General features: G+C 72.5%; 39 protein-coding genes. 20 read left to right on the top strand and 19 right to left on the bottom strand.

Annotated elements, in window-relative coordinates:
* Positions 1–359: 359 nt before the first annotated feature.
* Positions 360–647: a hypothetical protein gene (locus ACFQ79_RS27120; RefSeq protein WP_383588152.1), complete on the bottom strand. Its 288-nt coding sequence runs from the start codon at positions 645–647 to the stop codon at positions 360–362.
* Positions 648–701: 54 nt separating this feature from the next.
* Between ACFQ79_RS27120 and ACFQ79_RS27115 the strand changes: the two genes are divergently transcribed.
* From ACFQ79_RS27115 to ACFQ79_RS27095, 5 genes are all read left to right on the top strand, one after another.
* On the top strand, positions 702–1,439 hold the full coding sequence (locus tag ACFQ79_RS27115) for a MerR family transcriptional regulator (RefSeq protein ID WP_383588150.1): 738 nt from the start codon (positions 702–704) through the stop codon (positions 1,437–1,439).
* Positions 1,440–1,878: 439 nt separating this feature from the next.
* Entirely contained in the window at positions 1,879–3,117 is a 1,239-nt protein-coding gene (locus tag ACFQ79_RS27110; protein ID WP_383588148.1) for a low temperature requirement protein A, read from the top strand.
* Positions 3,118–3,400: 283 nt separating this feature from the next.
* Positions 3,401–4,216: a DUF4389 domain-containing protein gene (locus ACFQ79_RS27105; RefSeq protein WP_383588145.1), complete on the top strand. Its 816-nt coding sequence runs from the start codon at positions 3,401–3,403 to the stop codon at positions 4,214–4,216.
* A gap of 110 nt (positions 4,217–4,326) precedes the next feature.
* Entirely contained in the window at positions 4,327–4,995 is a 669-nt protein-coding gene (locus ACFQ79_RS27100; protein ID WP_383588142.1) for a DUF998 domain-containing protein, read from the top strand.
* A 126-nt stretch (positions 4,996–5,121) separates the two neighbouring features.
* Positions 5,122–5,769 carry an alpha-ketoglutarate-dependent dioxygenase AlkB family protein gene (locus ACFQ79_RS27095; protein ID WP_383588139.1) on the top strand — a complete coding sequence of 216 codons (648 nt, stop codon included), beginning with the start codon at positions 5,122–5,124 and terminating at the stop codon, positions 5,767–5,769.
* 189 nt (positions 5,770–5,958) lie between these two features.
* Here the strand turns inward: ACFQ79_RS27095 and ACFQ79_RS27090 are convergent, their stop codons facing one another.
* The 4 genes from ACFQ79_RS27090 to ACFQ79_RS27075 all read right to left on the bottom strand — a co-directional run bounded on the left by ACFQ79_RS27090 (position 5,959) and on the right by ACFQ79_RS27075 (position 8,839).
* Positions 5,959–6,426: a hypothetical protein gene (locus ACFQ79_RS27090; RefSeq protein WP_383588136.1), complete on the bottom strand. Its 468-nt coding sequence runs from the start codon at positions 6,424–6,426 to the stop codon at positions 5,959–5,961.
* A gap of 64 nt (positions 6,427–6,490) precedes the next feature.
* On the bottom strand, positions 6,491–7,705 hold the full coding sequence (locus ACFQ79_RS27085; RefSeq protein ID WP_383588133.1) for a mannosyltransferase family protein: 1,215 nt from the start codon (positions 7,703–7,705) through the stop codon (positions 6,491–6,493).
* A gap of 242 nt (positions 7,706–7,947) precedes the next feature.
* A complete protein-coding gene (locus ACFQ79_RS27080; RefSeq protein WP_383588130.1) occupies positions 7,948–8,349 on the bottom strand; it encodes a hypothetical protein in 402 nt (133 codons plus the stop codon).
* Complete coding sequence (locus ACFQ79_RS27075) at positions 8,342–8,839, bottom strand: SigE family RNA polymerase sigma factor (RefSeq protein ID WP_383588126.1); 498 nt, start codon at positions 8,837–8,839, stop codon at positions 8,342–8,344. Before ACFQ79_RS27075 ends, ACFQ79_RS27080 begins: the two co-directional genes overlap by 8 nt.
* Before the next feature lie 346 nt (positions 8,840–9,185).
* Between ACFQ79_RS27075 and ACFQ79_RS27070 the strand changes: the two genes are divergently transcribed.
* Positions 9,186–9,593, top strand: coding sequence for a YciI family protein (locus ACFQ79_RS27070; RefSeq protein WP_383588123.1), 408 nt, complete (start codon positions 9,186–9,188; stop codon positions 9,591–9,593).
* Positions 9,594–9,604: 11 nt separating this feature from the next.
* The gene (locus ACFQ79_RS27065) at positions 9,605–10,786 is read left to right on the top strand and encodes an RNA polymerase sigma factor (protein ID WP_383588157.1); all 1,182 of its coding nucleotides are present in this window, start codon (positions 9,605–9,607) and stop codon (positions 10,784–10,786) included.
* An 84-nt stretch (positions 10,787–10,870) separates the two neighbouring features.
* Here ACFQ79_RS27065 and ACFQ79_RS27060 read toward each other — a convergent pair whose 3' ends face one another.
* Positions 10,871–11,719 (bottom strand): DUF4232 domain-containing protein, encoded by an 849-nt coding sequence (locus tag ACFQ79_RS27060; RefSeq protein ID WP_383588120.1) that lies wholly within the window; start codon positions 11,717–11,719, stop codon positions 10,871–10,873.
* Between the two features lie 222 nt (positions 11,720–11,941).
* Here ACFQ79_RS27060 and ACFQ79_RS27055 point away from each other — a divergent pair, with 222 nt between their 5' ends.
* The 4 genes from ACFQ79_RS27055 to ACFQ79_RS27040 all read left to right on the top strand — a co-directional run bounded on the left by ACFQ79_RS27055 (position 11,942) and on the right by ACFQ79_RS27040 (position 16,204).
* Positions 11,942–13,156: a helix-turn-helix domain-containing protein gene (locus tag ACFQ79_RS27055; RefSeq protein ID WP_383588117.1), complete on the top strand. Its 1,215-nt coding sequence runs from the start codon at positions 11,942–11,944 to the stop codon at positions 13,154–13,156.
* A gap of 63 nt (positions 13,157–13,219) precedes the next feature.
* Positions 13,220–13,471 carry a hypothetical protein gene (locus tag ACFQ79_RS27050; protein ID WP_383588114.1) on the top strand — a complete coding sequence of 84 codons (252 nt, stop codon included), beginning with the start codon at positions 13,220–13,222 and terminating at the stop codon, positions 13,469–13,471.
* The gene (gene gdhA / locus ACFQ79_RS27045; protein WP_383588111.1) at positions 13,468–14,814 is read left to right on the top strand and encodes an NADP-specific glutamate dehydrogenase; all 1,347 of its coding nucleotides are present in this window, start codon (positions 13,468–13,470) and stop codon (positions 14,812–14,814) included. Before ACFQ79_RS27050 ends, gdhA begins: the two co-directional genes overlap by 4 nt.
* A gap of 193 nt (positions 14,815–15,007) precedes the next feature.
* The gene (locus ACFQ79_RS27040) at positions 15,008–16,204 is read left to right on the top strand and encodes a nitric oxide synthase oxygenase (RefSeq protein ID WP_383588154.1); all 1,197 of its coding nucleotides are present in this window, start codon (positions 15,008–15,010) and stop codon (positions 16,202–16,204) included.
* Between the two features lie 47 nt (positions 16,205–16,251).
* Here ACFQ79_RS27040 and ACFQ79_RS27035 read toward each other — a convergent pair whose 3' ends face one another.
* Positions 16,252–16,542, bottom strand: coding sequence for a hypothetical protein (locus tag ACFQ79_RS27035; RefSeq protein ID WP_383588108.1), 291 nt, complete (start codon positions 16,540–16,542; stop codon positions 16,252–16,254).
* A 196-nt stretch (positions 16,543–16,738) separates the two neighbouring features.
* The gene (locus ACFQ79_RS27030) at positions 16,739–17,623 is read right to left on the bottom strand and encodes an NAD(P)-dependent oxidoreductase (protein WP_383588105.1); all 885 of its coding nucleotides are present in this window, start codon (positions 17,621–17,623) and stop codon (positions 16,739–16,741) included.
* A gap of 72 nt (positions 17,624–17,695) precedes the next feature.
* Here ACFQ79_RS27030 and ACFQ79_RS27025 point away from each other — a divergent pair, with 72 nt between their 5' ends.
* Positions 17,696–18,046, top strand: coding sequence for a winged helix-turn-helix transcriptional regulator (locus ACFQ79_RS27025; RefSeq protein ID WP_383588102.1), 351 nt, complete (start codon positions 17,696–17,698; stop codon positions 18,044–18,046).
* 173 nt (positions 18,047–18,219) lie between these two features.
* Here the strand turns inward: ACFQ79_RS27025 and meaB are convergent, their stop codons facing one another.
* From meaB to ACFQ79_RS27010, 3 genes are read right to left on the bottom strand one after another with little or no spacing between them, the layout of a single operon-like run.
* Positions 18,220–19,203: a methylmalonyl Co-A mutase-associated GTPase MeaB gene (meaB, locus tag ACFQ79_RS27020; RefSeq protein ID WP_383588099.1), complete on the bottom strand. Its 984-nt coding sequence runs from the start codon at positions 19,201–19,203 to the stop codon at positions 18,220–18,222.
* Entirely contained in the window at positions 19,200–21,374 is a 2,175-nt protein-coding gene (gene scpA, locus ACFQ79_RS27015) for a methylmalonyl-CoA mutase (RefSeq protein ID WP_383588096.1), read from the bottom strand. The genes meaB and scpA overlap by 4 nt, the downstream gene beginning before the upstream one ends.
* Positions 21,374–23,185: a methylmalonyl-CoA mutase family protein gene (locus tag ACFQ79_RS27010; RefSeq protein ID WP_383588093.1), complete on the bottom strand. Its 1,812-nt coding sequence runs from the start codon at positions 23,183–23,185 to the stop codon at positions 21,374–21,376. The genes scpA and ACFQ79_RS27010 overlap by 1 nt, the downstream gene beginning before the upstream one ends.
* A gap of 93 nt (positions 23,186–23,278) precedes the next feature.
* Between ACFQ79_RS27010 and ACFQ79_RS27005 the strand changes: the two genes are divergently transcribed.
* Positions 23,279–23,554, top strand: a complete 276-nt coding sequence (locus ACFQ79_RS27005; protein WP_383588090.1) for a hypothetical protein — start codon at positions 23,279–23,281, stop codon at positions 23,552–23,554.
* 38 nt (positions 23,555–23,592) lie between these two features.
* Here ACFQ79_RS27005 and ACFQ79_RS27000 read toward each other — a convergent pair whose 3' ends face one another.
* Both ACFQ79_RS27000 and ACFQ79_RS26995 read right to left on the bottom strand, forming a co-directional pair.
* Positions 23,593–24,060 (bottom strand): hypothetical protein, encoded by a 468-nt coding sequence (locus ACFQ79_RS27000; RefSeq protein ID WP_266971278.1) that lies wholly within the window; start codon positions 24,058–24,060, stop codon positions 23,593–23,595.
* 106 nt (positions 24,061–24,166) lie between these two features.
* Positions 24,167–25,486, bottom strand: coding sequence for a hypothetical protein (locus ACFQ79_RS26995; protein WP_383588086.1), 1,320 nt, complete (start codon positions 25,484–25,486; stop codon positions 24,167–24,169).
* Positions 25,487–25,683: 197 nt separating this feature from the next.
* On the opposite strand from ACFQ79_RS26995, the gene ACFQ79_RS26990 reads away from it, so the two are divergent.
* On the top strand, positions 25,684–26,388 hold the full coding sequence (locus ACFQ79_RS26990; RefSeq protein ID WP_383588083.1) for a DUF2470 domain-containing protein: 705 nt from the start codon (positions 25,684–25,686) through the stop codon (positions 26,386–26,388).
* Positions 26,389–26,615: 227 nt separating this feature from the next.
* Complete coding sequence (locus ACFQ79_RS26985; RefSeq protein ID WP_383588080.1) at positions 26,616–28,892, top strand: MMPL family transporter; 2,277 nt, start codon at positions 26,616–26,618, stop codon at positions 28,890–28,892.
* A gap of 40 nt (positions 28,893–28,932) precedes the next feature.
* Here the strand turns inward: ACFQ79_RS26985 and ACFQ79_RS26980 are convergent, their stop codons facing one another.
* Positions 28,933–29,865 carry a TIGR03564 family F420-dependent LLM class oxidoreductase gene (locus ACFQ79_RS26980; protein WP_383588077.1) on the bottom strand — a complete coding sequence of 311 codons (933 nt, stop codon included), beginning with the start codon at positions 29,863–29,865 and terminating at the stop codon, positions 28,933–28,935.
* Positions 29,866–30,001: 136 nt separating this feature from the next.
* Here ACFQ79_RS26980 and ACFQ79_RS26975 point away from each other — a divergent pair, with 136 nt between their 5' ends.
* From ACFQ79_RS26975 to ACFQ79_RS26965, 3 genes are read left to right on the top strand one after another with little or no spacing between them, the layout of a single operon-like run.
* The gene (locus ACFQ79_RS26975; protein WP_383588074.1) at positions 30,002–30,556 is read left to right on the top strand and encodes an HD domain-containing protein; all 555 of its coding nucleotides are present in this window, start codon (positions 30,002–30,004) and stop codon (positions 30,554–30,556) included.
* Entirely contained in the window at positions 30,553–31,218 is a 666-nt protein-coding gene (locus ACFQ79_RS26970; protein ID WP_383588071.1) for an RNA polymerase sigma factor, read from the top strand. Before ACFQ79_RS26975 ends, ACFQ79_RS26970 begins: the two co-directional genes overlap by 4 nt.
* Positions 31,215–32,279, top strand: coding sequence for a CU044_5270 family protein (locus ACFQ79_RS26965; RefSeq protein ID WP_383588068.1), 1,065 nt, complete (start codon positions 31,215–31,217; stop codon positions 32,277–32,279). The genes ACFQ79_RS26970 and ACFQ79_RS26965 overlap by 4 nt, the downstream gene beginning before the upstream one ends.
* On the opposite strand, the gene ACFQ79_RS26960 is transcribed toward ACFQ79_RS26965, so the two are convergent.
* Positions 32,269–33,207, bottom strand: a complete 939-nt coding sequence (locus tag ACFQ79_RS26960; RefSeq protein WP_383588065.1) for a glycerophosphodiester phosphodiesterase — start codon at positions 33,205–33,207, stop codon at positions 32,269–32,271. The two genes, ACFQ79_RS26965 and ACFQ79_RS26960, sit on opposite strands and share 11 nt — an antisense overlap.
* A 330-nt stretch (positions 33,208–33,537) precedes the next feature.
* On the opposite strand from ACFQ79_RS26960, the gene ACFQ79_RS26955 reads away from it, so the two are divergent.
* Positions 33,538–35,133 carry a hypothetical protein gene (locus tag ACFQ79_RS26955; RefSeq protein ID WP_383588062.1) on the top strand — a complete coding sequence of 532 codons (1,596 nt, stop codon included), beginning with the start codon at positions 33,538–33,540 and terminating at the stop codon, positions 35,131–35,133.
* A gap of 57 nt (positions 35,134–35,190) precedes the next feature.
* On the opposite strand, the gene ACFQ79_RS26950 is transcribed toward ACFQ79_RS26955, so the two are convergent.
* The 4 genes from ACFQ79_RS26950 to ACFQ79_RS26935 all read right to left on the bottom strand — a co-directional run bounded on the left by ACFQ79_RS26950 (position 35,191) and on the right by ACFQ79_RS26935 (position 40,077).
* Positions 35,191–36,633, bottom strand: a complete 1,443-nt coding sequence (locus ACFQ79_RS26950; RefSeq protein ID WP_383588059.1) for a GH1 family beta-glucosidase — start codon at positions 36,631–36,633, stop codon at positions 35,191–35,193.
* A gap of 71 nt (positions 36,634–36,704) precedes the next feature.
* Positions 36,705–37,628: a carbohydrate ABC transporter permease gene (locus tag ACFQ79_RS26945; protein ID WP_383588056.1), complete on the bottom strand. Its 924-nt coding sequence runs from the start codon at positions 37,626–37,628 to the stop codon at positions 36,705–36,707.
* Positions 37,629–37,632: 4 nt separating this feature from the next.
* A complete protein-coding gene (locus ACFQ79_RS26940) occupies positions 37,633–38,634 on the bottom strand; it encodes a carbohydrate ABC transporter permease (RefSeq protein ID WP_383588053.1) in 1,002 nt (333 codons plus the stop codon).
* A 90-nt stretch (positions 38,635–38,724) separates the two neighbouring features.
* On the bottom strand, positions 38,725–40,077 hold the full coding sequence (locus ACFQ79_RS26935) for an ABC transporter substrate-binding protein (RefSeq protein WP_383588051.1): 1,353 nt from the start codon (positions 40,075–40,077) through the stop codon (positions 38,725–38,727).
* Between the two features lie 369 nt (positions 40,078–40,446).
* Here ACFQ79_RS26935 and ACFQ79_RS26930 point away from each other — a divergent pair, with 369 nt between their 5' ends.
* A complete protein-coding gene (locus ACFQ79_RS26930) occupies positions 40,447–41,469 on the top strand; it encodes a LacI family DNA-binding transcriptional regulator (protein ID WP_383588048.1) in 1,023 nt (340 codons plus the stop codon).
* The last annotated feature ends 76 nt before the right edge of the window (positions 41,470–41,545 follow it).

The following is a 41,545-nucleotide window of genomic DNA, read 5'->3' as shown; positions in this document are numbered from 1 at the left end:
ACCACGGGGGTCGCGGACCGGGACGGCCCGTCCGGCGGCCCCGCCGTCAACACCCCGAACTCCCGGGGCATCGCCCTCGCGCGCCGCCGGCGCCGCTGTCCACCGATCGGGCGGCTCCGCCCAAGGGAGACCCGCAAGACGCCGTCACCGTGCGCCGGTACCCCGCCAGAGAACCCGTCAAGGTGCTCGTACGCGCGCCGCGCACGTGTCGGGGCCGGCAGGCGCGGCCGCCTGACCCGGCGGGCGCCGCCCGGCTCGGGCGCGCCCGAGGACGGGCGATCCGTCTGGCGCGGCGCGCCGAGGTCGGGAGCGCGACCGTCTGACCCGGCGGGCGGCCGCCCGGCCCTTGCGCCTCGGTGTCAGTCCCGTCGTCCGTCGGCCGGTGCCTCCAGCAGGCGCTCCAGTTCTCTGCCGGCCTCGTCGTACCCGGCGTCGGAGATCCGTTGCAACTCGCGCAGGTCGCCGTCCGCGACCGCGCGGCGGGTGAGGTGGAATCCGGCGCGCTGGGATCCCTCGTCCAGCAGTTCGCTCAGTTCGTCGAGGTCACCGGCTGCGTCCACGAGGTCGGCCAGCCTGTCCCAGGCCGACTCGTTGCCCGCGTCGGCGAGCTCGCGCAGGGTCTCCCGGTCGATGTTCACGTTCTCCATGACGCCATGATGCGACCCTGCCCCAGGGGAAGGGTCAAGTGGGACGATGGCCGGGTGATCACCATCGGGCAGCTGGCCGGCTACGTCGGCGTGTCGATCAAGACCATCCGCGTCTACCACGACAAGGGGCTGCTCCCCGAGCCCGACCGCGACGCGTCCGGCTACCGGCGCTACGGCGCCGACGACGTCGTCGACCTCATCAAGATCCGGACGCTCGCCCAGGCGGGCGTGCCCCTGGCCCGCATCCGGGACCTGAAGTCGGCGACCGACGAGGAGTTCCGGCAGGCGCTGCGAGGGATCGACGAGGAGCTCACCGCCCGCATCCGCGACCTGCGGGCGACCCAGGGGCGGCTGCGGCGACTCGCGGCAGGGGAACTGGCAGCCGTGCCCGCCGAGGTCGCCACCCACCTGGAGCGGCTGGCCGACTGGGGGTTCACCCCGCGCTGGGTGGACCTCCAGCGGGACCTGTGGATCCTGGTCTTCGCCACGCATCCGGACCAGGCGGGCGCGCTCTTCCGCGACCAGTCCGAGTCCCTCGCCGACCCGGCGCTGCGGCAGCTCTTCCTCGACTACGACCGCGCGCACGACCTCGACGCCCGCGATCCACGCATCGACGAACTCGCCCACCGCATCGTCGAGGCGACCCGGGAACGCTACGGAAGCGGCCCCGACGAACTGCCCGAGCTGGACACGGCCTCCGAGATCCCCGCCCTCATCCAGGCGACGGTCAACGCCTCGTCCCCGGCCTGGCGGCGGCTCGACGCACTGATTCGCGCGCGACCGGAGACGTGACAGGCCCGGAATCCAGGACGACGTACGCCCGGGCCGCCCCGACGCCACCGCCGCCGAGCTGCGCCTCGGTGGCCGTCTCCACCCTGCCGGGGGCGGAGCCGGTCCGCCCTCGCCGCGTCCGCGCCAGCCGGGTGGTGTGGAAGGTGGGATCGGGGGCAGGCGGGTGATGAGCGCATGGGACCGCTCATCGTGCTCTCGGAATTGCCGTCCCCCCTTTCCGGCAAGCCCGTGAGCAGTCGAACGGCCCGCACCTGGCAGGGGTGCGGGCCTTTCGGCATGACCGGGCGCACCCGGCAGGGGTTCGGGCCGATCGGCATGACCGTCGGTCGGGCAGGTGCGTGGCCGCGGCCGTGGCCGTGCCCAGGCCGGGAGCGGGCGGGCCGCGTCCACCTGTGGCGGACGGCTGGAGTGCGGGTGCGGTCCGGCCGATCACACAGGTATGGCCTCCGAGAACACCTCCTCAGGCGCACCGCCCGCCGCCTCTCCCGCCGCGTCTCCTGCCGAGTCCGAACGACATGCCTCGTGGCTGGAGTTGTTCTTCGACCTCATCGCCGTCGCGGGCGTCGCCCAGCTGGCGCACCTGCTGCACGGCACCCCGGGCACGGACGACCTCGGCTTCTACTGCCTTCTGTACCTGGCGTTCTGGACGGCGTGGATGTGCTTCACGACGTACGGCAACGTCGCCGCGGACAAGGTGCACACGCGGACGGTCCTCATCGGCATGTTCGGGCTGGCCGTCATGGCGGCGGCCGTTCCCGAGATCCGCTCGGACCACGCGCGCGCCTTCGCCCTCGCGTACGTGCTCGTACGGCTCCTGGCCTCGCGGGTCTGGCAGCGGCGGGGAGAGGTCGTCGCGGACTGGCCGATCGCGCAGCTGTCCGCGGGGGTCGTCCCCTGGATCGTGTCCCTGTGGGCGGAGGCGCCGGCCCGCTACTGGCTGTGGGCGGCCGGACTCGCCGTCGACCTGGGGCTCACGTTCGCCCGGTCCCGCAACCAGGTCCTGGCCCGGGCCCGGGAGGAGTGGGAGGAGCACGCCGCCGGCCGCGCCGCCGGCCACGAGCGGCCGACCCGCCCGAGGCCGGTGGCCGCCCGCATCGACGCCCGGCACCTCGACGAGCGGCTGGGACTGTTCACCCTGATCGTGATCGGCGAGAGCGTCGCACTGACAGTGGAGGCCTCCTCGGAGGCCGACTGGACCTCCCGGCTCGCCGGGCTGGCGGTGGGCTCCTTCGTTCTGCTGCTCGCGCTGTGGGCGCTCGCGGTGCGCCGTTCGTGCGGGGTGCCGTTGCTCGGCTTCGGCGTGCTCGCCCCGCGGTTCGCGCTGCCGTTGCACTGCGTCTCGACGGGGGCGCTCGCCGCGCTGGCCGCCTCCCTCGGTGGGGCGGTGGTGCACGCCGACGGGCATCTGCCGCCCGGGATGCGCTGGCTCATGTGCGGCAGCGTCACCGTGTTCCTCGCCGTCGGCCTGGTGGCTGGAGCGGTGTCGGGCCGGGGCACCAGCTGGGTCCTGCGGGCCGGTGTGCCCGTGGTCGTCGCGCCGATCCTCCTGGGAGCCTTCGCCGGCCGCGGATCCCCGGCCGCCCTGGTGTGGGCCCTGGTGGCGGTGGCCCGCTGGCCCTGGCTGTACGAGAAGCTGGCGGGACGGCGGCGTCACGACACTTCGGACGTCCGGTCGTAGCCCTTCCGGGGCCTGCGGACCGCTCCGGCGTACGCGCGCCTCGGCCGTGCCGAGCCGGGCGGCGTACGTCCGCCTCGGCAGTGACGAGGCGTGGGCGGCGGGCGTGCGTCCGCCCCGGCCGTGACGAGGTGCGGGCGGCGTACCGCACCCGGCCTGTGGCGCAGGGCGGTGTCCCGTCTCCCGCGTGGTCCAGGTGGCCCCCGTGGCCGTGCGAGGGCCCGTCCGGCGGGTCACCATCGACGTGACCCGGGAAGCGGGGGACGCGGGAGAGACGGAGGCCGTCATGGCAGCAGGTTGGGACCCCCGGCCCTCGAACGGCGCCGGTGCCGGCGGGGTCGACGGGGTCGGCGGACCCGAATGGCGGCCCGTTCTGGACGTGCCCCCGCCGGGGGAGCAGCGTCGGTGGACGGTGTTCCTGCGCTGGCTGCTCCTCATCCCGCAGTTCATCGTCGTCGCCCTGCTGTCCTTCGTCGCCTTCTTCGTCACGATCGCGGGGTGGTTCAGCGCCCTGGTCCTGGGCCGGCTGCCCGATCCGATCGCGTCCTTCCTCGGCTCGGTCCTCGCCTACCAGACCCGGGTCTCGGCCAGCTCCACCCTCCTCGTCGACCGCTACCCGCCGTTCGCCTTCGACGCACCCGACTACCCGGTGCGCATCGAACTGCGCGCCACCCCGCTCAACCGGCTGGCTGTCCTCTTCCGGATCATCCTGATGATCCCGGCGGCCATCGTCAGCAGCCTCGCGCAGTCCGGCTGGTTCGCCATCAGCTGGGTGTTCTGGCTGATCGGCATCATCCTGGGCCGCCTCCCCGAACCGGTCTTCGGAGCCACGGCGGCCGTCGTCCGGTACCGGATGCGGTTCGCCGCCTACGTGATGATGCTGACGCCCGTGTACCCCAAGGGGCTCCTGGGCGACGCCCCCGACGCCGCCGCGCAGCCCGCGTACTCCGCGACCCGTCCGCTCCGGCTGAGCACGGCCGCGCAGGTACTGGTCTGGCTGTTCCTGCTTCTCGGCCTCGCCGGCCATCTGACCTCGGGCACGGTCGACTACGACTCGGGCGACGACCACCCGGCCGCGGCCGCCGGTCGGGTAGCGGGGTGACCGCCCCGGCGGGCTCGCGCACGAGCCGGACGCCGCCGCGCGGGGAACACGGCTGACGCGTTCCCCGTGGTGCGATGGGTGAGGAGAATCGCACGTCTTACGGTGGTTCGATGCGATCCGTTCCTAGATGGGCACTGTTTTCCTCGGGGTGTGCCCCGTTGCTGCTGGTCGGCGGCTGGAGCGTCGCGGCGCTGCTCGAAGGGCCCGCCTACGATCCGGTCACGCAGACCATCAGCGTCCTCGCCGCCTACGGGGCCGAGGGGTCCTGGGTCATGACCGGGGCGTTCCTCGCGCTGGGCGTCTGTCATCTCCTCACCGCCTGGGGGCTGCGGCCCGCCGCTCCCGCCGGGCGGGTGGCGCTCGCCGGTGGCGGTGTCGCGGCCTTCGCGGTCGCGCTGGTCCCCGCGCCGAGCAGTGGGGGGTCCCTGAAGCACGGGGCGGTCGTCGTGGTCGGCTTCACGCTGCTCGCGGTGTGGCCGGTGCTGGGCGCCGTGCGCCGTGGCGGCGCGCCGTGGGGGCTGCGGCCGGCGCCCTCCGTCGCCGTGACCGCGCTGATGGCCCTCGGTGCGGTCTGGTTCCTCGTCGAGATGAACCGGCAGGGGTCCGCCGGTGTCGCCGAACGGCTCGTGACCTGCATCCAGTCCACCTGGCCGCTGGTGGTGGTCGCCTCCTGCCTCCGCTACGCCGGTGACTTGCGAGAGACGAGTGGTGGAAGGCGCGGAAGCGGCGAGAGCGGTGTGAGTGATCAGAGTGACGAGACCTCCTCGCCGCCCCGATGACCGCGGGGAAGGGTCGCGGACGGCGGTGCGGAAGCGTCGCGGGGAGGGGGCCGCGAAGAAGCGGGGGGAGGGTCGCGTCGCCACCCGCACTCGCTTGTGTGTTCGATTCAGCGTTATGGTGGGTCCGTGACCGCAGCACGACCCGCCCTGCCCGGACTCCAGGGTTCCCTGTTCGATCAGGGTGACGAGATCCGCTTCGGCCCGCTGGAAGGTCTTCGGCGGACGCCGCTCGACGACGGCGCCTGGGTCGACCACCTCCCCGGCTGGCTGCACGGCGCCGACGCGCTGTTCGAGGAGCTCGTCGGCCGGGTGCCCTGGCGGGCCGAGGAACGGCCGATGTACGACAACGTCGTCGCCGTACCCCGGCTGCTGGCCCACTACGGCGAAGGATCGCCCCTCCCGCACCCGGCCCTCGTCGAGGCCCGGGAGACGCTCGGCGCCCATTACGCCGCCGAGCTCGGGGAACCCTTCGTCTCCGCCGGTCTCTGCCTCTACCGCGACGGCCGCGACAGCGTCGCCTGGCACGGCGACCGCACCGGCCGCTCCGCCCACCACGACACGATGGTCGCCATCCTCTCCCTCGGCGACCCCCGCGACCTCGCCTTCCGCCCGCGGTCCGGCGGCCCCACGTACCTCCGCCTTCCGCTCGGCCACGGCGACCTCGTCGTGATGGGCGGCTCCTGCCAGCGCACCTGGGAACACGCCGTGCCCAAGACGAGCCGCGCCGTCGGACCCCGCATCAGCGTCCAGTTCCGCCCCCGCGGAGTCCGCTGAGACCCGGCCCGGCGCTAGGGCCTGTCGTCAAATTCCCCTCTGCCCTGCGGCGTCTGGCACGCGCTCTCGCCGCACCGGGCGAAAGCGCGAGTACGCCCAGTACGAGCACTTCCACCCGGCACACCGAGAGCACGCACCAGACGCCGCAGGGCCGCCCTTCGGGCAACGAGGGGATTTTGACGACAGGCCCTAGGCCTCGGACCCGGTCTCCGGCTCCGTCCGGTGCGGGCGGAGTGCGATGGCGCACCAGACGGCCGCGGCGATCAGGGCGGCCGCTGCCATCGCGGCGACCAGCGGCGCCTCCGGGCGCCAGCCCAGGGAGAGCCGGGTGCCCAGATACGTCAGACCGGCCGCGATCCGGCCGGGGGCGTAGACCGGGACCTTCGCGGCGGTGGCTCGCAGGACGCCCGCCACGGCCAGGCCGATCGCGGCCCAGGCGGCCAGGTACGGCCACAGCGCGCCGGGCGCGGCGGGCGGGAGGCCGTACTGCTCGAAGCCGATCCGGAACAGGGAGGTGACCCAGCCGGCCCCCACCGCGGCGGCGCCGACGCCCACCACCCACAGCGCATGGCGCCAGAACGGGCCCGGCCGTACGGTCTCCTCGTCGTCGAAGTGGTCGGATTCGGAGGGGGAGTCGGGTGCGAAGAGGTCGGTCACGGTCGGTAGGACGCCGGGCCGCGGTGCGGGGTTGCCCCTCGGCGCGCTCAAGATCGTCGGCCTGTCAGCCGGCCCAGCGCCCCGTCAGATAGGTCAGGGCGAACAGCGTCGACAGCGGTGCGGCGAGGCAGAGGTACGCGGTCCTGAAGCGTGCTGAGCGAAGGGTCCACGCGGCCAGCGTGATCCACAGGGGCCACCACAGGAGGGTCGCCCGGGGGATCGACTGGTACCAGTAGGACGTCCCCAGGGCCCACAGGCTGAGGCCGACGTACGCGGCTTCGGGCCAGCGGCGGCGGCGTACCAGCAGGGCCACCAGGGCGAGGCCGACGGCCATGGCGAGGAGTTCGGCCTGGAACATGAAGGCGTAGCCGGTCGTCTGGACCTGGCCGAACGCCGAGTCCCAGGTGTTGCTCCAGGCCTCCCACGGTGCGTGGAAGTGGCGGTACCACCCCCGCTCCTGGGCGTGCTTCCAGGCCATCCAGTCGCCGGTGTGGGCGTGCAGGTACCAGGCGTACAGGGCAGCGGGAAGGGCCGGCAGGGCGAGCCAGGGCAGCGGCCGCCAGTCGGACCGGGCGCGGGCCGTCAGAACGAAGTGCAGGGCGAGGGCCGCGGCGAGGAACAGACCGCTGATGCGGACGGTCGTCGCCAGTGCGGCCAGCGCCGCGGCCAGGGGCCAGGCGCGGCGGTGGGCGGCGAGCCAGGCCGGCAGCGCGAGGGCGAGGAAGAGCGACTCGCTGTACCCGGTGGCGAGGAAGACCGCACACGGCGAGAGCAGCAGGAGCTGAGCCGTCCGCCGGCCGGCGTCCGCGTCGGGCAGATACAGGCGGGCGATCCGTACGAGTGCCAGAACCGCGATCGCGCCGGCGGCGAACGAGATCAGCAGCCCGGCCGCGGTCCAGCTCGGCACGACGGTGTGGACGGCCCTCAGGGCGAGGGGGAAGCCCGGGAAGAACGCCTCGCGGTTGTCCCACTCGGCGTCCCACGGGCCGCTTCCCGCCGGGAAGTAGCCGTCACGCGCCACGTTCAGGAAGTGTCCCCAGTCCCAGCGTTCGAAGGGTGCGAGGACGGGGCCCGCGTCGCGCGCGGCGGCGTCGGCCGGGAAGAGCCACCGTGCGCCGTAGGCCGTGATCCACAGGGCCGTGCGGGTGAGCAGATACAGCCACAGCACGTCCCGGTCCTCGGCGCCGAGCGGCAGCGGCAGCCGCCGGCGGCTGCCGCTACGGGGGAGCGGGGGGAGCGGCGGTGTCTCGTGCCGCTTCTCCCGCGACCTCGGGGACATCACGGACGACCTCGGGGACATCACAGACATGGAGGACTTTCGTCGGGGGCGAGGGCATGGCGGATCGCGCGACGGCGGCGCGTCACGGGAGGCGGCCATGCGGCGGAGGCCGGGTCGGGCGGGGCTGCGGTGGTTCGGGGCCGCCCGGGGTGGTCGGAGGCGGGCCACCGGGTGGTCAGGCCCTACCCGGAGTCGTCAGGGGTGCGGTGCCGCGGGTGGGGGCGGTTCGGTGGGCGCTGCCCTCAGGGCGGCGACGTCGTCACCCCTCCCGGCGGCTCCGTCGTCGTCGCCGACGGATCGCCGACGGAGCCCTCCTGGGTGGGCGAGCCCGGTGCCGTCGAACTGCTCAGCGGCGGACTGGTGGTCTCCCCGGGAGACGGCACGTCGGCCGAGGGGCTGACCGCCGGTACGACGGGAGCGGGCGTGTCCGACAGGAGAGCCGCCGCGGTCACCCCGCCACCGGCGAGGATCAGACACGCGGCCCCCGCGGCCACGGCGACGCGGCGCCGGTGCGCACGCCTGGCGCGTTCGGCGATGAGCGCGACCGGTACGGCGCGGGCGCGGGCCTGCCCGGCGGCGGCGGCCTGCCGGAACATCTCGCGAAGAGGGTCCCGGGGGTCCTGGGAGTCCTGGGGGTCAAGCACCGGGGTCCTCCTCAACGTTCCGGGGCTGCAGACGATCGGCGAGGGCGACCCGGCCACGGACCAGGTGCGTCTTGACGGTGCTGGCGGACTGTCCCGTCTCACCGGCGATCTGTTCGACGCTCAGGTCGCACAGGTAGTGCAGCGCCACCGTGCGCCGCTGCTGGGCGGGCAGGTCGCGCAGCGCGTCGATGAGCACCACGTACTCGGGGCCGGGGCCCTCGACGGGCGGTGGAGCGCCCGCGCGGTCCCAGGCGTCCGAGGTGCGCCTGCGGAAACGCCAACGACTCACCGCCAGACGCCAGGCGACCGTACGGATCCACGCCTCCGGCTGCCCGTCGCGGTCGAGTTGCCGTCGCCGGCTCCATCCCTTGACGAACGCCTCCTGTACGACGTCCTGAGCCTCGTGCAGATCGCCCAGCATCACGTACAGCTGCCCTGTGAGTCGCGCGACCGCCTGCTCGTAGAACGCCTCGAACTCCTCAACGGTCAACACTCACTCCCGGATCTTTCGCTTCACCACGCATACGCCCGGCGCCAGGCGTCCGGTTGACACGGTCCGCGTATCCACAGAGTGATGGTGGTCACAGAACAGGGGCGGTCGCACGCCGTGCGGTGGACGGCGCGACGGCGAGTCGACGGCGGCCCCGTCCGCGTCGGCGGTCCGGGTGGGACCTCCTGGTGGCGTCGGCGGTCCAGGTGGGACCTCCTGGAGGCGTCGGCTCAGCCAAGGGGGCGAAAGAAGTCCGGACGCCGATGTCGAGAACCCGCGGTCGGCTCCGTCCCCGGGGCGGAAGTGACCACAATGGGTCGCACCGGCACCGAGGAGACGAACCCCCATGGCCAAGTACCTGCTCCTGAAGCACTACCGAGGCGCCCCCGCCGCCGTCAACGACGTCCCCATGGACCAGTGGACGCCGGAGGAGATCACGGCGCACGTGAGGTACATGCAGGACTTCGCGGACCGCCTCAAGGAGACCGGCGAGTACGTCGACGGCCATGCGCTCTCCCCCGAGGGCACCTTCGTCCGGTACGACGGCGAGGGGCGGCCGCCGGTCACCGACGGCCCGTTCGCCGAGACGAAGGACGTCATCGCCGGCTGGATGGAGATCGACGTCGACACCTACGAGCGGGCGGTCGAACTCGCCGGCGAACTGTCCGCGGCGCCGGGCGCCGGCGGCAGGCCGATCCACGAGTGGCTGGAACTGCGCCCGTTCCTGTCCACGGCGCCCACCATCACGGAGTGATGAGCTCTCCCGTGGACGAGGCCCGGCTCAGGAGCCTCACGCCGGGTGTACTCGGCATCCTCGTCCGCCGCGGAGCCGACTTCGCGGCGGCCGAGGACGCCGTACAGGACGCCCTGGTCGAGGCGGTGCGTGGCTGGCCGGAGGATCCGCCCCGGGATCCGAAGGGCTGGCTCGTCACGGTCGCCTGGCGGAAGTTCCTCGACGCGACCCGGGCGGACACCGCCCGGCGCAGGCGCGAGGACCTCGTCGAGGAGGAGCCGCCGCCCGGGCCCGCGCGGGCGTTCGACGACACGCTCCAGCTCTACTTCCTCTGCGCCCACCCCTCGCTGACGCCGTCCTCCGCGGTCGCGCTCACGCTGCGCGCCGTCGGCGGGCTCACGACCCGGCAGATCGCCGAGGCCTATCTGGTGCCCGAGGCGACCATGGCGCAGCGCATCAGCCGCGCCAAGCGCACCGTCTCGGGAGTGCGGTTCGACCGGCCGGGCGATGTGGCCACCGTGCTGCGCGTCCTCTACCTGGTCTTCAACGAGGGCTACTCCGGCGACGTCGACCTCGCCGCCGAGGCCATCCGGCTGACCCGGCGGCTCGCGGCCGCCATCGACCACCCCGAGGTGGCCGGGCTGCTCGCCCTGATGCTGCTCCACCACGCCCGGCGGGCCGGCCGTACCGCACCCGACGGAAGCCTGGTGCCGCTCGCCGAACAGGACCGGCGCCGCTGGGACACCGCGCTGATCGCCGAGGGCGTCGAGATCCTGCAGGCGGCCCTCGCCCGCGACCGGCTCGGCGAGTACCAGGCGCAGGCCGCCGTCGCCGCGCTCCACGCCGACGCGCCCACCGCGGAGGAGACCGACTGGACGCAGATCGTGGAGTGGTACGACGAGCTCGCACGGCTCACCGACAGCCCCGTCGTCCGGCTCAACCGCGCCGTGGCCGTCGGCGAGGCCGACGGACCGCGCGCCGGGCTCGCGGCGCTCGCGGACCTGACCGGATCCCTCGCGGGCCCGTCCTCCCGTGGCCACGGCCACCGCCTGCCGCGCGCCACCGCGGCGGCGGCGTACCTCCATGAGCGGGCCGGGGACCTGGAGACGGCGGCGCGGCTGTACGCCGACGCGGCCCGGGAGGCCCCCAACCTGGCCGAACGCGACTACCTGACGCGGCAGGCCGCCCGCCTCAACACCCGCCCGCGCCCCTGAGGACCCGCCGCGGGAGCGGGACCCGGGCGTGCGGCGGCCCGGTCGCCCGGAGGAGGCGGGTGACCGGGCCGGATGCGGGGACGATCAGTTGAGGGCGTCGTCCATGGAGCCCTGCCAGTACGTCACGCGCAGCGAGTCGTCGACGTACACGCCCTTGCCGGCGAGCCGGGGCCTGGCGGTCGTGCCGTCGGTGAAGCCGATCGTCAGGCTCGTCGTCGTGTAGCCGTGCCGTCCGCTGCCGTCGGCGGCGGACAGGATCACGCCCGCGTACCCGGACTCACCCGGAGCGAGGGTCACGACCGCCTGCGGATGGGTCTCCTCGATGACCGGCGGGACGGACTGGGCCTCGCCGAAGCGGGCGACCGGGTAGCCGAGGAGGTCGCAGAGGCCGGAGCCGGTGTTGGTGACGGTGAGCAGCATGTGGTTGATGGGGCGGGCGACCGGGGTGGCGGTGGTCTTGGTGTTGCCCGCGCCGCACTGCTTGTTCATCGAGGGCCCGCCGTCGGCGTCGCCGCCGCCGGACGTCGAGGCGTTCGCCCCGCCGTTGCCGCCGGAGCCGTTGCTTCCGGCGGAGGCGGTGCCGCCGGACTTCCCGCCGGTGGTGGTGCCGGTGGTGGTTCCCGTGGTCGTACCGCCGTTCTTCGAGCCGCCGGTCGAGCCGCCGTTCGCCGAGCCGGCGGTCGAGCCGGCCGTCGAGCCGCCGGTGGAGCCCGCCGTCGTGCCGGACGAACCGCCGGGCTTCGTCGTCGTGTTGCCCGTCGGAGTCGCGGTCGGGGTCTCGGCCGGCCGCGTGGCCGAGGCGGTGGGGGCGACGGACGTCGTGGCGGCGCCTTCGTCCTTCGCGGCGCCGCTGCCGCAGGCGGTGAGCGAGAGGGCGGCGACCGCGAGCGTCGTGGCGGCGAGAAGACGGGTGCGGGTGGTGCGTCCGGACATGGGAGTCCCCCTTGAGGTGGGGTCGGAAATCGGTCGTTGTACGGCGTCGGCCGCCGGTTCCCCGTGGCGGCCTTGCTTCGCCGACCACAGCCTGTGACAAGATCCGTTCCAGTTGCCGCTCCTACCGGGTGGTACGGGACGCTGGAATGAAACAAAGGCTCTGACCTGCAGTGATGTCCCTGTCTGGGAATGCGGGAACGAATGCCGGAAGAGGGTGGAACAGTGGCGGGGGACGAGTTCGCGGCGCTGTTGGGGCAGCTCAAGGAGCGTTCGGGGCTCAGCTACGGCACGCTGGGCAAGCGTCTGCACATGAGCGCCTCGACCTTGCACCGGTACGTGAACGGGGACGCCGTACCGGTGGACTACGCGCCCGTGGAGCGGCTCGCGCGACTGTGCCGAGCGACCCCCGACGAACTCGTCGAGCTGCACCGGCTGTGGGTACGGGCGGATGTCTCGCGCGGGCGGAAGGCCGAGCCGTCGCCGGAGCCGCGGCCCGGGGCATCGTCGCCCGAGCCGCTCGCCGAGCCGCTCCCCGAGGCATCGCAGGCGGAGCCGGAGCGGACGGAGCCGGAGCCGGCGGACGTGGCCGACCCGACCTCCGCGGCGGCGGCCCCGTCCCCGGCCCGCCCGCCGGACCGCCGACGGCTCCGGCGCACCGCCGTGATCGTCGGTACCGCCGTGGTCTCCGCCGCCGTGGCGGTCGCGCTCGTCATGAACCTCTCGGGCGGGGACGGACCGGACAAGGACCGCCGGGCGGACGACGCGGCCGCGTCCTCGGGAGCGCCCGGGCGGTCCGGGCCCTCCGCGGGCAAGACGAAGGGGACGGCGTTCGCGCCGACCGTCGTCACCGCGCCCCACACCTGGGAAGGGCCCTGCAGCCAGCACTATCTGCTCGACCGCGAGCCCGAGCAGGTTCCGCCGCCGCCCACGGAGCAGGACGCGCCGGGATGGATCGCCGCGCTCGACGCGGTGCCGGGCGGGGACCAACTGCTCCGGCTGACCGTGCAGGGCACCGGGAAGCAGACGGTCGTCCTGGAGGCCCTCCACGTCCGGGTCGTGAGCAAGAAGGCTCCCCTGGCCTGGAACGACTACGTGATGGGGGTGGGCTGCGGCGGCGAGGTGTCGACGAAGGCCTTCGCCGTCGACCTCGACGCCGGGCGGCCCACCGCCGTCCCCGTGGGCGGGCAGCGGACGTTCTCGTACAAGACGAGCGAGTCCGACCCGGTGATCTTCAGCGTGTCCGCGCGCGCCCAGGCGCACGACGTCAGCTGGTACCTGGAACTCGTCTGGTCCAGCGGCGAGGAGCACGGCACGCTCCGCGTCGACGACGACGGCCGCCCGTTCCGCACCAGCGGAAACCTCGCGCGGCCCGCGTACGCCTATCCCTTGGGCTGGACGGAGTGGATCGACAACAACGTGGACACCGAGGGGCGTTAGAGGGGCCTTCGGCGAGACTTCGACGTCGATCCGCACAGTGGGCCGATCCTCCGCGACGGTGTCGTGAGCAGCTTCTACGGCAAGGACTCGGGCGCCAGGACAGTGCGCTGCAACGACATTCCCGAAGCTGTTCTGGTCCCCGCTGAACGAAGAGACCCCGTACGCCTGCCGAGCCCAGTGCGCGCGGTGCGGGCGGCCGGCCGGCTCGGGGACCGCCTCGGTGACGGCGCGGTGTGGGCGCCGGGCAACAATGGCGTGACGTCGCCCGCACGCAACGGCACTTTCGATGAAGAAGAAGGCGAGAGACACCCATGAACGTCAGCGCCCACATGGAAGCCGTCTACACCGAGGTCCGCCGACGCAACCCCGGGGAGGCGGAGTTCCACCAGGCGGCCGCCGAGGTCCTCGACTCCCTCGCGCCCGCCCTCGAGCGGCACCCCGAGTACGTCGAGACCGCGATCCTGGAGCGACTGTGCGAGCCCGAGCGGCAGTTGCTGTTCCGGGTGCCGTGGGTGGACGACCGGGGCACCGTGCGGGTGAACCGTGGTTTCCGGGTGGAGTTCAACAGCGCCCTCGGCCCGTACAAGGGCGGGCTCCGGTTCCACCCGAGCGTCAACCTCGGCATCGTGAAGTTCCTCGGATTCGAGCAGATCTTCAAGAACGCGCTGACGGGCATGGCGATCGGCGGCGGCAAGGGCGGTGCCGACTTCGACCCCAAGGGCCGTTCGGACGCCGAGATCATGCGCTTCTGCCAGTCCTTCATGACCGAGCTCTACCGTCACCTCGGTGAGCACACGGACGTGCCGGCCGGAGACATCGGTGTCGGGGCGCGCGAGATCGGTTTCCTCTTCGGCCAGTACAAGCGGATCACGAACCGTTACGAGTCCGGCGTCCTCACCGGCAAGCCGGTGGGCTGGGGCGGCTCCCACGTCCGTACCGAGGCCACGGGCTACGGCGCGGTCTACTTCGCGGAGGAGATGCTCGCCACCCGGGGCCAGGACTTCGACGGACGACGGGTCGTGGTCTCCGGCTCCGGCAACGTGGCGGTGTACGCCGCGGAGAAGGTGCACGCCCTGGGCGGCCGCGTCGTGGCCTGCAGCGATTCCTCCGGGTACCTCGTCGACGAGGACGGCATCGACCTCGACCTGCTCAAGGACGTCAAGGAGGTCCGGCGGGCCCGGATCTCCGCCTACGCGGAGGCGAAGCCGACCGCGCGCTTCTCCGCCCGGGGCACGGTGTACGACGTCCCGTGCGACATCGCCCTGCCGTGCGCGACCCAGAACGAGCTGGGCCTCGACGACGCCGTCGCCCTCGTCAAGCACGGGGTCCTCGCGGTCGCCGAGGGCGCGAACATGCCCTGCACGCCCGAGGCGGTGAAGGTCTTCCGGGAGGCCGGTGTCCTCTTCGGCCCCGGCAAGGCGGCCAACGCCGGCGGGGTGGCGACCTCGGCCCTCGAGATGCAGCAGAACGCGGCCCGCGACAGCTGGACCTTCGAGCAGACCGAGACCCGGCTCGCCGCGGTCATGCGCGGTGTCCACGCCGAGTGCCGCGCCACGGCGGAGGCGTACGGCGGCAATGCCGAGGACTACGTCCTCGGTGCCAACGTGGCCGGATTCCTGCGGGTGGCGCGGGCGATGACCGCGCAGGGCGTGATCTGAGGCTTCCGCGACCAGGACGGCTCCGCCCCGCGCGCCACCGTGCGCGCGGGGCGGAGCCGTCCGCCGCGCACCGGTCATTCGGGCATGAGCGGCCAAAGCGTACCAGCGCGGCCCTTCCGGGACCGGATGTTCACGCACTCTCCGCGCCTGAATGTGTTCATACGGTAGTCATGAGGCCGGGAGGAACACATTGATCTTCAGTCGCAGCCGCCGCCGGAAGTCTGTCCCCAGCACCGGCACCTGCCCCTACGCGCCCGGGGACCCCGCGCCCGCAGCCCCCGCCCACGAGACCCGCGGCCGGCTGTCGCGGCTCGTGGACCGGCACGAGGCGGAGCGGTTCATCCGTCAGTTCCACGACGAGCAGCCGGGGGCCGGAGACGATGTACGGAGCCGGGTGCGCGAGGTCCTGGCCGAGGTCGACCGCACCGGCACCTACACGCACTCCCCGGCCGAACTCGCCTTCGGCGCACGCGTCGCCTGGCGCAACGCGGCCCGCTGCATCGGCAGGCTCTACTGGCGCAGCCTCGTGGTGCGCGACCTGCGGCACCTCACCTCCGCCGACGACATCGCCGCGGCCTCCTTCGAGCACCTCAGGCTCGCCGGCAACGGCGGCAGGATCCGGCCCGTGATCACCGTCTTCGCCCCCGACCGGCCCGGCCTCGCCGGCCCCCGGATCGTCAACGACCAGCTCGTGCGCTACGCCGGACACCGCACGCCGGAGGGAGCGTGGCACGGCGACCCGCGCAGCGCGTCCCTCACCGCCCAGGCCCGCGACCTGGGCTGGAAGCGCGACGAAGAGCCCTTCCAGGTACTGCCGTTGATGGTGCGTGACCAGCCCGACTCGCGGCCCGAGTGGTACGAACTGCCGGACGACGCCGTCCGCGAGGTGCCCCTGAGCCACCCCGACCACCGGTGGTTCGCCGACCTCGGCCTTCGCTGGTACGCGGTGCCCGCTATCAGCGACATGACGCTGGAGATCGGCGGCGTACGGTATCCGGCGGCGCCGTTCAACGGCTGGTACATGGGCACCGAGATAGGCGCCCGGAACCTCGCCGACACCGAGCGGTACGACCTCCTCCCGGTGGTGGCGGACAGGCTCGGGTGCGACCGGTCGAGCGAGCGCACCCTGTGGCGGGACCGGGCGCTCGTCGAGCTCAACGTGGCCGTGCTGCACTCCTTCCAGCAGGCCGGGGTGACGATGGCCGACCATCACACCGAGTCCCAGCGGTTCCTGCGGCACATCGCCCAGGAGAGCCGCCACGGCAGGGAGACGCCCGCCGACTGGAGCTGGATCGTGCCCCCGGTCTCCGGGTCCGCCACCCCGGTCTTCCACCGGTACTACGACGCGGTCGACGCCACCCTGCGGCCGGCCTTCCTGGCCCGTACGTGACCGGTGCGCGACGGTGGGACCGCCGGCCGTCCGCGACGGCGGGGCCGTCAGCCGTCGGCCCCGGGGACCCAGTGGTTGTGCACCCGCATCATCCGGGGCGGCTGGTCCGCCGGGGGCCAGCCCAGGCCGGCTGCTACCGGCATCATGCGCTCGACGAACGCGTTCATGTGTCCCTCGGTCTCCCAGACGTCGAAGACCTCGAGGCCGTCGTCCGTGGTGACGCACGCGTGGGAGACACAGCCGTCGAAGACGTCGGGCGTCTCCTGGAGCTTGGCGTTGAGCTGGTCGTACTGGTCCGTGGTGACACCGGGAAGGACGGCATGGACGAAGATCGCCATGGTGGATCACTCCTCGTGGGGTGGGGCGGCCCTTCCCGCACCACCGCGTCGGCGACGCCCCCTACCAGTCAGCACAGCACGACCTGCCGGGGACGGCATCCGAAGGAGGGACCCGCGCCGGTCCAGGACCGGACCGGCGCAGCCCGGGACCGCACTGGCGCAGCCCGGGACCGGACCCGCGCCGCTCCCGGGTCGATCAGCGGCGCCCCAGGACCTCGCTGACCCGGGTGAAGCCCTCCGCGCCGTGGCCCAGGCCCACCGTCCGGCGCGCCAGGCCCTCGGCGGCGCGCATCAGGCTCGCGTCGATGCCGTGCGCCTCCGAGGCGTGCACGATGTGCGCCATCGTCGACACCGCCGAGGTGAGCGGGTTGCCCTCGCCGGAGAAGCTGCCGAGCTCGATGTCCTCGGCCAACTCCTCGAACAGCGGCGGCAGGATCGCCCCGATGCCCTGGGCGAACGGCGCCAGCTCGGTCGGGGAGATCCCCTCGGCCCGCGCCACCGCCAGAGCGTGGGCGTAGCCCGCCATCGAGGTCCAGAAGATGTCGAGCAGCGCGATGTCGTACGCTGCCGCCCGGCCGATCTCCTCCCCGAGGTGGGTGTGGGTGCCGCCCAGGGTGTCCAGCACCGCCCGGTGCCCGCCGTACAGCGTCTCCGGTCCGCTGTACAGGAACACCCCGGTCGGAGTGCCGATGGACGCGGTCGGGGTCATGATGGCGCCGTCGAGGTAGTCGATGCCGCGCTCGTCGGCCCAGCGCCCGGTGTCCCGCGCCCGGTCGGGGACGTCGGCGCTGAGGTTCACGACGGTGCGCCCCTTGAGCGCGGCCGCCACCTCCTCCTGCCGCAGCACGGAGTCGGTGGCGTCGTAGTTGACCAGGCAGACCACCGTCAGCGGGCTCGCGGTGACCGCCTCCTCGGCGGTGGAGGCCGCCACGGCACCGGCCGCGACCAGCTCACGGTCCTTGCCCGGCGTCCGGTTCCACACGGTGGTCCGTACGCCGGCGGCAAGGAACGCGGCGGCCAGCGCGCGGCCCATCGGGCCGAGACCGATGACGGTGACGGCGGCGTCTCGGGAAGAAGACATGGGTGAACTCCCTTGTAGACATGTGGAGACAGATGAGATGAAGGACATCCCGGAAGAAGGAGAAGGACGCGGATGGCGCGCGCCAGGGCCCAGGACTCGAACATGTGCGGAGTGAGCGCCGCGATCGTGGTCATCGAGGGCAAGTGGAAGACGTATCTGCTGTGGCTGCTCGAGTCCGGCCCGCACCGCCCCGGCGAACTGCGCCGGAGGATCCCCGAGATCAGCGAGAAGGTGCTGACCCAGGCCTTGCGCGAGATGGAGGAGGACGGCCTCGTGCACCGCGAGGTGCACGACGTCCTGCCGCCGAAGACCGTCTACTCGCTGACCGGCTTCGGACGTGAACTCTGCGCGGCTCTGGCCCCGTTGTCCGACTGGGGGTACCGCCGCCTGGAGAGGCTCGAGACCACGCCCGTCGCTTCCTGAGGCCCTGCTGTTCTCCTTCCTCCGGGCCGCTCTCAGCTTCGCCCGGCGCCCGCGCCCCGACAAGTACGCACAAAAAAGTGGGTATGAGGGGGGGCATGCGAAAGGGGGCCCTCCTGAAAGGAAGGCCCCCGAAGGTGGCGTGTCAGCCGTTCCGGTCCCCGAAAGGTGGCGTGTCAGCCGTTCCGGTCCCCGAACACGTCCAGGATCCGCTCGGCGGCCAGCGTCGCCGTCAGCTCGCCCGCGCGCACCCGCTGCTCCAGTGCGGGCGCGAGGCTCTGGACCGCCGGGTCCGAGTGGAGGCGGCGCAGAAGCTCGTCCTGGACCATGGTCCAGGTCCAGTCGACCTGCTGGTCGTGGCGCTTGGCCGTGAGCCGGCCGGTCGAGTCCAGCAGGGCGCGGTGCTGTTCGAGCCGGCCCCACACCTCGTCGAGGCCCGCCGACTCCCGGGCGCTGCAACTGAGCACCGGCGGCGTCCAGAAGGAGTCCGCTCCGTGCATCAGACGCAGCGCGCCCGCGAGTTCACGGGCCGCGGCGCGCGCGTCCCGCTCGTGCGGCCCGTCCGCCTTGTTGACGGTGACCACGTCGGCGAGTTCCAGGACGCCCTTCTTGATGCCCTGGAGCTGGTCGCCCGTGCGGGCCAGGGTGAGCAGCAGGAAGGAGTCGACCATGTTGGCGACGGCGGTCTCGGACTGGCCGACGCCCACGGTCTCGACGAGCACCACGTCGTAGCCCGCGGCCTCCATCACGACCATCGACTCCCGGGTCGCCTTGGCGACCCCGCCGAGGGTGCCGGCGCTGGGGGAGGGCCGTACGAAGGCCGCCGGGTCGACGGCCAGCCGCTCCATCCGCGTCTTGTCGCCGAGGATGGAGCCGCCGGAACGGGTCGACGACGGGTCGACGGCGAGCACCGCGACCCGGTGGCCGAGCCCGGTGAGCATCGTGCCGAACGCGTCGATGAACGTCGACTTCCCGACACCGGGCACTCCGCTGATCCCGATCCGCACGGCGTTCCCGCTGTGCGGAAGGAGTTCCGTCAGGAGCTCCTGGGCGAGTGCCCGGTGCTGGGGGCGGGTCGACTCGACGAGGGTGATCGCGCGGGCGACCAGCGCCCGCTTCCCCTCACGTACGCCCTTGACGTACGTGTCGAGATCGATCACCGCTCGTGTCCGAGGTCGGCCGCCAGCCGCGTCACCAGGTCGTGGGCCGCGTCGGGGATCACGGTGCCCGGCGGGAACACGGCGGCCGCGCCCATCTCCAGGAGCGTCGCCACGTCCTGCGGAGGAATCACCCCGCCCACCACGATCATGATGTCCTCGCGGCCCTCGGCCGCCAGTTCCTCCCGCAGCGCCGGTACGAGCGTGAGGTGTCCGGCGGCGAGGGAGGAGACCCCGACGATGTGCACGTCCGCCTCGACGGCCTGACGGGCCACCTCGGCCGGGGTCTGGAACAGCGGGCCGACGTCCACGTCGAAGCCCAGGTCGGCGAAGGCGGTGGCGATGACCTTCTGGCCGCGGTCGTGGCCGTCCTGGCCCATCTTGGCGACCAGGATGCGCGGACGGCGGCCCTCGGCCTCGCCGAAGGCGTCCACCAGGGCCCGGGTGCGGTCCACGGAGGGGGACGCGCCGGCTTCGTTGCGGTACACACCGGAGATCGTACGGATCTGGCCGGCGTGCCGTCCGTAGACCTTCTCCAGGGCGTCGGAGATCTCGCCGACGGTCGCCATCGCGCGGGCCGCGTTCACCGCGAGTTCGAGGAGGTTGCCCTCGCCGCCCGCGGCCCGGGTGAGCGCGGCGAGCGCGTCCTGGCAGGCCTGCTCGTCGCGCTCCTCGCGCAGCCGCTTCAGCTTGGCGATCTGCTGGGCGCGCACGGAGGAGTTGTCGACCTTCAGGACGTCGATCTGCTCGTCGGTCGCGACCCGGTACTTGTTGACGCCGATCACCGGCTGCCGTCCGGAGTCGATCCGGGCCTGGGTGCGGGCCGCGGCCTCCTCCACGCGCAGCTTGGGGATGCCCGCGTCGATGGCCTTCGCCATGCCGCCGGCCTGCTCGACCTCCTGGATGTGCTTCCAGGCGCGCCGCGCGAGGTCGTAGGTGAGCTTCTCGACGTACGCGCTGCCGCCCCACGGGTCGATGGTCCGGCAGGTGCCCGACTCCTGCTGGATCAGCAGCTGGGTGTTGCGGGCGATCCGGGCGGAGAAGTCGGTCGGCAGGGCGAGTGCCTCGTCGAGGGCGTTGGTGTGCAGCGACTGGGTGTGGCCCTGGGTGGCCGCCATCGCCTCGACGCAGGTGCGCGTGACGTTGTTGAACACGTCCTGCGCGGTGAGCGACCAGCCCGAGGTCTGCGAATGGGTCCGCAGCGAGAGGGACTTGGCGTTCTGCGGATCGAACTGCTTGACCAGCTTGGCCCACAGGAGCCGCGCCGCGCGCAGCTTCGCGATCTCCATGAAGAAGTTCATGCCGATCGCCCAGAAGAACGACAGGCGCGGCGCGAACGCGTCGACGTCGAGCCCGGCCTCGCGGCCCGCGCGGATGTACTCCACACCGTCGGCGAGCGTGTACGCCAGCTCCAGGTCGGCCGTCGCACCCGCCTCCTGGATGTGGTACCCGGAGATGGAGATGGAGTTGTAGCGCGGCATCCGCTGCGAGGTGTAGGCGAAGATGTCGGAGATGATCCGCATCGACGGCCCGGGCGGGTAGATGTACGTGTTGCGGACCATGAACTCCTTGAGGATGTCGTTCTGGATGGTCCCGGCCAGCTTCTCGGGCGGTACGCCCTGCTCCTCCGCGGCCACGATGTACAGCGCGAGGACCGGAAGCACCGCGCCGTTCATCGTCATCGACACCGTCATCCGGTCCAGCGGGATGCCGTCGAACAGCTGGCGCATGTCGTAGATCGAGTCGATGGCCACGCCGGCCATGCCGACGTCGCCGGTGACGCGCGGGTGGTCGCTGTCGTAGCCGCGGTGCGTCGGCAGGTCGAAGGCGACCGACAGGCCCTTCTGACCGGCCGCGAGGTTGCGCCGGTAGAAGGCGTTCGACTCCTCGGCCGTGGAGAAGCCCGCGTACTGCCGGATCGTCCAGGGCTGGTTGACGTACATCGTCGGGTAGGGGCCGCGCAGGTACGGGGCCATGCCCGGCCGGGTGTCCAGGAAGTCCAGGCCCTCCAGGTCCTGCCCGGTGTACAGCGGCTTGACGCCGATGCCCTCCGGGGTCTCCCAGAGCAGGTCGTCGCCGCCCGCGGCCTTCTTGACGGCCGCGCGCCACGCGTCGGGACCGCCGTCGGCGGTCGGCGCCCCGAGCTCGATCCCGGAGAAGTCGGGGATGGACATCAGGACACTCCCATGCGGTCGAGGGCGGTGGAGAGCAGGGCGACGGCGTCACAGCCCGCGAAGAGGTACGAGTCGACACCGGGATGGTCGGCCGGGCGGCCGGCGAGGAGGACGTGCTCGGCGCCCGCCGCGCGCAGCTCCGCGGCCGCGGTCGCGGCCTGCTCCGCGTACAGCGCGTCGCTGGAGCAGAGGCAGACCTCACGGGCGCCGCTCTCCTCGAACGTGCCCTCGGTGACCGGCTCGATGCCGCCCGCCTGGAAGAGGTTCGCGGCGAACGAGACGCGCGCCGAGTGCGCGGCCGCCGGGCCGAGCGCGGCCAGATAGACCCGGGGCCGGGTCCCGGTCGCCGCCAGGTGCGCGTCCGAGCGGGCACGCAGTGCCTCGTACGCCTCGTCGCGGCGGACCCGGGGCAGGCCGCCCGTCGGCTGTGCGGGCGCGGGCGTCCGCTCGACGGGCTTCTCCGTGAGGTGGGGGAACTCGCTGACGCCGGTGATGGGTTCGCGGCGGGTGGCGAGCTTCCTGCTGCGCGCGGACCAGGTCTCGGCGAGGCGCTCGCCGATCGTCCCGGACCGCAAGGCCGCCTCCTGGCCGCCCGCCCGCTCGATGACCTGGAAGAACTCCCAGGCGGCGTGCGCGAGTTCGTCGGTGAGGCGCTCCACGTACCAGGAGCCGCCCGCCGGGTCGACGACCCGGGCGAGGTGCGACTCCTCGATGAGGACGGTCGAGGTGTTGCGGGCGATCCGGCGTGCGAACGCGTCCGGCAGGCCGAGGGCCTCGTCGAAGGGGAGCACGGTGACGCTGTCGGCGCCGCCGACTCCGGCGGCGAGCGTGGCCACCGTGGTGCGCAGCATGTTCACCCACGGGTCGCGGCGCGTCATCATCACCGTCGAGGTCACCGCGTGCTGGCGCTGGGCGCCCGCGTCCGGGGCGCCGCAGACCTCGGCCACCCGGGCCCAGAGCCGGCGCGCCGCGCGGAGCTTGGCGATGGTCAGGAACTGGTCGGCGGTCGCCGCGTACCGGAACTCCAGCTGTGCGCACGCCTCGGCGACGCTCAGTCCGGCCCCGGTCAGGCCCCGCAGATAGGACACGCCGGTCGCGAGGGAGCAGCCGAGCTCCTGCGCGGCCGAGCCGCCGGCCTCGTGGTACGGCAGGGCGTCCACGGTCAGGGCCCGCAGTCCCGGGTACCGGTCGGCGCAGCGGCGCGCGAGTCCGGTCACGGACGCGAGGTCGTACGACGGGCGGCCGGTGCGGGCCTCGTGGCCGAGCGGGTCCGCGCCGAGGTTGCCGAGGGCCGCGTCGTCGGCGACGCCCCGCTCCTCGTAGAGACCGAACAGGAGCTCGGCGGCCGCCGCGGTCTCGTCGCCCGCGTCGAGGACGACCGGTGCCAGGTCGAGGTAGACGCCGTCGAGGACCTTGGCGAGCGAGGAGACCGGGATGCCGGTGCCGCCGGCGCCCAGCCAGAGGGAGGTGACGCCGTTCTCCAGGTCGGCGAGGACCATGTCGTTGTCGGCGGCGAGGTGCCGCTGGCGCACGTCCCAGCCGCCCAGGGTGTTGCCCTCGGCGCGGCCGCCGCGCACGAAGGGCGCGAAGCCGGGGAGTCCGGTGTCGGGCGCGGTCTCGCGCGCCGTGTACAGCGGGCGGACGTCGAGGCCGTCCTCCAGGAGGGTGGAAAGGGCGTCCTCGGCGGCGTCGCCGGACACCTCTTTGCCGGACTTGCGCAGGACACCTGCCACAAGGTGTTGCCACTGTTCGTGTGGCGCGTCGGGGAATTCGGACGCCAGGGTGAGCCCGTCGTCAGGCAGGACCGTCATGCTCGGATGCTAGGGGAGATCGACAAAGCAGCAGGAGGGCGTACGACTGTGACCTTCTTCTCGTTGTCAGTGGCGGCTGCGACGCTGTCTCGTATGGACAGGGACGAGGAGCTGCTGAGGGGCCGGGTGTACGGCCAGGACCACGACGACCCCAGACCGGGCCCGAGGCCCGGCCGTGTCTACGCCGAGCTGGTCGGCGGCCCGCTCGACGGACTGCTGCTCGACGTCACCGACCGGACGCCGGAGCGGCGGGCGGCCGGCGCGGCGCTCGAGACGGAGCTGGGGCGGTACGGCGCCGGGGGCCGGTCGCTGTACGACCCGCGCCCCGGCGATCCGGGCCGCCTCGACTGGTCCGGCGACACGCCGTGACGGGCGTGTCGCCGGAGTGCCCGGGCCTGTGACGCGCCTCAGCGCATGACGGAGGAGAAGTTGTCGAGCTGGATCCAGGTCACCTTGTTGGTCGCCTGGGGGCCGTAGACGTTGACGGCGCCGGCCGTGTTGGCCTCGATGCGGATCGCGTTGATGCCCAGGCTGTTGTTGCGGGGGCAGACGCCGCGGGTCAGCTTGGGCGGACGGATGGTGGCGGGCAGCGTGCCGAGACGGCCGTCGGCGGTGAAGGCACAGGTGACCGTGCCGCGCAACTGGAGGAACTCCGTCCCCGCGAGCCGGATCACGCGGGCCTCGGCGGGCGCGCCGGGCTCGTTCACCACGGCGGGGTCCACGGTGATCGCCGTCCAGTCGACGACGACCTGGCAGCCGTCCACGGGGTCCGCGGCGGCCGGCGTGGCCGTGAGCAGCGGGCCCGCGACGGCGACGGCGGGGGCGGCGAGCGCGGCGGTGAGCAGGGAGCGGCGGCTGGTGGTGGGCTGGGTCATGCTCGATCCTCCGGATCGGGTGGGGTGTGCGGGCGGGGCGACGGGGCTGTTCACGGGTTCGCGGCGCTTTTCACGACGCGGTTCGCGGTGCTGTCCGCGGTGCTGCTCATCGCCAGGCGACGGAGACGCCGTCGAAGTCGATCCAGGTGATGGCGTTGTCGCTGGTGGCGCCGTAGACGCGGAGCGCGCCGGTGACGTCCGTCTCGATCCGGCACACGCAGCGGCCGGTGTTGTTGTTGCGGGGCACGTTCTGGCGCGTCAGACGCGTCGCGCGCAGCCGGTGCGGCAGGGTCCCGATCCTGCTGTCCTCGGTCAGGCCGGGGGAGCAGGTGACGGTGCCGCGCAGCTGGAGGTAGGTGGTGCCGGCGAGGGCGATCAGCCGTCCGCGCGGGCGCTCGGCGCCGGGGGTGACGCCGGCTTCGAGCGCGAGGTCCTCCCAGTCGGCGAGCACCTTGATCCCGTCCACCGCGGGCTTGGTGGGGTACCAGCCGATCGTGACGTCACGGGAGCCGGTGGTGCCGGGGACGGTGTTGCTGAAGCCGAAGAGCAGCCGGGTCTCGCCGGTCGTGGGGTCGACCTCGGCGGCGATGCCCTCGGGCTCGCGCCGGGTGAGGCCGTCGGCGTTGGTGACCACCTGCCGGTCGATGCGCTCGCCGGTCGTCCACGAGTACGAGGTGATGAAGGCGATCCCCGGGAACGAGTCGGGTATCTCGGGGTAGTTCTTCTTGTCGTACGGCGCCCACTGGTAGGCGTAGAGGACGTCGCCCAGTGCCGTGTACCCCTGGGAGACGAGGGTCTTCTGCAGCGGGTAGGGGGTCGGAACGTCGGGGGTGACGTCCTGGCCGGCCGGCATGACGAAGGTGGTGCCCACCGGGACCCACGAGCCGGCGGCCGCCGCGGCGGGGTCGTACCGGGTGAAGTGCCGCTTTCCGTCCTTGTGGTACATGACGCACAGCTGGTTGTTCACCGGGTCGAGCGACGGGCCGGTGCTCGACGTGCTGCCGGGCGGGGTGAACTTCTGGCCCTGCGGGATCAGGGCCCCGTCGAGGACCCCGCCGTCGACGAAGCGGAACCGCGTGACGGCCTTGCCGAAGGCGGCGTCGTCCGCGGAGAGCTGCAGCGGGCCGACCTCGGTCCAGAGGTAGGTGTCGGAGCCCACCGGCTCGGCGCCCATGGAGAGTCCGTGGCCGAAGCCCTTCAGCTGCATCGAGCCGGTGACCGCGCCGGTCCTGCGGTTGATGCGGTTGAGGTACAGGTTGCCCTGCGGGGCCGTGGCCGAGCTCTCCACCTGGAGGACGAAGACGTGCCCGTTGACGGTGTCCGTGGCGATCGCCTGCGGCGCGGGGCCCTTCACCAGGTCGACGGTCTGGATGAGTCTGCCGGTGACGCCGGACAGATCGACGCCGTTGGCGTCCGTTGTTCCCATGGTCTCTCCCCCTGGGGCGTGCGGTGGATCCGGAATGCGAAAGGGAGATCATCACATGAGGTGTCAGGCGCGCCGTGCGGTGCCGGATTTCACCGTTCCGTAGCGGACTCGGGATGAGTTAGCTTAGGCTTACCTAAGTAACGGTCCTGAGCGGCAGTCTCTGGTCTGTCTCCGTCACCTGTCCCGGGAGAACTCGGATGCGTCCCTTCACCACCCGCGTCACGCGGCCCACCCCCGCCGAGCGCGTGCGATCGATCCTCGCCGCCGCGCACTCGATGACGGTCGTGTCCGACGGACTCCACCAGGAGGTGCACCTCCTGGACGGGACCGGCCCCATGGGCCACATCCACCTCCACGACCCGTCCGAGGAGAGCCACGCCGGGCAGGCCGCGCGGATCCCGGTGCGCCTGGAGTTCACCGACATCGCCCCCACCCCCGTACGGGAACGGCTCCGGGCGCGCGTCACCCTGACGGGACTCCTCGCCGCCCCGTACGAGCCGGAGTCGGCCGCGAGCATCTGCATGGAGTTCGGCCAGGCACTCCTGGAGGACTCCGAGGGCCGGAGCTACATCACCCTGGAGGAGCTCCACGCGACCGACATCGACCCGATGGCCTCCTGCGAGGCGTCCATGCTGACCCACCTCGTCGACGGCCACAGCGAGCTCGTGCCCCTGCTGCTGCGCCTCGTCCGGCCGCGCCCCGCGCGGGACATGGTCCGCGCCCTCCCCGTCGCGCTCGACCGGTACGGCATCACCCTGCGGCTCGAGCACCCCTCCGGCCACCAGGACGTCCGGCTGCCCTTCCCCACCCCGGTCACCGACATCGACCAGGCCGGCCCCCGGATCCACGCCCTGCTCGCCGCGGCCCGCCGCTCCTCCCACCCGAACAGCCTGCTGACCTGACCTGACCTGACCTGACCTGACCTGACCTGACCTGACCTGACCTGACCAGGCAAGGCCAGGCCAGGCCTGACCAGGCCTGGCCCGCACCCCCTCTGGCCTGCCCGAACGCCCGTCCGCGCCGGTCGAGATGCCGGAGGGGCGGGGCAGGCGAACAATGGACGGGTAGACCCGCGCACGGTCGGTGCGGGGGACCGCTCGGGGACTTCCCAAACGGACACGGCCTTGCCATGAACGCAGGAAGCCCGGCCGCTACCCGGCCGACACCTCCCAGGGGTGCGCTGTACCGACTGGGACACTGGTGCGCCCGTCACTTCATCGTCGTCATCGCGCTCTGGCTGGCGGCGATGGTGGGACTCCAGATCACCGACAGGGCGGTCGGAGGACAGTACTCCGACGACTTCGACCTCCCCGGGGTGCAGTCGACGGAGGGCCTCGACGCCCTCCAGGCGCACGACCCCGCAGCCGCCGGCTACACGTCGCAGATCGTCCTGAACAGGACCTCCGGGCCGCTCACGGACGAGGCGTCCGTCATCAACTCGACGGTCGCCGCCCTGGAGAAACTGCCCGACGTCATCGGAGCCCAGAACCCGCTGCCGCCGCCGGGCACCACCCCGCCCGCCCTGCCGGCCGGGGTCCCCAACACCGGCCCGCTGTCCACCGACGGCAAGACCGCCTACATCACCGTGCGCTTCAGCGTGCCGCCCTCCACCCTCGGCACCGACTACCTGCCCGGGGTCGACTCCGCCGTCCAACCGCTCCGCGACGCGGGCGTGGACGTCGAGTACGGCGGCCCCCTCGGCGAACTCGCCCGGCCCGCGGCCGACGACCGCACCAGCGAGGCGATCGGCTTCGCCGTCGCCATCGTGGTCCTCCTCATCGGCTTCGGCAGCGTCATCGGGGCCGTCCTGCCACTGATCACCGCGCTCCTCGGCGCGATCTGCGGCCTCGCGCTCCTCGGCCTGATGGCGGCGGCCTTCACCTTCGGCACGGTCTCGCCCACGCTGGCCACCATGATCGGCCTGGGCGTCGGCATCGACTACGCGCTCTTCCTCATCACCCGCCACCGCCAGAACCTCATGGACGGGCACGATCCGGCCGAATCCGCGGGCCTCGCGACCACCACCAGCGGCCGCGCCGTCCTGGTCTCGGGCTGCACGGTCATCATCGCCCTCTCGGGCCTGTGGGTCTCCGGCGTCAGCTTCATCGGCAAACTGGGCCTCGCGGCCGCCTTCACGGTCGTCACCGCGGTCCTGGCCGCGCTCACCCTGGTCCCTGCCATGCTCGGGCTCGTCGGCAAGCGCATCGACCGCTACCACGTGCGCAAGCCCGTGGCGGAGACCGACGCCGAGCCCGGAGCGCCCGCGCACGGTACCTGGCACCGGTACGCGCAGCGGGTGGAGAAGCGCCCCTGGTGGTTCCTGACCGGCGGCGTCCTGGTGCTGCTCGTCCTGGCCTTCCCGCTGCTCTTCATCCAGCTCGGCCACATCGGCGACGGCGCCGACCCCAAGTCCTTCACGGACCGGCGGGCGTACGACCTGATCTCCACCGCCTTCGGGCAGGGTGCGAACGGGCCGCTGACCGTGGTCGTCGACCAGACGGCCGTACCCTCCGCGGACCGCGCGGACCTCGCCGACAAGCTCAAGCAGGCACTGACCGGAGTCCCCGACGCGGCCTACATCACCCCGCTCCAGGCCACCCCCGACGGGGACGTCCTGGTCGGCACCGCCTACTCGGTGGCCTCCCCGCAGGACGAGAAGACCACCCAGCTGACCAACCACCTCGTCGACGACGTACTGCCGCAGGCCGCGGCCGGCACGGAGGCGAAGACCTACATCACCGGCACGACGGCCGCCCAGGTGGACTTCCTCGACCTCGTCTCCAGCCGGCTCCCGCTGATCATCGCCGTGGTGGTGGGGCTCGCCTTCCTCGTCATCCTCATCGTCTTCCGCGGACTCCTCGTCGCGGTGAAGGCCGCCGTCCTCAACGTGCTCTCCATCGCGGCCTCGTACGGCGTGGTCGTGGCCGTCTTCCAGTGGGGCTGGGGCGGGCCCGCGCTCGGTGTCTCCGGCAAGGTGCCCATCGAGAGCTACGTGCCGATGATGATGTTCGCCATCGTCTTCGGCCTGAGCATGGACTACGAGATCTTCCTGCTGTCCCGTGTCCGCGAGGCATGGCTGCGCACCGGCGATCCGAAGGCCAGTGTGGCCCACGCCCTCGAGATCACCGCCAGGGTGATCACCTGTGCCGCACTGATCATGGTGAGCGTCTTCGCGGCCTTCATCGTCTCGGACAACATCGTGGTCAAGATGCTCGGCCTCGGCCTGGCGGCCAGCGTCCTCATCGACGCCACCGTGGTGCGCCTGCTGCTGGTACCCGCGGTGATGACCCTGCTCGGCAAGCACGCCTGGTGGACACCGCGCTGGCTGGACCGGATCCTGCCGCACGTGGACACCGAGGGCGAGGGGGAGACCGAACCGGCGGCGGCCGCCGCGAAGAAGGGCTGAGGCTCAGCCCCGTGACAGTGCGCCGAGCGGGGGCTGAGGCTCAGCCCCGTGCCAGTGCGCCGAGCAGCTTCCAGGTGCGTACGCGGTCCTCCTCCCCGTTCAGCTCCGTCGCCGTGAACACCACCTCGGTCGCCCCCGCCTCGCGGTAGCGCCGTACCTCGGCGGCGACCGTCTCCTCGTCGCCGATGACGGCGATCTCGGCCGCCCGGAGGGCCCCGGACGCCTCGATCGCGCGCCGGTAGGACGGAATCCGCTCGTACAGCGCGAGCGCCTCGGCCGCCTTCTCCCGCACGGCCGCCACCTCGGCGCGTGCCGTGACCACGCCCGGGACGAGGGCCACGACCCGGGGCGCGGGGCGGCCGGCCGCCGCCGCGGCGGCGGTGACGGTGGGGACGATGTGCTCGGCGAGCGCACGCGGCCCCGCCAGGAACGGCAGGATCCCGTCGGCCAGTTCACCGCTGACGCGCAGGGCCTGCGGGCCCATCGCGGCCACCAGGACGGGCACGGCCGGCCGGGCGCCCGGTACCGCCGCCGAGTACGGCGTCGTCGCGGTGAGCAGCTCGCCGTGGAAGTCGGCACTGCCCGTCTCGAGCAGCGGGCGGAGGGCCGTCAGGAACTCCCTGAGCAGCCCGATGGGCCGTCGGTACGGGATGCCGAAACCGGTCTCGGTCAGGTGCCGGGTGCCGAGGGCGAGCCCGAGGTGGTAGCGGCCTCCGGTGGCCGCCTGGGCGGTCTGCGCCTGGCTGGAGACGAGCAGCGGATGGCGGCCGAAGACGGGGATGGCGGAGGTACCGACCTGGAGACCCGGCACCTCGCGCCCGACGATCGCGGCCAGGGAGGGCGAGTCGTACGCGAAGGTCTGGCCGAACCAGGCCGAGTGCAGGCCCGCGTCGCGCGCCTCCCGCGCGAGCCGCACCGTGCTGTCGATCGTGCGCTGGACGGAGGTCGAACCGAGCGTTACTCCGAGAGTCATACCTCCGCCAACCGGCCCGCCCGCGAACGGGATTCCCGCCGGTGTGTGAAGAGTGTGTTGCACGGCGGAGGGGGCCGGCGGGGAGCCGAGGCGGGGGAGGCGAGGGGCGGACGGGGTCGCCCGCGATGATGGGGCGATGACGACTCTCGCCGAGGTGGACGCGCTCGCCGGCCGCGCGCACGCCGGACAGACCGACAAGACCGGTGTCCCGTACGTCGAGCACGTCCGGGCGGTCGCCGCCGGCCTGGAACCGCTCGGCCCGCACCTGGCCATGGCCGGGCTGCTCCACGACGTCATCGAGGACACCGCGTGGACGGCGGAGGGGCTCCGCGCCGCCGGGATCCCGGCCCGCGTCGTCGCCGTCGTCGAGGCCGTGACCAACACTCCCGGCACGGCGTACGAGGAGAAGATCCGCCGGATCACGGAGGACCCCGACGCCACCCTCGTGAAGATCGCCGACAACGCCCACAACAGCCGCTCGGACCGGGCCGCCGCCCTGCCGCCCGAACAGCGGGAACGGCTCGCCGCCAAGTACCGCGCGGCCCGCGAGACCCTGTGGGCGGCGGCCGACCCCGGGCACATCGCGACCATCCTGCGCATCGTCAACCCCGAACTCCTGGCGGAACTCGGCTCCCGCTGTGACGCGGGTCACGGGAACCCGCTCCGGGGGCCGGACAGACGAGAGACGTGAACAACGACATGCGCGCACGCGTACGGGACGGAGACCCCTCGGCCTTCGCCGAACTCTTCGACTCCTACGCCCGGAGCGTCTACAACCACGCCTTCCGGCTGACCGGCGACTGGTCGGTCGCCGAGGACGTGATGGCGGCGACCTTCCTGGAGGCCTGGCGGCTCCGGCAGAAGGTGGACCCGGACGGGGGATCGCTCCGGCCCTGGCTGCTCGGCGTCGCCACCAACGTCTCCCGCAACCACTGCCGCGGAAACCGCCGCTACCGGGCGGCCGCCGACGCGTACGCGGCCGCCGGACAGGCCGAGGCCTCGGTACCCGACCACGCCTCCGAGGTCGCGGGCCGGATCGACGACCGGCGCCGCATCGCCGCCACCCTGCGGGCCCTCGGTACGCTCCGCCGCACCGAACGCGAAGTCCTCGTCCTCTGCCTCTGGGAGGGCCTCGCCTACACCGAGGTCGCCCGGGCCCTGCGGGTCCCCGTCGGCACCGTCCGCTCACGGCTCTCCCGCGCCCGCGCCAAGCTCCGTACCGGCGCCGAGGCGGAACTCGCCCGGGAGAGAGACGAACTCGCACCGGAGAACCGGGAACCCGCCCCCGGCACCCGACAGACAACAGGTGATCGCGTGAACGCGGTCCGGCCCGCGCAGGAAGGAATCCGATGAACCCCGACCCGGACAAGATCCGTACGGCGAACCGGCACGAGACCGGAGGCCTCCCGGCGCTCGAGGAACACGACCTTCCTCCGGGCCGCCACCAGTTCCACAAGGAGCGCCTGATGAGCCAGATCCACGACGACCGCCGCACCGCCGCCGCTCGTACCCCGCGCAACCCCTTCCTGCGGAAGGCGGTCCTGCTGCCCGCCGCCACCGTTCTCGCCGGGGCCCTCGCCGTCGGCGTCCTCGTCCTCACCCCCGGCGACGCACGGAACCCCGTCGACCGTGCCACCGGCCCCGTCCTCACCACCACCATCGGCGCCGTCGACGCCAAGGGCGCGCCCCGCCTCCTCGACCGCATCTCGCTCGCCGCCGCCGGGGCCGAGGTCCCGAACGGCCGTGCCGGCCAGTACATCTACATCGAGACGCGGGCGGCGAACACCCATGTGAAGACCGTCGGCGACAAGAGCAGCCTCGTCAGCGACCCCCTGCACACCCGGCAGTCGTGGCGGTCGCCCGACGGCCTCAAGGGCTGGCTGATCGAGCCCGGCAACACCGGCCCCGAGGGCATCACCCTGGAAGGCCGCGACGAGCAGGGCAACGTGCCGACCCCGCACCTCGGCGCGCCCTCCCACGACTACCTCGCGAACCTGCCCACCGACCCCGACGCGCTGCTCCGGAAGATCTACGAGGAGACGGAGGGGCAGGGCAACGGCAAGGACCAGCAGGCCTTCACCACCATCGGGGACCTGCTCGTCGAGAGCTGGCCGACGCCGAAGCTGACGGCGGCCCTCTACCGGGCCGCCGCGAAGATCCCCGGTGTCGTCATGGTGGACAGCGCCACCGACGCCGTCGGCCGCAAGGGCGTCGCCGTCGCGCGGCTCGACGAGACCAGCGGGCAGCGCACCGAGTGGATCTTCGACAGCAAGACCCTCACCTTCCTGGGCGAGCGCACCGTTCAGGTCAAGGGGGACGGCGGCGAGGGCGGCCTGATCAAGCCCGGGACCGTCGTCTTCACCCACGCGATCATGGTCCGGGCCTTCGTGGACGACATCAAGGTCACCCCGTAACGGCTGGGCTCGGCCGGCCCGAGAGCCAGCCACCCAGTTCCGTCGGGCGGTTGGTGATGATCCCGTCCACGCCGAGTGCCGTCAGGGCCGCCCAGCGGGCGGGGGTGTCCACCGTCCAGACGTTCACCGCCACCCCCGCCGTCCGCAGCTCGCCGAGCACCTCCGGACGGGTCGCGAGCGCCGCGTCCGACACGTTGTACGCGGACAGGCCCAGCTCCTTCGCGAGTGTCACCGGATCGGCGTCGAGGGTGCTGCGCAGCAGACCGACCGGCAGCTCGGGCGCCAGATCGCGCACGTGCTGCAGCGACGGGACGTCGAAGCTCTGGACGAACACGCGGTCCGTCATGCCCTGGTCCCGGACGTCCCGCACGATCCGGGCCACCTCGGCGTGGCTGTGCCGGCCCTTGATCTCCAGGAGCAGGTTCCCGCCGCGCACCCGGAGGTCCGCCAGCTGGGCGGCGAGGGTCGGCACGCGGGTGCCGGCGTAGGCGGGTGCGAACCAGGAGCCCGCGTCCAGCGCGTTCACCTGGGCGGCGGTCAGGGAGCGGATCGCGCCCGTGCCGTCGGTCGTCCGGTCGACGGTCGTGTCGTGCAGGATGTACGGCACGCCGTCCTTGCTGGGCTGGACGTCGTTCTCGATCCAGACGGAGCCGCCCCGGCGGGCCACCTCGTCGGAGACCAGGGTGTTCTCGGGGGCGGCCGAGGAGGCGCCCCGGTGGGCGATCACGGTCGGCGGCGCGTCGGCGCGGCGCATCCAGGGGCCTGCCGGAGCCCCCGCCCGCGCCTCCGCCGGGCGGGGCTCGGACCGCGAGGGCGGGGCCGTGACGACGAACGCGGTCGCGAGCCCCGCCACGGCGGTGGCCACCGCGAGCAGGGTGGCGACCCCGCGTCGACGGGACCGGGGGGCGTGCGGCTGAACGTCTCTCATGACCGCCCACCCTAAGGGGTGAGGGGCCGGCCGGGCCGATTCGCGGGGCGGTGCTCGCGTCGTGCCGCGGGGGCGGCGGAGGCCGGACGCGTGGAGGAGTTTCCGGTGACCTCCCTCGGCGGCGTCCACCGGAACCGACGGCGACCTTCACCCGGCCCTCACCGATCGGAGGCCGAGACGCCCGGTCGGTGAGGGTATGGCCGAATTCTTCCCAACTGCGCCCTGCTCGGCGTGGCGTTGCCGGTGTCGCGAACACGTTTGCACTTCGCGCAAACGTTCTGGAACTCTCCGTTCGACTTACTGACTCAGGAGCAACGGAGACAACCACCCATGCCCACAAGGCGCATACGTCGCGCGTGGCTCACGGCCGCCGCCACGGCCTCGCTCGCGTTCACCGGCCTCGCCGCGCCGGCGCAGGCCGAGGACCTTCCGCCCACCACCCCGCAGAGCTGGATCCAGGAGCCCCGTACGACCGAGGCGACCGCCTCGCCGTTCACCACCCGCGCCTGGACCGAGCCAGGCGGCGCCGCCTCACCCGGTGACTTCACGATGTCGCCCGGCGCGCTGAACGCCGAGACCACCACCCGGGTGAACCGCCTCGACGCGGTGCTGCCCAAGTCCGGCGTCCAGAACCTGCTGACCGGCGCGAACCGCACCATCACGCCGGGGTGCTCCCGAGACCCGTTCGGCACGGCCCCGGATCCCGACATCAAGTACTGCCTGCAGAACGACGACTCCGTCTCGCAGGAATGGGTCCCGCAGGGCATGACCGGCGTATCCGACGCCAAGATCGACGAGGTGTGGGGCTCGGCGGGCGACATCCAGCTCTTCGCCTCCTACGACGGCTGGGACCCGGGGCGCGAGAACGACCCGCTCCCGACCGCCGGCGACTGCACCACGGCCGAGCTGGAGGCGAACGACGCCTGCAACCAGAAGGGCGTCCGCATCACCTTCGTCCAGAGCCGGACCAACCCGGCCACGGGCAGCCCCGAGGTCAAGTACCGGCACGTCCTGCTGGGCTGGACCTATGTGAACTCGGCCGACCACGTCTCCTTCGACGGTCTGCACGCCGCCGAGTACCCGATCCAGAAGGGCGTCCACGCCGGCGGGATCGTCTGGTACGGCAACTACCTCTACGTCGCGGACACCCGCAACGGCCTGCGCGTCTTCGACATGCGCTACATCATGGACCTCGACCCGGACGGCGACCCCAAGACGCACGACGCGATGGGCTCCGACACGGACGGTGTGAAGACCACCGCCGACGTCGAGGACAAGACGAAGGTCGGCCGGCACGACAACGTCTGGTACAGCTTCGGCTACCGCTACGTGATGCCCCAGGTGGCCGCCTGGAAGTTCAAGGCGACGCAGAGCAACCCGCAGGGCTCGTACGCCTGCGTCTCCACCGGAGCACCGAAGGCCTCCTACATCTCGCTCGACCGCAGCACCACCCCGGACCGGCTGATCATGGGCGAGTACTGCCGTCCCGAGAGCGGCTACCCGTCCACCGGCCGCATCGCCTCCTACCCGGTCGCGGCCCTGGAGGGCCGCTCGGCCGACGTCGCCGCCGAAGGCTGGGCGAACTACCTGCCGCTGGCCAACGGCGGCGCGCAGGGCGCGGCGGCGCACGACGGCACCCTCTACGTGAACGAGTCGAAGGGCACCGACGAGCCCGGCAACCTCTGGCGCTACACATGGGACGGGGGCCGGCTCGTGCAGCACGGACAGGCCGTCAAGACCGCCCGGGGCGCCGAGGACCTCTACATCGAGCGCGGCACCGGCCGGCTGTGGTCCCTCTCCGAGCACCGCCCGGGGCAGGCGTCGGACTGCGGGGCGAACCGGGCCACCGGCGACCCGGCCGGTACGGACTACTGCCAGCGGGTGCTCTACGGGCACAAGCTGAGCTGGCTCGACGGCCAGCCGTAGCGGAGCGGGGAAGGCCGTGCCGGTCGTCCGGCACGGCCTTCCCCCCCCGGACGCGGATCAGCCTTCGGCGGGGGCCCGCAGTTCACCCGTCCGCGCCACCCGCGCGTACCAGCGCGCGCTGGACTTCGGGGTCCGCTCCAGCGTGTCGTAGTCCACCCGGACCGCGCCGAAGCGCTTCGCGTAGCCGTAGCCCCACTCGAAGTTGTCGAGGAGCGACCAGAGGAAGTAGCCGCGGACGTCCACCCCGTCCTCGATCGCCCGGTGCACCGCCTCCAGATGCGCGTGCACGTACGCGGAACGCTCCGGATCGTGCACCGAACCGTCCGGGGACACCACGTCCTCGTAGGCGGCACCGTTCTCGCTGATGACCATCGGGAGTTCGGGGTACGCGGCGGACACCCGCGTCAGCAGGTCGTACAGCGCGCTCGGGTCGACCGCCCAGCCCATCGCCGTCGGCTCGCCCGGCGCCCGGTGGAAGGCGACCGCGTCCGCGCCCGGCCACGGCGAGTGGTCGCTGTTGCCGTGACCGTCGTCCTGAGGCTTCTCCGCACCCTCGGGCACCTGGGAGACGAGCGTCGGGGTGTAGTAGTTGACCGCCAGCAGGTCCAGCGGCTGCCGTGCGGTCGCCGTGTCCCCGTCCCTGACGAAGGACCAGTCGGTGACCTGCGCCGTGTCGAGCAGCAGGTCCTCGGGGTAGGCGCCCTCCAGCATCGGCCCCAGCCAGATCCGGTTGCCGACGGCGTCGATCCGGCGGGCCGCGTCCAGGTCCTCGGCGGAACCCGTCAGCGGCCGCACCTCGTGCAGGTTGAGCGAGACCGAGACCTGCCGGTCCGCGGGCAGCGCGGACCGGAGCGCCTGGACCGCCAGACCGTGCCCGAGGTTCAGATGGTGGGCGGCGCGCAGGGAGGCCACCGGATCGGTCCGGCCCGGCGCGTGCACCCCGGAGCCGTACCCCAGAAAGGCGCTGCACCAGGGCTCGTTGAGGGTGGTCCAGCGGGTCACCCGGTCCCCGAGGGCGTCGGCGACGATCCCGGCGTACTCGGCGAACCGCTCGGCGGTGGACCGCTCGGGCCAGCCGCCCGCGTCCTCCAGCTCCTGCGGCAGGTCCCAGTGGTAGAGCGTGAGGGCCGGCTGGATCCCGGCGGCGAGCAGCTCGTCGACGAGCGCCCGGTAGAAGTCCAGGCCCTTCTGGACGGCCGGCCCGCGCCCGGTGGGCTGCACCCGGGACCAGGAGACGGAGAACCGGTACGCGTTCAGGCCGAGTTCGGACATGATCCCGACGTCCTCGCGGAACCGGTGGTAGTGGTCCACGGCCACGTCACCGGTGTGCCCCTCGAAGACCTTGCCGGGGGTGTGCGAGAAGGTGTCCCAGATGGACGGGGTACGGCCGTCCTCGGCCGCCGCTCCCTCGATCTGGTACGCGGCGGTGGCCGCGCCCCAGAGGAAGTCGGACGGGAACGAGCGGGTGGCGGTGAGCGGCCGGGTTTCGGACGCGGTCATAGGAGGGGGCTCCCAACACGGGTACGGGGTCGGTACGTTCGAGACGTTCGGTAGGAAGGCGGGGCGGCCGGTCAGCTCTTGACGGCGCCGGCCGTGATGCCGCCCACGATGTGCTTGCCCAGGAAGGCGAAGACCAGGAGGAGCGGCACGGTGGAGATGAGGGCGCCGGTCAGCACGACGGCGTGGTCCACCGTGTGGTTGCCCGCGCCGAGCCCGGCGAGTGCCACCTGAAGGGTGGGGTTGCCGTCCGGGGTGAGCGCGATGAAGGGCCAGAAGAAGTCGTTCCAGGCCTGTACGAAGACCAGCATGCCGAGCACGGCCATGGCGGGCCTCGCCACCGGGAAGACCACGTGCCAGATGATCCGGAGGCTGTGCGCGCCGTCCACCCGGGCCGCTTCCACCAGCTCCATCGGCAGCGCCTCCACCAGGAACTGGCGCATGAAGAACACGCCGAACGCGGCGACGAGCGAGGGCAGGACGACCGACTGGAGCTGGTCGAACCAGCCGAGGTCGGTGATGATCTGGTACAGCGGGATGACGCTGAGCTGCGGCGGGATCGTCATGGTGGCGACCACCAGGGAGAGCAGCATGCCCCGGCCCCGGAACGGCAGTTTGGCGAAGGCGAAACCGGCGAGCGTGGAGAACAGCACGGTGGACAGGGCCACCAGGCTCGCCACGATCGTGGTGTTGACCAGCGCCTCGCCCATGTCGACCTGGTTCCAGGCGAAGCCGAGGTTGTCCAGGAGGCGGTTGCCGGGCAGCAGCGGCGCCGGCGCCTCCACGACCCGCTCGCCGCTGTGCGAGGCGGCGACCACGTTCCAGTACAGCGGGAAGAGCGAGACGAACGCGGCCGCGACGAGCAGTACATAGGTGAGCGGTCCCGCGTGGTGCTGGCGGCCGGCCGTCTGCCGGAAGCGCCGCCCGGGGCGGGCCGCCGCGGGGGCGGCGGCCGGGACGCCGGACCCGGCCGGGCTCCTGTCGAGTGTCTGCGCCATGAGGTCAGCCCCCCAGCTTCGTGCGGTTGTGGCGGGAGACGAGCGCCTGGACGCCGCCGACGAGCAGCAGGAGCAGCAGCATGACCCACGCGATCGCCGAGGCCTGGCCCAGAGCGCCGGTCACCCAGCCCTTCTCGTACATCAGCAGGCTCAGCGTCTGGAACTGGTTGCCGCTGCCGCCGCTGATCCCGACGCTGCCGCCGAAGAGCATGGGCTCGCCGAACAGCTGGGTGGCGCCGATGGTGGAGACGACGATCGTGAAGAGGATGGTCGGCCGGATCGACGGGATGGTGACGCTGATGAACTGGCGCCAGCGCGAGGCCCCGTCGAGCGAGGCCGCCTCGTAGAGGTCCTGCGGCACGGCCTGCATGGCGGCCAGGTAGATCAGGGCGTTGTAGCCGGTCCAGCGCCAGGTGACGATCACCGAGATGGCGATCTGCGCCGGCCACTTGGACGACTCCCAGTTCACCGGGTCGATGCCGATCCAGCCCAGGACGCCGTTGATCATTCCGTAGTCGGTGTTGAACAGCTGGGCGAAGACCAGGGTCGCCGCCGCGATCGAGGTGGCGTACGGGGCGAGGATCGCGACCCGGAAGAAGCCCCGGCCGCGGAGCTTGTAGTTGAGCAGGTGCGCCAGGCCCAGCGCCATGAGGAGCTGGGGAACGGTCGCGATCACTCCGATGGTGAAGGTGTTGAAGAGCGCGTTCCAGAAGAACTCGCTCGTCGCGAGGTCGGTGTAGTTCTCCAGACCCTTCCACGTCGGGTCGCCGCCGAGCTCGACGCGGTGGAGCGAGAGCCAGCCGGTGTAGATCAGCGGGAAGAGGCCGAAGGCGGCGAAGGTGAGGAAGAAGGGGGCGACGAAGACGTACGGGATCGCCTTGATGTCCCAGCGGTAGAGCGTGCTGCGCAGGCCGCCGGGGGAGCGGCGGCCGCGCGGGCCGGGGGAGGAGGGCGGGGCGGCGGGCGGCGGGGAGCCGTCCGGCCTCGCCCGAACGGAGGTGGCCACGGGGGCGTCCTTCCAGGGTCGATGCGTGCGGTGGTGCGGACGGTGCCGGTCCGCCGCCCGCGGGCGACGGCGGACCGGCGGGTGTCCCCGCTACTGGTCGATCTTGTCGTCGACCAGCTTCTTGACGTTCTCCCAGGCCTTGGCCGGGTCGGTGCCGCGCTGCTCGATGTCGAGGATGCCGTTGTCGGTGAGGAAGGTCTTGACCTGGCCGTCGTAGCGGCTGATCGCGGCCGGGGTGATCCCGGACGCCGCGCTGGAGAAGATCTTGCCGACGGGGGTGTCGCCGAAGTACGGCAGCTTCGCCTCCTGTACGGCCGTGGAGGTGAGGGTGTCCTTGGACGAGGGGATGTTGCCGTTGACCGCGAAGACCTTGGCGTGCTGCGCCGGGGCGGTCAGCCAGGCGGCCAGCTCGGCGGCCTCCTTGGTGTGCTTGCCCGCCTTGGGCACGGCGAGGAAGGAGCCGCCCCAGTTGCCGGCGACCGGCGGCGCGGCGATGTCCCACTTGCCCTGGTTGGCGGGTCCCGCCTGGTCCTTGATGATGCCGGTCATCCAGCTGGGGCAGGCGACGGTGGCGAACTTCGAGTTCTTGAAGGCGGCGTTCCAGGTGCCCTTCTCGTCGAACTGGCGCAGCTTGGCGGTCAGTCCGCCCTGGGCGGCCTTGACCGCGGTGTCCCAGGCGTTCTTCACGCCGGGGCTGTTCTCCCAGTCGAGTGCGCCGCTCGTGTTGGCGTACTGCACCGGGTCGCTGGAGACGACGGCGTTGAAGAGACCGCTCGCCGAGTCGTGGAAGGAGGTGCCGGCGGGCGCGGCGGCCTTGTACTTCTCGCCGGTCGCGAGGAACTTGGCCCAGTCGCCGGACCACAGCTTGCCGACGGCGTCGCGCTCGGTGGGCAGCTTGGCCTTGGCGAAGAGTTCCTTGTTGTAGCAGATGGCCATGGGGCCGATGTCGGTGCCGAGGCCGATGACCTTGCCGTCGCCGGTCGTCGCCTGCTTGACCTTCCAGTCGAGGAAGGCGTCCAGCTTCGCGCCGCCCTCCTTGCCGAGGTCGACCCACTTGTTCGCCATCGCCGTGCCGGTCGCCTCGGCGATGTAGCCCACCTCGACGGCCTGGATGTCGGCGACGCCGCTGTTCTGGGTGAGGCGCAGCTTCAGCGTGTCCCAGTACTTCTGGCCGTCGGAGACGTTCGACTCCTCGATCTTGATGTTCGGGTGGAGCCGCTCGTACTCGGCGTAGAGCTTCGCGCCGGTCTTGTCGTCGTAGCCGAAGGAACCGAAGGTCCCGATCCGCAGCGTGATCTTCTCGTTGCTCTGTCCGCCCCCGCCGCCCTTGCCGCCGTTGTCGTCGTCGCTGCCGCAACCGGTGAGCAGGGTCGTGCCGGTCACGACGACGGCGACCGCCGCGATCGCCGCACGGCGTCCGCGTCTGCTGCTGGAAGTGCGCATTCCACTCTCCTCGTCCAAGGTGGTGCTCGTTGTGCGCCAGGAGGTCCGGCCGGCTGATCGCGGCTCGGCGGCGCCTGCCAGGACCTGATGCAAGGCTGTGCGCATCCCGGATGGGAGCGCTCCCACGTCGTTGCCGGAAGGTTGCTGCCTGGCGGGTGTGAGTGTCAAGACATGAACGCGGATTCGTTACCGGAAGGTTTTCCGAGGGTTTCGCGGGTCCGGGCGGGACCGGTCGCGTCATCTCCTGAACACACCTCGTGGCGCGGAGGCGGGGGCGTGGACTAGTGTGGGAGCGCTCCCATCCTGGTGTTCGTCTCCGGCGGGACCGTGGTGAGCAGCGCGTTGTCCTACGAGGGGAGTTCGGGAGTTGTGAGCGGACGGCAGAGCGGCAGACCCACCCTGGAGCAGGTCGCGGCCAGGGCCGGGGTCGGCCGGGGCACGGTCTCCCGGGTGATCAACGGCTCCCCCCGGGTGAGCGAGCAGACCAGAACGGCCGTCGCCAGAGCCGTCGCCGAGCTCGGCTACGTACCCAACCAGGCCGCCCGCGCACTCGCCGGCAGCCGTACGGACGCGATCGCGCTCGTCATTCCCGAGGCCGAGGCCCGCCTCTTCGCGGAGCCGTACTTCCTCGACCTGATCCGCGGGGTCAGCGCCGAACTCGCCGAGGCCGACAAGCAGTTGCTCCTCACCCTGGTCCGCAGCGAGCAGGAGCGGCAGCGCTTCGAGCAGTACCTGGCCGCCCAGCGCGTCGACGGCGTCCTGCTCGCCTCCGTCCACGGCGACGACCCGCTGCCCGACCGGATCAGGGAACTGGGCCTGCCGGTCGTCATGAACGGACGCCGCTCCGAGGCCGAGCCCGTGCCGTACGTCGACTCCGACAACATCGGGGCCGGCCGGGCGGCCGTGGCCCACCTCGTGGGGCGCGGGCGGACCAGGATCGCGACCGTCACCGGTCCGCTCGACATGTACGTGGCCCGCGCCCGGCTCGGCGGCTACCGGGCGGGCCTCGCGGAGGCCGGACTCGCCCCCGACGAAGAGCTGGTCTCGGCGGGCGACTTCACCGAGGAGGGCGGCCGGCGGGCGATGCGGCGGCTGCTCGACCGCAGACCGGACCTGGACGCCGTCTTCGCCGCGTCCGACGTCATGGCGGCCGGGGCGCGGGGCGCGCTGCGGGAGGCGGGCCGCCGGGTCCCCGAGGACGTGGCCCTCGTCGGCGTCGACGACTCGCCGGTGGCACGGCTGATGGACCCGCCGCTGACGAGCGTGCGGCAGCCCATCGAGGAGATGGGCCGCACGATGGCGCGCATGCTGCTGGGGGAGATCGTGGACGCACCGGAGGAGCCCCGCCGGCGGGTGCTGCCGACGGAACTGATCGTGCGGGAGTCGTGCTGACTCCCGCGAACGGACGGCGAGGCGCCGGGCGTTCGCGGACGCTCCCGCGGCCGGCCGTGACCCGGAGGTCCGGCCG

The organism is Streptomyces sp. NPDC056480, from assembly GCF_042795405.1.
Lineage (GTDB): Bacteria > Actinomycetota > Actinomycetes > Streptomycetales > Streptomycetaceae > Streptomyces.
The sequence above is the reverse complement of the archived record's forward strand: the minus strand, read 5'-3'. Positions and strand labels throughout refer to the sequence as shown.

What these genes read in the sequence shown, in the direction of transcription:
- ACFQ79_RS27005 (WP_383588090.1), top strand. Translation starts at nt 23,279, where the DNA reads ATGGACAGGGACGAGGAGCTGCTGAGGGGCCGGGTGTACGGCCAGGAC.
- ACFQ79_RS26960 (WP_383588065.1), bottom strand. Translation starts at nt 33,207, where the DNA reads ATGAGAGACGTTCAGCCGCACGCCCCCCGGTCCCGTCGACGCGGGGTC.
- ACFQ79_RS26985 (WP_383588080.1), top strand. Translation starts at nt 26,616, where the DNA reads ATGAACGCAGGAAGCCCGGCCGCTACCCGGCCGACACCTCCCAGGGGT.
- ACFQ79_RS27025 (WP_383588102.1), top strand. Translation starts at nt 17,696, where the DNA reads ATGGCGCGCGCCAGGGCCCAGGACTCGAACATGTGCGGAGTGAGCGCC.
- ACFQ79_RS26955 (WP_383588062.1), top strand. Translation starts at nt 33,538, where the DNA reads ATGCCCACAAGGCGCATACGTCGCGCGTGGCTCACGGCCGCCGCCACG.
- ACFQ79_RS26935 (WP_383588051.1), bottom strand. Translation starts at nt 40,077, where the DNA reads ATGCGCACTTCCAGCAGCAGACGCGGACGCCGTGCGGCGATCGCGGCG.
- ACFQ79_RS26995 (WP_383588086.1), bottom strand. Translation starts at nt 25,486, where the DNA reads ATGGGAACAACGGACGCCAACGGCGTCGATCTGTCCGGCGTCACCGGC.
- ACFQ79_RS27100 (WP_383588142.1), top strand. Translation starts at nt 4,327, where the DNA reads ATGCGATCCGTTCCTAGATGGGCACTGTTTTCCTCGGGGTGTGCCCCG.
- ACFQ79_RS26945 (WP_383588056.1), bottom strand. Translation starts at nt 37,628, where the DNA reads ATGGCGCAGACACTCGACAGGAGCCCGGCCGGGTCCGGCGTCCCGGCC.
- ACFQ79_RS27070 (WP_383588123.1), top strand. Translation starts at nt 9,186, where the DNA reads ATGGCCAAGTACCTGCTCCTGAAGCACTACCGAGGCGCCCCCGCCGCC.
- ACFQ79_RS26980 (WP_383588077.1), bottom strand. Translation starts at nt 29,865, where the DNA reads ATGACTCTCGGAGTAACGCTCGGTTCGACCTCCGTCCAGCGCACGATC.
- ACFQ79_RS27110 (WP_383588148.1), top strand. Translation starts at nt 1,879, where the DNA reads ATGGCCTCCGAGAACACCTCCTCAGGCGCACCGCCCGCCGCCTCTCCC.
- ACFQ79_RS27000 (WP_266971278.1), bottom strand. Translation starts at nt 24,060, where the DNA reads ATGACCCAGCCCACCACCAGCCGCCGCTCCCTGCTCACCGCCGCGCTC.
- gdhA (WP_383588111.1), top strand. Translation starts at nt 13,468, where the DNA reads ATGAACGTCAGCGCCCACATGGAAGCCGTCTACACCGAGGTCCGCCGA.
- ACFQ79_RS26950 (WP_383588059.1), bottom strand. Translation starts at nt 36,633, where the DNA reads ATGACCGCGTCCGAAACCCGGCCGCTCACCGCCACCCGCTCGTTCCCG.
- ACFQ79_RS26990 (WP_383588083.1), top strand. Translation starts at nt 25,684, where the DNA reads ATGCGTCCCTTCACCACCCGCGTCACGCGGCCCACCCCCGCCGAGCGC.
- ACFQ79_RS27060 (WP_383588120.1), bottom strand. Translation starts at nt 11,719, where the DNA reads ATGTCCGGACGCACCACCCGCACCCGTCTTCTCGCCGCCACGACGCTC.
- ACFQ79_RS27105 (WP_383588145.1), top strand. Translation starts at nt 3,401, where the DNA reads ATGGCAGCAGGTTGGGACCCCCGGCCCTCGAACGGCGCCGGTGCCGGC.
- scpA (WP_383588096.1), bottom strand. Translation starts at nt 21,374, where the DNA reads ATGTCCATCCCCGACTTCTCCGGGATCGAGCTCGGGGCGCCGACCGCC.
- ACFQ79_RS26965 (WP_383588068.1), top strand. Translation starts at nt 31,215, where the DNA reads ATGAACCCCGACCCGGACAAGATCCGTACGGCGAACCGGCACGAGACC.
- ACFQ79_RS27035 (WP_383588108.1), bottom strand. Translation starts at nt 16,542, where the DNA reads ATGGCGATCTTCGTCCATGCCGTCCTTCCCGGTGTCACCACGGACCAG.
- ACFQ79_RS27030 (WP_383588105.1), bottom strand. Translation starts at nt 17,623, where the DNA reads ATGTCTTCTTCCCGAGACGCCGCCGTCACCGTCATCGGTCTCGGCCCG.
- ACFQ79_RS26975 (WP_383588074.1), top strand. Translation starts at nt 30,002, where the DNA reads ATGACGACTCTCGCCGAGGTGGACGCGCTCGCCGGCCGCGCGCACGCC.
- ACFQ79_RS27120 (WP_383588152.1), bottom strand. Translation starts at nt 647, where the DNA reads ATGGAGAACGTGAACATCGACCGGGAGACCCTGCGCGAGCTCGCCGAC.
- ACFQ79_RS27010 (WP_383588093.1), bottom strand. Translation starts at nt 23,185, where the DNA reads ATGACGGTCCTGCCTGACGACGGGCTCACCCTGGCGTCCGAATTCCCC.
- ACFQ79_RS27085 (WP_383588133.1), bottom strand. Translation starts at nt 7,705, where the DNA reads ATGTCCCCGAGGTCGCGGGAGAAGCGGCACGAGACACCGCCGCTCCCC.